The following is a 57,671-nucleotide window of genomic DNA, read 5'->3' as shown; positions in this document are numbered from 1 at the left end:
CTGCACCGATCTTCACATGGATGAAAACGGCCGGCTGGTACAAACCCGCCCCGCCTTCAGCGAGAATATTCTGGCCAACATCATGACCGACACCCTGCCTCAAATGGCCACTGTCCGTTACCAGGAATTTCCCCAGGCGATGCCGAACCCGGAACATCAGGGAGAAGTGGTGCGCCTGCCGCTCCCCCTTCCTGTACCCGATACAGGAGTCGTTATTGAAAAACTCCGACAGCTGGAAGTGGACATCACCAAAGCTTCTGTGGTGGTCTCCGGCGGCCGCGGCCTGAAACAGCAGGATGATTTTGCCATGCTCCGGGAACTGGCCCGAACTCTGGGAGGTGAAGTGGGTGCCAGCCGCACGGTGGTGGAAGACGGCTTCATTTCCAAAGATCATCAGGTGGGCTATTCCGGCCACCGGGTGAAACCTCAGGTATACATTGCCTGCGGTATTTCAGGTTCTCCACAGCATCTGGCCGGTATGAAAGAAGCCGATGTCATCGTGGCCATCAACACCGACCCCTCCGCCCCCATTTTTCAGGTGGCTGATGTGGGGATTGTGGGAGACCTTTATGAGGTGGTGCCCCAGATGATTCGCCGTTATGGCGGCACCTGGCCGGTTCTTTAGCCGGGGCAAGCCATAACAGGTGCCCACACATGATCGGATCACCTTCTCTGCCTTCGGCAGGGAGTTTTATCCAGTGGTCAGGCTCACCGCCTGATCCGGAAATAAAAAAAGCGAGGTGTCATGAATGAATCAACAGGCAGCAAAGTCCGGCGTATTAACCCTGGTGTTCGTCTGGTTTACCACCCATTTTGGCGGCGGATTTGCCTCCGGCCGTCAGATTATCTCCTTCTTTGTGGAGTATGGCTGGTATGCAGCACTCATGCCTGTCGTTGCCATTGGGCTGCAGGCGGTGGTCTTTTACTTTGCCTGGCGGTATGCAGTGGAGCACCGGCTCTATGACTACCGCAGCTGGGCACTCTCATTCTACCGTCCGATGGAAGGGCTGTTTTCCAGTCTCTTTGAAGTGATGTACCTGCTGGTGCTGCTTACTGCCACTGCCGTGGCCTTTGCCACTGGGGGGGCCACCATCACCACGGTCACCGGAAGCCCCTACCTGCTGAACACCTTCGTCATTGCTGCAGCCCTGCTTCTCCTCACCATATTTGGAGCCGGGGTGGTGCGCAAAGCTGCCAAGTACATTGCCTATTTGATTATTGCCGGCCTTCTGGTGATCTATATTCCCAACGTGATCGTTTCCTGGTCTCAAATCTGGGAAAATATCGGAGCGCTGCAAAGTGGTGCCCTTGATAATCCCGGCACCTTTGGCGGTGCGCTATGGAGTGCCATTCTCTATGCCGCCTTCCAAACCTGCGCTCTGGGCGCTTACCTGGCCCACTCCGACGCCATCAAGGACGCTGCTGAAGCCAAAAAAGCCGCCATTGGCGGGTTCATTCTCAACTATGGCCTGTTGGCCCTGGCCACCTTTGGTATTTTGATCTACTACCATGAAGGGATCGCCGCTGAAGCTGTACCGGCACTTTACATTGTTCAAAACGGAATTGGTGCCGCCTGGATGGTGCCACTGATTTCAGTGCTGATTGTATTGGGTGCCGTTTCCACCGGTGTCAACTTTATTTATGGCATGACCAACCGGATTGTCACCTGGCTGGGAAGTCGTGATGCCACCCCCGCTTCCCCCGCCCTGCTTCGCAAAAGAAGCATCGCCAGTTCTTCTGTCTATGTGCTGCTTACCTGGTCCATTGCACAGTTCGGCCTGATTCCCCTGGTGGCCCGTGGTTACGGGTTCTTGGGCTATGTGGGGATTGTGGTCATCATCATTCCCGTACTGCTGAAAGGGTTCCTGCCCGGACTGTTTAAGTCTGTCCCCGTTCCGGCTCCCCGCATCGATGCCTGATACCGGTATCTCCCGCCATGCAGCATCACATTGTCGTCACATCCATTGCTACACATCAAAAAACATATAGCCGAAAAATATTAAGGAGAAGGTGCCATGAAAAATCGTGAAGCTGTCATCGAAAAAATGAAATCAATCACCGGTCCCGACTGGGTACTCACCGAACTGGAACAAACCCTGGGCTACCTGTATGACGAAACCGAGCCATTGTTGCGCCCTAAGGCCGATGAAACCTGCCTGGTGGTAAAACCGGGATCACCGGAAGAAATCGCCGCCATCATGACCTATGCCACCGAAAGCAGTGTACCCGTATTTCCCCGAGGCGGCGGCACAGGCCTATGCGGCGCAGCCATTCCCACACTGCCGGGGATTGTCTTAAGCCTGGAGCGGCTGAATAAAATTGTGGAACTGGACGAAGACAATCTGATGATCACCGTGGAAGCCGGTGTTACCCTGGAACAACTGAATGCCTTTCTTTCCAAAGAAAACGACCTATTCTTCCCGGTTCACCCCGGTGATGAAGGCGCCCAGGTGGGCGGCATGGCTGTGGAAAACGCCGGCGGCGTGGGTGCTGTGAAACACGGCATCATGCGCAACCACATCAAGGGAATGGAAGTGGTGCTGCCCACCGGCGAGGTGGTGATGATGGGAGGCAAGCTGCTGAAAAACAACATGGGGTATGACCTGCTTCATCTGATGATTGGCAGCGAAGGCACCCTGGGCGTTGTCACCAAAGTGATTCTGCGCCTCTACCCCCGTCTGGCTTACAAGGGTACTCTGCTGATTTCCTTCGAAACCCGGCAAGCTGCCGCCAAATCGGTATCCCAGATTTTAAAGCAGGGAATGGTCCCTTTGGCCATGGAGTACATTGACCGGTCAGCTTCCCAGGAGGCGGCAGATCATCTGGGCCTCACCTGGCCGGCAGAAAAAGGATCGGTGGATCTGATGCTGATTCTGGAAGAATCCACTGAGGACGACCTTTTCGACAACACGGAAAAAATAGTGGATATCTGCGATGCCAATGGTGCCGTGGACAGCCTCATTGCCGAAACAGGCAAGGAGCAGAAGGTGATCCTGGATATCCGCAGTAATGTCTACACTTCCTTTAAGGAAAAAGCAGCCGATGCCATCGATATGGCCGTTCCCCCGGCTCACTTCCCGGCTTTTCTTGACGAACTGATGCAGGTGGTTGACCAGTACGGCACCCAGTCACCCACCGTGGGGCATATTGGAGACGGTAATATTCATAACATCATCCTCATGGTGGATGGCAAGCTCCCGGACTACTTTGAGGAAATGCGCCAGGCCATGTATGAGGTGGCCATCCGATTCGGCGGCACCGTAAGCGCCGAACACGGCACCGGCCGAACCCGAAAAGCTTTCATGCCATTACAGTTCAGCCACCGGGAAATTCAGATCATGCAGCTGGTGAAGCGGGCCTTTGATCCGGCGATGATCTTGAATCCCGGCGTCTTCTTCGACGAACCCAACGGCACCGAAAGCGGACTTACCGGCATTCATTAACTCCTTGATTGAGATAAGCAGATTCATACAGAAAGACGGGCAGGGGTCCATTCATTGATCCCCGCCCGTCTTTTTCTGTTTTTTGACTCTGGCATATCACCCTTTTGCCTGGCTGCTCAACTGGTCATGCAGTCCCTTCACGGCATGGTAACTATTTTTGTAAACTTGATAAAGACGATTGTATTTTTCAACAATTTCCTGATCAGGCTTCACGACTTCCTTAACAGTGACAATGGCCTGACAAGCCTCTTCCACATTTTCATAAAGTCCGTCTCCCACTGCCGCCAGTATGGCAGAACCCAGAGCAGGGCCTTCCTCATTGTCCAGTATTCCGACTTCTATGCCCAGAATATTGGCAACCATTTGCTGCCATAGTTTGCTTTTGGCTCCGCCACCGCAGAATGTGGCAAACGTCACCACCACCCCCGCTTCCCTAATAACCTCAAGGGAATCCCGGAGACCAAAGGCGACACCCTCAAGCACTGCCTGGGTCATCTGCTGTCTTGTGGTTCCCATGGAAAGACCCAGAAAAGCCCCCCGTGCATTGGGATCATTATGAGGTGACCGTTCGCCCATGAGATACGGCAGATAAATCAGGTGATTATGCCCCAAGTCTTCAATGGCATTCTGTTCCATTGAATAGTCATTGGTTCCCAGAATTTTCTCCATCCACCAATCGTTGCAGGATGCTGCACTGAGCATGCAGCCAAGAAAATGATAAGTGCCGTCAGCATGGGCAAAATGGTGGACCGCATGATTCTTTCCTTCCTTAAAGTCCTTGCTTGCCACAAATACAGTTCCGCTGGTTCCGATGGAAATATTGCACCTTCCGTCACCCACGGTTCCAGCTCCGATTGCCGCCGCTGCATTGTCTCCCGCACCTGCAACTACCTTCACATGATTTCCGAGACCCAGTTTCTCCGCCATGTCGCTTTTAAGGGTTCCCACCACTTGATAGCTTTCATATAGCTTTGGTAAATTTGCTTCAGTAATGTGGCAAATTGCCATCATTTCCTGTGACCACTGCTTCTTCTCCACATCCAAAAGCAACATACCAGAGGCATCGGAGTAATCTGATGAGAGGATTCCTGTCAACATGTAGTTCAGGTAGTCTTTCGGAAGCATGACATGCTTCATTTTTTCAAAGTTCTCAGGTTCATTTTTTCTTACCCACATGATTTTAGGAGCTGTAAACCCTGCGAAAGCGATGTTCCCTGTGAGCTCCGAAAGCTTGCTTTTTCCGATTTCATCGTTTAGATAGGTTACTTCTTCTGTGGTTCTGGTATCATTCCATAGAATGGCCGGCCTGATCACCTGATCCTGTGAATCAAGCATCACAAGGCCGTGCATCTGGCCATCAATGCCAATGGCTTTAACCGCTTCAGGAGCGATTCCTTTTGTCAGCTTCCGAATGCCCTTAACAAGCGCATTGAACCAATCTGTGGGTTCCTGCTCCGCCCAGTTTTGAAAAGGATAGGCAATGGGGTATTTTTCTGTTTGCGAAGCGGTGATTCTGCCTGTTTCATCCATCAAGATCATTTTAAGCCCTGTGGTTCCCAAGTCAGCTCCAATATAGTACATGTCTTATTCCCTTCCTATTCTCACAACGGCTTTGACGACTTCGTCTTTCTTGTTGATGGCGTCTGAAAGCGCCGTTTTGATATCTTCAAAATCATAGGTATGTGTTACGATGTCTTTGACATTGATATCTCCTGATGAAACGGCATTAATCGCTGTGGGATAGCTGTTTCTGTAGCGGAATACTGTTTTGAAAGTCAGTTCTTTGTCGAGGGCCATTCCGATGGGAAGGGTTTCTTCACCCGTTGGACTGTAACCCACCAAAACAAGGTTTGCGCCTTTTTTAGCACTTTCGATGAGCTGCCGGGTGGTGATTTCCGAACCTGCTGTCTCGATACCGATATCAAATCCCTTTCCTGCTGTTATTTCAAGTATTCTTTTGACGGTATCCTCATTTCTTCCGTTGATGGTGTAGTCTGCCCCCAGTTCCTTTGCTTTTTCAAGCCGCTGGTCCACCAAATCCACAACAATGACGGTTGAAACCCCCATGGCCTTAAGGGCCAGCATTGAAGTGAGGCCGATGCAACCGGTGCCAGTCACCACAGCCGTCTGGCCGATGGTTGCTTCTCCCTGAAGAACCGCGTGCAACCCCACAGACAGGGGTTCCATCAGCGCCCCTTCCATGGTGCTCACATTTTCGGGGAGCTTAAAGCACAGGGTGCCCTTGTGGGCCACATATTCCTGAAAAACACCGTCAACGGGAGGAGTGGCAAAAAAGACCACATCACTGCACAGATTGTACTTCCCACTTTTACAAAACGCGCATTCACCGCAGGTGATCTGTGGCTCAAGGGCTACTCTGTCATTCACCTGCAGGTGTTTTACTTTTTCACCCAAAGCAACCACGGTGCCTCCCACTTCATGTCCCAATACAAATGGGTATTCCACGATGAAGTTTCCGATTTTTCCATGCTCCAGATAGTGAAGGTCTGAACCGCAAATTCCCACATAATCCACTCTGACAAGCACTTCATCTGCTTGCGGTATCGGTATATCTCTTTCCTGCATTTCCAGTTCATTTAGGGCTGTCATCACAGCGACTTTCATTTTCTCGCTCATTGCATCTCCTCCTGAAAGAGTGGGGATGGCACGTGCTGATGCCATCCCTGTGATCTTCACCATGATTAGTTAATCAAACCTCTTTCTGTGTACATATCAACGTATGCCTGTGCATTTTCGCCGGTAATGAGGATGGCATCAATGTCCATGTGAATTTCATCTGCTTCCCCGGTCAACAGTTTGTGTACGGTGTTGATGTTGGCTTCAGCCAGGTCGATGGCTGATTGTAAGCATGTGGATGTCATCGTTCCTTCGTTGATCAGCAGGGTTGCCTCCGGGGTTCCATCCACACCGTATGACAGTATTTCGCTGAATGCAGGATTGTTTTTCACCACTTCCAGTGCACCTGCCGCCATGTTGTCATTCATGGAAATGATGGCATGAATTTCACTGTTAGCTGTTACCCAGTCTTCCATATACCGAACGGCTTCATCCTTGTTCCAGCCTGCAATCTGTTCTCCAACAATTTGAACATCAGGGCGTTTTTCAAAGAACTCCACTTCCCACGCCCGACGCCGTTCGTCTGCATGGAAGTTGCCCGACGGCCCGTTCAATACAACGACTTTTGCATTCTGAGGAATTTGATCAATGGCGATATCCGCATTCACCTTTGCCTGTACATATGGATCTGCATCCACCGAGGAGGCTCCGTCGATTCCTTCAATCCTGGCATTGGTGGTGATTGCGATGATGCCTGCTTCTACAATGCTCTCAACATAGGGTCTTTGAGCTTCTCCGTTATTGGGTTGCACGATGATGGCATCGTATCCGTTTGTAATGGCGTTTTCAATTGCAGCGTTCACCTTTTCATCGTCTGCCTGTCCGTCGAATACATCAAGTGTCAAGTCTGGGTATTGCTCTGCAGCTGACTTCATTTCATTGACAAGCCAAGCTGCAAATGAGTCTGCCTGCGTTCGCGCAACAAATGCCACTCTGTATGTGCCCTCATCCGAACTGTCTGATGATGCTCCTCCTCCGCTATTGCATCCTGCAAGGCTTACCAAAACCATTGTCACCATCATGAAGATCGCGATCATTTTTTTCATGCTCATCCTAATTTCCCCTTTTCTCTTGTTTTGTGGATGATTAATGATTCAACTCCAGACTAGCCTTTGACCTCGCTATCCGTACTTTTTTCGCCCCTTATTTTTCTGGTTGTCTTTCTACCTCCCCTCTTTGATTTTATATCCCATACAACAGCCACTGCGATGATGGTTCCCTTAACAATCTGCTGTATATACGTATTGACACTTGTCAGGTTCATGATGTTGTTCAAAACACCGATGATCAATGCCCCTATCAATGTGCCAAAGGTTGAACCTGCTCCGCCTGAAAAACTGGTGCCGCCGACGATGGTTGCTGTAAGCCCTTCCATTTCATAACCAATGGCTCCATTTGAAAGACCCGCATTGACGCGGGACATGAAGAGAATTCCCGCTGCTCCGACAAGGAGTCCGTTGATCATATACGTTAGATACTTGTTCTTTTTAACGTGAATACCAGAAGCAATGGCCGCCTCCTCGTTTCCTCCAATGGCATACATGGATCTACCCAGCTTGGTATGCTTCATGATGTAGTAAATGATTCCGGTGACCACCGCCATGATGATGACCGATATGGGTATGGGGCCGATATGTCCCTGACCAAACACCGTGTAACTGCCAATTTGAAGAATGTTTTGTCCACCAGTATAGTGAAGGGCCGCTCCTCTGGCTACCATCTGCATGGCCAGTGTCGCAATAAAAGCCGGCACTTTGAATTCAACGACCATGAGAGCGTTGATGAGGTTTGCAAACACACCCACTGCCAGACCCACAACCACAGCCACTGTCAGTGATCCGGTGACTTTGTACGAACTGACTGACAGCACTCCTGCCAGGGCCAGAACAGACCCTGCCGAAAGATCTATCATGCCGCTGATGACCAGCATCATGGCTCCAAAGGACAGCAATACAGGGACTGCCAGTTGCCTTAAGATGTTAATGATGTTTCCGCTGGATAGAAAGTTCGGGTTCAGAAAACTGGAAACAATGATGAAAAATACCAGTATCAGAAATATGGAAAATTTACTGACATCGACACTGCTTTTCTTGATTGAGAACATTTTCCTCCTCCTTAAACTACATTGTTGCATATTTCATGATGACTTCCTGGTTGAACGCTTCTCTTTTCAGCTCTCCCGTAATGGTTCCCTGGTTCATGACGTAGATTCTGTCACACATGCCCAGGAGTTCAGGAAGCTCTGATGAGACAATGATGATGGCTTTTCCTTCCCTTGCGATATCCTGCATCAGCTGGTAGATGGCGAACTTGTTGCCCACATCGATTCCCCTTGTGGGCTCATCCATAATCAACAGATCGGGTTCCCGCATCATCCATTTTGCAAGGATCACTTTCTGTTGATTACCCCCGCTGAGGGTCTGTATCAGTGTTTCAAGAGAGGGTGCTTTGACATCCATTTTTTCAAAGTACTGTCTGTTGGTTTCTTCTTCTTTTTTCCATCGCAGTCTGCCTCCGAAGAAAAATTTTTCAAGGCTTGCCAGTGAACCGTTTTCCTTGATGCTCCTGACAGGCACAATCCCAGAGCGCTTTCTGTCTTCAGTTACCATTCCAATTCCTGCTGCAATGGCATCCCGTGGGTGGTTGATTTTTATCTCCTGCTCATTCAGGTAAATTGATCCTGACGTGTGTTTATCAAGGCCGAACAACGCCCTCATAACCTCCGTTCTCCCTGACCCTACAAGACCTGCAAAACCTACAATTTCACCTCTTTTGACGCTGAAGTTAATCCCTTTAAACTCCCCTTCGCTCGAAAAGTCTTTCACTTCGAATATGGTCTTTCCCACTGGAAATATTTCCTTTGGATAGACGTTGTCCAGTTTTCTCCCCACCATCAGACGTATGATATTTTCCTCATCCAATTCTTCAATGGGGTAGCTGCCGACAACAGTTCCGTCTCTGAGAATGGTTACCTCATCGGCAATTCTAAAAATCTCATCCAGTTTGTGAGAAATATAGACGACTGATCTTCCCTGATTTCTCAGCTGCTCAATTTTTTGAAAAAGCATTTCCACTTCTTTATTGGATATCGAGGATGTCGGCTCGTCCATGATGATGATCTGGGCGTCAATGGACAGGGCTTTTAATATTTCAAGTTGCTGTATTTCCGAAATAGACAACGTTTTCATCAGTTGCGTTGGCTTGAAGGGGAGGTTCTCTCTTTCCAGCAGTTCGATGGTGCTTTTTCTCACTTTCTTCCAGTCAACCCGTGCAGAACCTCCAGGAAGTCTTCCAAGAAACAGGTTTTCTTCAACGGTCAGTTCCGGTACAAAGTTGAGCTCCTGGGCGATCATGGCGATTCCCAGCTGTTGTGCATGCTGAGGATTGTTGATCGCAACTTGTTCCCCGTCTATGTGAATTTCACCTGCATCCTGATTGTGAATTCCGTTGATGATTTTCATCAGGGTGGATTTGCCGGCTCCGTTTTCGCCGCAAAGCGCATGAACCGTTCCTTCCTGTACTTCAAAATGAACACTGTCAAGAGCTTTTACTCCCGGGAATGATTTCTCAATTCCCGAAACCTTTAACTTCACTTTCCCCCTCATGGTGCACCTCCCATTGGTTTTCCATGGAATGGATTACGCCTTACAACAGGCTGCTTTGATTTTTCAAGGCACTTTCTGTCATTTTATTGCTTGGAATCACCCATGGGTTGATCCTGTTGTATCCCGCTTGATCAATTTCACCGGTATGATTCTATTCGCAGTGGAACGGCAGGTTCCATCCATCAGGTCTTTCAGGCAATGATAACTTACCTGGGCGATTTCCTGTGGTGACTGCTCAATGGTGGTCAGTCTGGGCAAGTTCATTTCTGACAGGTAAGAGTTATCGAATCCTATGACCTGAAGATCTCCAGGGATGGAAAGTCCTTGTCTCCTTAAATAACTAATCACGTGAATACAGTTGATATCATTGAATACAAACAGGCCGTCATACATTCTGAAATCCACTTGATTCAGCGCTTTATCCAGGTCTTCTTCCAGAAGATAGTCGGTGCTCAGTTCCAGCACTTCAACCGCGACGTCTTTATCTGCCGATGCATCGAGAAAGCCTTTGCACCTTTCCTCAGGTGCAATAAACCCTTTGGGCCCCTTGATGTGGATCATCTTTCTGCTGCCTTCTTCATACAAATGTTCAAAGGCCATTCGGCCCCCCTGGTAGTTGTCTGCGCTGACTGTGATAATCTCATCTGCAATAATGGACTCAAAAGAAATCACCGGAATGGAAAGTTTCTGGATTTTATCCACAGACCTTCCCCTTGCAACGATGATGCCATCGACCCGGTATCCTTTCAGGAGATCCAGCGCATCCTCCTCTTTCTCGGGAATATCTTCGGTAAAGCACAGAACGCAGCCATAACCATCATCCTGAATTTTGTTGCCGATAATGGTTGCCATTTCCGAAAAAAAAGGGTTTACCAGACTTGGAATCACCAGGCCGATGCTGCCAGACTTCTTGTTGAAAATCGCCTGAGCATTTCTGTTGGGAACATAATCCATTTCATCAATGACTTTCTGGATCAGCTCAGCGGAGTCTTTGCTCACATAGCCTGATGAGTTGATGTATCTGGATATGGTTGAGATGCTGAGACCTGTTGATTTTGCAATATCTCTGATAGATGCCACTTTTTCACCCCTCTGTGGAACATGTTCCATATCGAATGAAACATGTTCCATATTTTGCATGTTATTATCATATACCGATTATCACTATTTGTCAAACAATTTTGACTTAAAATTCTGCTGCGATCCATCTCAAAAGGCAGAGAAGCATCATTGGCTGATTCTTCTCTGCCCGGAATGTCGACAGCACATGCTAAAACCGACACCTTTAGCAGGTGCCGGTTAGGTTGAAGACAAAGGGCTTTGGCCCGGTCAGCTGATTCCAATCTTGTGTGTTTTTAGTCGAAAGTCTCGAAAACAGCGCCTGAACTCACTGCGCTCAAACAGCAGGCGCTGGCGGTTTTCTCCCCTTTTCGAAAAAACACTGACAAGATTTCCAAGGCTGTCCTTTACCAAATCCCTTGTCTTCATCTTTTTTTGTCTACAGTCTGACCGACACCTTTAGCAGGTGCCGGTTATTTATACTTGAGCGAATCAGGGTTTCATGGTGCCTGTCTCTTCAAAACGCTGGTGCCAGCTGAGGGCTTCGTGCATGAGCTGGGCCGTATGCCCGGGTTCTTTCATGCCGGCTGCCAGGTAATCCCGCAGGGCGGGACGGTAATCAGGATGGGCGCAGTTTTCGATGACACTTTCTGCCCGTTCCCAGGGGCTGAGGCCCCGGAGATCTGCCAACCCCTGTTCAGTGACAATCACCTTCACGTCATGCTCTGTGTGGTCCACATGGGATACCATGGGAACAATGGCGGAGATGGCACCGCCTTTGGCCATGGAAGGCGTGGCAAAAATGCTCAGATAACCAGCCCGGGCAAAATCGCCGGACCCGCCGATGCCGTTCATCATGCGGCGGCCCATGATATGGGTGGAGTTCACATTGCCAAAAATATCGGCCTCAATGGCAGTATTCATGGCGATGGAACCAATACGGCGGATGATTTCCGGATTATTGCTGATTTCCATGGGACGGAGCATAATCTGATTCCGGTATTGTGCCATGTTGGCGTATAAACGATCGAACCCTTCCGGCGAGAGGGTAAAGGAGGTGCCGGAGGCAAACCTGAAGGTGCCGTTGTCCAGCAGGTCCAGCACATTATCCTGGATGACTTCTGAATAAAACACCAGGTTTTTAAAAGGACTGTCTGACATCCCTTTCAGCACCGCATTGGCCACACTGCCCACACCAGACTGAAGGGGCAGCAGCTGTTCCGGCAGACGACCCGCCATGACTTCCTGCTGAAAAAAGCTGATGAGGTGGCGGGCAATTTGCTGACTGTCTTCATCTGCAGCGGTAAAACTGATGGGATCATCCTCCAGATCAGTAAACACAATGGCTTTGATTTTGGTGGGGTCGCAGGGAATGGCAGTGGTGCCGATGCGGTCTTCCGGATTCACCAGCGGGATGGGCTGCCGATGGGGCGGATCCTGGGGCTGGTAGATGTCATGCATCCCTTTCAGCGACAGGGGTTTGCGGGTATTGATTTCCACAATCACCGTCTCTGCCTGGCTGATAAACACTGGGCTGGCTCCCACAGAGGTGGTGGGCACAATATGTCCCTCTTCCGTTATTTCCAGGGCTTCCACCAGGGCCACGTCAACTTTTCCATAGAATCCATAGCGGATTTCCTGGGCAAAGTGACTGAGATGGATGTCGCTGTAGCGGATGTCACGCTGGTTTAATTTTTTGCGGACCGTTGTGTTGGTTTGATAGGGCATGCGCCGGTTAATGGCACCGGCTTCCGCCAGGGCGCCGTCCAGCCCTTTGCCCACCGAGGCACCGGTGTAAAGGTTGATACAGCAGCCTTTTTCCTTTTGAAATCTGGCTGCCAAGGCTGCCGGTACAGCCTTGGGATAACCTGTGGGCGTAAACCCGCTGGTTCCCAGGGTCATTCCGGAACGAATCAGGGTGGCAGCGGCTTCCGCTGTGGTGATGCGGTCTTTCAGTGCTTCGCATTTCATGCGTTCAGAGTGATTCATGTGAACTCCTCCATTTGCTGATTCTTTCACGGCGTCGTATCATGGTCATTGCTTCCGACAAAGAAATGCCTCTAAAGAGCTACTTCCATTCTAACAGAAATCACACTTGATTTGTTCCAGTTCCGACAGATAAAAAACCGGGCCGTCTTTGCAAATGTAATGCTCATCCAGGTTGCATCGTCCGCATTTACCCACACCGCATTTCATCTTGTATTCCAGGGTGGTGACAATTTGATTCGGTTTAAAGCCAAGCTTTTCAAGGGTTTGCAGCACATATTTGATCATAATGGGAGGGCCGCAGGTGATGCCGATGGTGTTTTCCGAACTGGGGGCCAGGGCTTCCAGATAGGCGGGAACAAAACCCACATGACCATCCCATTCGGGACTTGCCACATCAACGGTCAGATCCACTTTGAAATCGGGAGCTTCCGGCCACTGGTCCAGGATATCACGGCGAAAAAGAAGATCATCGGCAGACCGGGATCCATACACCAGTTGAAAGGCATCTGGGTAATCCTCGCGCCGATCAAGGGTATACTGCACCAACGACCGAAGGGGTGCCAAGCCAATGCCGCCGCCAATGAACAGCAGCCGTTTTCCCTTTAAGTCTTCCACGGGAAAATGATTACCGTAGGGCCCCCGAATGCCAATTTGATGCCCCACTTCCATCTGATGCAGCGCCTCTGTCAGTTTTCCCACCCGCTTAATGCTGAATTCCAGGTAATCTCTGCCGGGGGGAGACGTGATGGAAAACAGCGCTTCGCCCACTCCCAGCAGAGAGAGCATGGCGCATTGTCCCGGCATGTGTGCCATGGGAACTTCAGGACGCACCTGAAAGGTTTTGACATCGTGACTTTCTGTGAGAATGGTGATCACTTCCCCATTAATGGGTACCAGGGGATTATGCGTCATGGCGGTCGCCTCCTATCCGATTCAGCACCGTGTCCATGGAAATACCCACAGGACAGGCATCACCACAGCGTCCGCAGCCCACACAGGCAAGGGGACCCTGTTTTTTGACAAAATAGTTAAGTTTATGGAAGAAACGGTTTTGAATCCTGTCTTTTCGGTGCGGCCGCGGGTTGTGGCCACCGGCCATATTGGTGAAACTGGTGAACATGCAGGAATCCCAGGTGCGGTATCGTTCACCGGCTTCCTGTCTGCTGAAGTCGCGGATATCATAGCAATGACAGGTGGGGCAGTAATAGGTACAGGTGGCACAACCCAGGCAGCGCATGGCCAGTTCTTCCCAGAGAGGATGTTCAAAAAGAGTGTCCACCTGATCTTTTACTTCCTGAGGAGAAAGGGGCTTCTCTTGAAGCGGCACCGCCTGCCAGGGAATCTCTGTCACCGCCACTGATTCCGCTTCGATACAGGCGCCGGTACAGCCCTTCATCAAATCTTCAAGAAAGGTTTCCCCAGCCGGCGTCAGGGCTTTAAGATACAGGGGTTCAGCGGCACCTGCTGTTTCCTGGTACATGGTCACATCTGCCGCCGGATTGATGCGGTCAACACCAAAGGCCTCACATCGGCAATAAGTTCCCTGCTGACGGCAGGGAGCCGCCAAAATTAAGGTTTTGGCTCTTTTTTCTGCGTAGAGAGTATCCACCGGGTCTGCCAGAAACACCCGGTCGATGAGATTCAGACTTTCCAGGTCGCAGGCTTTTGCCCCCACCAAGACTTGAGGCATCATGTCCCCCGGTGTTTCCATCACCATGCGGCCTTCTTCTTTTCGGTAGGTGAGATAGGTTTCGGTATCTGGAAAAAACAAAGATTTGATGCTGTTTCTCAGGGGCTTTTCCTGGAATGTGAGGGCCGTCATTTGAGCCAGATCCACTGTATTCAGGGAACCCAGCGGCATATGACCTTCTTTTCCCTCTGCTGAAGCAGGAACAAATACCTGCTTTTCCCCCAGCCCTTGTTGCAGGTAATGGATCAAGGTTTCATACCCGGGCAATTTCACCATCATCATTTCTTTGCCTCCTTTCCGAAGGGATCGGCTTCATGGGCACCGGCACAGGACAGGGGATTGGGCACTTCATCAACGCCTGGTGTAAAGGCACCATAGTGCTGCGTCAGATCCTGAATCAACTTTTGATTCAGCAGGTGAAGCGGTATTCCTTCGGGACACACTCTGGCACATTCGCCGCAACCTACACAGCGGTCTGCCACGTGAAAAGCCCGAATAACATGATAGAACTGATGTTGTGCCGGCTGATTCTTGGCAGCATCCAGATAATCCGGATTTTCCCTGTCGAAAATGCAGCTGCGGCAGGTGCATACAGGGCAGGCATTTCGGCAGCTGAAGCATCGAATGCACCGGTTCAGCTGTTGCATCCAAAATGCATGACGTTCTTCTGCCCCCATTCTTTCAATGGTTTCGATATCACTGAACGCTTCTTTTGGCAGGATGTTTTTTCCCTTAACCAGGGCTTTTTCACCGCTTCCGGCGATGATCTGATCCACTTCTGTCACCGCCGGAGTGGCATGTTGGCAGGTCAGGCAGAAGGGGGAAAGAACCGTTTCATAGGAAAGGGTTTGGGTCCCTTTTCTGCCCGTCATCACCACGCCTTCTGACTGCCAGGTGAGTGTCAGCTGATGGAGAGGCTCCTCTGCCGCTGCTTCCAGCTTTTCCCGGGGAATCATCCCCTGACACTGAACCCCCAGCACCACCAGTTGTTCCCGATCCACACGGCTTTCGTTGATCATCAGGCGCAGCGCTCTTGCGTCGCAGCCTTTCATCACCACGGCCACCCGCTTATTCTGATAGCTTTCTTCCATCAGGTATGGTGCCAGCGCTTTTTCACAGAAAGGATCCCAGTGAAGCTGGGCTGCTGCCGCTGGTGTGGCGGCCACAAAAGGCACCGACTGATGCGGCCGTTCTCCCCTGGTGTATCCCAGCACCAAATCCACTTCTCCTGCAGCCAGTAAAGCTGCAGCTGTTTGCTGAATTGACTGGGTGATCGATTCCATTATCGACTGCATCTGAGATCCCTCACTTTGTCTGAAGCTCCCATGGCCCTCAACTCTTGGGTAAAGGCTGTCACAGTTGCCTGAAATTTATCGGCTTCATTGCCCGAAATCCATCGAAGCCAGAGACGTTCCGGTGACAGTCCCATGAAGTCCATAAGGCTGGTTAGCAAGTGTATGCGTTTGCGGGTATGGTAGTTACCTGTATCGTAGTGACAGTCTCCCGGATGGCAGCCGGCAATGAGCACCCCGTCGGCACCATTCTGGAAGGCCCGGAGAATCATGGCCACCTCCACCCGGCTGGAACAGGGTACCCGGATAATGCGAATGTTTTCCGGGTATTTCAGGCGGCCTGTGCCCGCCAGGTCTGCCCCTGCATAACTGCACCAGTTACAGCAGAAAGCCACTATTTTAGGTTCATAGATTTCGTTCATCATAAGCTGTCCACCTCCGCCATTAATTGTCGGCTGGTGAAGCCGCCCAGATCCATAGCTCCACTGCGGCATAACCCGGCACAGGCACCACATCCCTGGCAAAGTGCCCGGTTCACCGTTGCAACAGGGCGTTGTCGTTCTTTTCCGTGAACCCGTTCCACCACCATTTCCTGACTGATGGCTTCGTAGGGGCACACCGGCTGACACTGCATGCATCCGCTGCACCGGTCTTTTTCCACCATGGCCGTGGTGGGCACACTTTTCACCTGCCCTTTGTTGAAGAGAATGATGGCTTTAACTGCCGCGCCGCTGGCCTGAGAAACTGCTTCTGGAATATCTTTAGGGCCATGACAAACACCTGCCAGGTACACTCCCTGAGCCTGGGTTTCCACAGGACGCAATTTGGCATGGGCTTCGGTGTAGAAGCCGTTCAGGTCGGTGGATATGCCCAGCATGCCTCCCAGGGTTTTGGCATTGGGTTGAGCTTCCATGCTGGTGGCCAGCACCACCAAATCAGCGGCTATCTCCACCTGTCGTTGCAGGGAACCGTCAAAACCTCTCACCAGCACCCGATTATCTTCATCGCCCAGGGGTTCCACCTTTGAAACCTGCCCCCTGAGGTACATGGCCCCTTGCTGCCGCGCCCGCTCATAAAACTCTTCGTAGTTCTTGCCGGCGGTGCGCACGTCCATGTAAAAGACATAGCTTTCTGTTCCCGGAAATTTTTCATTCAACAGCAGGGTATGCTTGGCGGTGTAAAGGCAGCATACCTTTGAGCAGTACGGGTTGCCGTCATGCCTGTCACGGGATCCCACGCACTGGATAAAAACAATGCGCCGGGGCATTTTCCCATTGGAGGGACGTATCACTTTGCCACTGGTGGGACCAGAGGCATTCAGCATTCGTTCCAGTTCAAGGCTGGTGATCACATCGGGATGCTGCCCATAGGCATACTCTCCCAGGTGGTCAGGTACTTTCAGTTCATAACCGGTGGCCACCACAATGGCACCGTACTGGTTTTCAATCATTTCGTCCTGCTGTTGGTACTCAATGGCACCTGTTTGGCATACTTTAGCACAAAGACCACATTTCCCCGTGGCAAAATAAATACAGTTGTCCCTGTCGATCACCGGCTTATTGGGTACCGCCTGGGGAAACAGGGTATACACAGCCTTCCTCTTGCTGCTGCCACAGTCAAATTCATTGGGTACTTTTTTGGGGCACTTGGTGACACAATCACCGCAGCCATTGCATTTTTCGGGGTTCACACTGGTGGCTTTCTGTTTAATGGTGACATTGAAGTTGCCCACATAACCGGAAACAGCCGCCACTTCTGCATAGGTGTACAACCGAATGTTTTCATGGGTGGCGGCTTCCACCATTTTAGGTGTGAGAATACAGGCGGAACAATCCAGTGTGGGAAAGGTTTTGTCAAATTGAGCCATCTTTCCTCCAATGGAAGATTCTTTTTCCACCAGGTCCACCGGATAGCCTGCATCTGCAATATCCAGAGCCGCCTGAATACCCGCGATGCCCCCGCCAATGACCAGTGCCCTTTTTGTAACAGGAAGCTGGTCTGATGTGAGGGGAATGGCAAAGGCTGTTTTGGCCACCGCTTTTTTCACCAGGTCAATGGCCTTCACGGTGGCTTTTTCTTTATCAGTATGCACCCAGGAGCAATGCTCCCGAATGTTGGCTATTTCCACATAATAGGGATTGAGGCCCTTGGAGGCCATCAATCGTTGAAAAGTGGTTTCATGCATACGCGGTGAACAGGCCGCCACCACTACTCTGTCGAGCCGGTGGGTGTCAATGGCCTGGCCGATTTCCGACTGTCCCACTTCTGAACACAGATACTGGACATCCTGGGCATAGACGACCTGTGGCATGGTTTTCGCCCGGGCTGTTACCGCATCCACATCCACTGTATTTTTAATGTTACTGCCACACCAGCATACAAATACTCCGATTCTCATGGTTTCCCTCCCCGCCAGTTGTTGGCAATTATCGGCGATGCTTTCTCATGGATGCAATCATGGCCTGCCGGGGAACGGTCAGATCACCGTCGCAGGTTTCTTCACGATTGGGTGTTTCTCTTAACAAGGTGACCCGAAAGCTCTCCATGACACTGGCCGGTTCCAAATCCCGGGGACATCGGCTGGAACAGGCCATGCAGGAAGCGCATATCCACAGACTTTTGCTGGCATATATCTCTTCCAGCAGTCCCAACTTGGCCAATTGCATCATTTCATGGGGCAACCGGTCCATGTGGGCTGCCATGGGGCATCCGGCACTGCATTTCATGCACTGGTAGCAATCTTTCACTTCTTTGCCAGTCATGTGCTTCACATCTTCACGCTGGGAACTACTGGCTGTTTTCTCCGGAAAACGCATGGGACGGATCTCCTTTCTCACCATTCAGGAAGGCCATTTTCTCCAGATGCTGCAAGCCTCCCAGCGCTTCTGCCAGGGGGGCTGTCATATAGGCCACTGGCAGCTGATCTCTTTGGGGCAGTGAAGCCTGGCAGGCTTCCAGGTTATGCTTGCACAAGGGGCAGGCTGTGATAATTTGAGTGGCACCCGCTTCCCGGGCTGCTGTGACCACCTTCAGGCTGGCAGCGGCTGCCAGGGGAGCTTCCCGATAAACATGATAGGCGCCACAGCAGTCTGTCTGATAAGGAAATCGAACCGTTGTTGCTCCAAGTGCTTCCATGAGCGCTTCCATGAGCCGGGGATTTTCACTGTCAACCAGTCCCAGTTCTTCTTTGGGACGAAGCAGCATACACCCGTAGTAACAGGCCATTTTTTCTCCTTTTAATGGAGTCACCACCGCCTCCTGAATGCGCGGATAACCCACCAGATCGCGAAGTACTTCCAACAGATGAAACACTTTCGTTTCACCCTGGTACATGTTTCCCAGATAGCCACCCACCCGTTGCTGCGCCTCTTCATCTCGTTTCATTCTGTGGTTGACCCTTCTCATCACATGAAAGCAGGCACTGCAAAGTGTCAACATCCCCTGGGAACCTGCGTCCCCAGTGCGTTGCAGGGCTCTCACCGAAGACAGCAGTCCCACATATTCATCCCGGGCTTCAGGGTAAACCGCACCGCAGCATTCCCACTCTTCCAGCTCCTGCGTCTGAATGTCCAGGCTGGCCAAAAGGGCAAGTGCTTCCCTTTCGAATCCGTCATCTTGTTGAGCCCGAACGGTACATCCGGGATAATAGCTTAACATGACATCAGCTCCTGTCTTTGTTCTGTGGCAGTTTAGTCCTGAAACCGTGGATTTAAATGTTTCTTCAGCGGAATGAGTATGGGCGATGTAAAGTTCCCACTAAGCTCTTGTTCATTCAGTTCTTGAACATACGTTGTCACGTGGGAAAGTGTGAGATCCACTGACCGGCGGCTGGTTTGAAGTGCCCGGGCCGCTGCGTTGCGACCTGCCCGGCGGCCAAAAACCAGAATGTCCAGCAGGGAATTGCCCATGAGTCGATTGCGACCGTGAACTCCGCCGGATACTTCACCTGCAACAAAGAGGTTTTCCACTGTGCTTTCTGCCTGGTCATTGATGAGAACGCCGCCATTCTGATAATGGAGGGTGGGGTAGACTAAAATGGGATCTTTGCGGATGTCCACGCCAAATCTGATGAACTGGCGCAGCATGGCCGGCAGTTCCTTTTCGATGGTACCTTCTCCATGAATTGTTTCAATGATGGGGGAATCAAGCCAGACACCCTGCATGCCTGAGGGCGCTGTGATTCCCTTGCCCCGGGCACATTCCCTGATGATGGCAGAAGCTTCCACATCCCGTGTTTCCAGATGATACACAAACTGTTCACCTGCGATGTTCAGAGGTGTGGCTCCCAGCCCTCTCACTTTTTCTGTGATGAGAAATCCTTCCACCTGCTCTGGATAAGAGGCTCCTGTAGGATGGTACTGGACCGTATCCATAAAAGCCAGCTTTGCTCCTGCCCGGTAGGCCATCACCAGGCCGTCCGCAGTGGCTCCGTAGTGGTTGGAGGTGGGGAATCCCTGGGTATGCAACCGTCCCAGGCCGCCTGTGGCCAATACCACTGTTTTTGCCCGTACCATTTGATATTCCTGGGTCTCCATATTGTAAAGAATCGCTCCTGCTGCCCGACCCTGTTCATCCAGCAATAGTTCCACTGCAGGACTGAATTCCACCACTGGAATATTGCGGCAAAGCACTTCATCACGCAACACCCGCATGATTTCTGCGCCGGTGTAGTCCCGGGCAGAATGCATCCGTTTGCGGGAGGTGCCGCCACCGTGATTGGTGTGCATGCTCCCGTCGGCGTCTTTATCAAACATGGTTCCCAAAGACTCCAGCCAGTCAATGACACTGGGCGCATCACTCACCAGCGCTTTTACCAGTTCTGGAATATTGGTATAATGCCCGCCTCCCATCACGTCGATGTAGTGGGTTGGCGGCGAGTCCTGGGGTTTGTCGGCTGCCTGAATGCCTCCCTGAGCCATCACCGTATTGGCATCGCCAAAGCGCAGCTTCGTTGCCAGAAGCACATTGGCACCCGCCTCATGGGCCAGCAGAGCGGCTGAAGCACCGGCACCGCCACCGCCGATAATCAACACATCCACCTCCTGGTCATTCACTGTGGGCGGGATGGCCAGGGGGCTGATGCGGGGATGGGCTTCCAACACATCACACAGTTCGTGGGGAAAGCGATCACCTTCATTTACCCCCACCTTCACCTGACGAAACTGGCTTTCAATATAATCAGGATGGTAGCTGCGCAGCACTTCCTGCTTTTCTTCCGGTGTCATGCGGGGAAAATAGTACCCCAATCGCTGATGACGGGTTTCTTCAACACGCTTGATTAGTTCTCTCATGGCCTGTGTGTAGCTCATGGCATTGCCTCCTCTTATTCGATATCCCGATTGTCGTAGCGTTCTGCCAGACTTTGGCGATCTGCTTCCATTAATTGCTGCAGGTCTGCTTCATATTGTTGGGCTTGAATTTCGGCCACCCGGTCTTTCACATGGCTGTTTTGGGGAGACAGGTGCTTGCCATGTAACCGCCGACAGAGAAGGGCCACTTTATACTGAACAATATTGGCAGGACATCGGGAAGCACACAGCCCACACATGAGGCAGTCAAAGGATTCATCGGCCGCCTTGCTGATTTCTCCCCGAATGGCGTGGGAGACATATTTCATCACCTTCAGATCCTGAGGGCATACATTGGAACAGGAGTTGCAGCCCAGGCATTTGGTAATTTCAGGGTAAATGGCAACCACCTGATTGCCGCTGGGTTGCAGCTCCTGCAGATTATACGTCACTTGATGAGCTGGAAAAAATGGAATCTGGGTCAGGTACATGGCTTCTTCCACCTTGGTCTGACAAGCCAATCCCACTTTCAGTTCATGCCGGCTTCCAATGCGGTAAACGGTGGAACAGGCACCGCAAAAGCCTGCCCGGCACCCACAACCACGTATCAGCGTGTATCCAGCATACTCAAAAGCTTTCATAATGGTGAGGGATGCAGGCACTTCATAGTGCTTGCCCATAATGAAAATATTCACAGATTCCTTTTCAACGGCACTTGGGGGAGCTGCTTCAGATGTGGTGCGAATTTCTTCCATAACAGTGGCCTCCTTATCACAAAGGTAGGCCCGCCTCATGTGACGGCGGGCATCATCCCGTTCTTATTCTTTTAATGATCCATGCGACCACCGGCAATGCCTGGTTCAGTCATTTCCCGGGGCTGAAGAATACGATCCAGCTGTGCTTCGGTCAAAATACCTTTTTCCAGCACCACATCCCGAACACTGCGTTTGTTGGCAAGGGCTTCTTTGGCAATTTCAGCACTTTTTTCATAACCAATGTGTGGATTCAGTGCGGTTACCAGTCCCACACTTCGGTTCACCTGCTGGGTGCAGCGGGCTTCATTGGCCTGGAGGTCTCGGATGCATTTCTCCACCAATGCATCCACCCCATTGGTGATTAATTCCATGGATTCAAAAAGGTTCTTGAAGAGCACCGGCCCCATGACATTAAGTTCAAACTGACCGGCTTCTGACGCCATGGCAATGGCATGGTCATTTCCCTGTACCTGGAAACAGATCTGGTTCATCATTTCCGGCATCACAGGGTTCACCTTGCCTGGCATGATGGAAGACCCGGGCTGCATGGCAGGCAGGTGAATATCCATAAGACCACAGATGGGACCGGAGGCCATGAGGCGTAAGTCATTACACATTTTTGACAGATTGAGTGCACAGGTGCGCAGCGCTCCAGAAACATGCACATAGGCATCGGTGTTCTGGGTGCCGTCCACCAGGTCTTCTGCCAGCCGAATATCAAATCCGGTAATTAAAGCCAGTTCTTCGATGGCTTTTTCAATGTATGCCATATCGGCATTGAGGCCCGTCCCCACGGCGGTGGCACCCAGGTTAACCGTCTTCAGGTTTTCCATGGACTCTTTGATACGTTCGATATCCCGCTTGACAAATTTGGCATAGGCACCGAAACGCTGGCCCAGGCGAATAGGGATGGCATCCTGCAGATGCGTGCGTCCAATGGTGACGATTTCATCAAACTCCATTTGTTTTCGCTGCAGGGTTTCCAGTAGTTTAATCAGACTTGAAATCAAGGCTTCATGCATCATGAGCACCGCCACTTTGAAAGCAGTGGGCACCACATCATTGGTGGACTGGGCCATGTTCACATGGGTGTTGGGAGAAACCACGCCATAGTCGCCTTTCTTGCCTCCCAGTATTTCAATCGCCCGGTTTGCCAAAATTTCGTTGACATTCATATTGATGGAGGTACCGGCACCTCCCTGAATGGCTTCCACAATCATGTCCTGCTGGTACTGCCCGGCAATGAACTCAATACAGGCTTGCTTGATGGCCTCTGCAATGCGGGGCTCCAGGCTGTCGGTTGCCTGATTGGCTTCAGTACAGGCCAGTTTCACCATTCCCATGGCTCTGATCAGCTGAGGGTGTACCCGGCTGCCTGTGAGGGGGAAATTTTCCTGGGCGCGGATGGACTGCACGCCATAATAAGCCGCTGCCGGCACTTCCTTGGCACCCAGGGAATCCATTTCAATGCGGGTATCTGTGCAATCGTTTTCTTTTCCTCTTAACCATTGCTGCTGTGTATCGACGGAACCAATCTGCGAAACCAATGCCTGTTGATGTTTTGTCTGATCCATTCTGACCGCCCTCCAGTTCTGTTAGTTGATTCATTCACTTTGTGTCCATGCGACAATCTGAAAATTGTTGGTTATTTTCTTCAAAAACTAAGTTATTTTTTTAACTATATTTCCCTGTGTCTATTTCTATTTTTTGATTGATACGCTTCTTGATCTGACATTCTGACACCATCTACCGCCGCATCACTCTCCAGATTTCCTTTATTTCTTGCATGTACTTTTCTTGATGGGTCTGATTCATTACCTCGCATGTATTTTTATAAATTTATCGAAAACTCATTTCGTTAATATTTTAACATTATTGTATGAAAAAGCAACCCTTTCTCGAATAAAAGTTATAGTCTCTATTCTCTCTATCATTTCTATTTTGTGATTTTTCTGTTATTGGCGCAGCATCACTTCTTCATTCCCTGGTAAAGCGCTGCTGGCGGCTGATGTCGCTCTTCTGCCACCCTTTCATTCAGGCTGCAGAGCAATTCAATTAAGCCTGTATTTGCAACAACTTCAGCCTTGAAATAGTCACCACCACTCCCCCCAAACGCACAACAAAGCCCGCGAATCCGGGTGTTCCCCTGATCACGGGCCTTGTCATGATAAGCATTTCGCATGTGAAGCATACCTGCTTTGAACTCACTTTACAGAGTGACCACCGAACGATTGCAGGTGCACTGCTGCTGATCCAGTGGCTGATCAAACACCCGGAGAAAAGCCCGGGTCAGTTTTTCTTTGTTGTTTCCCAGCGCCGTTTCAATATCATGCAGGGCAATCTGATCTTGCTGCATGCCGGTGCACCAGTTGCTGATCATCCCCACTGTGGCGTAACACATCCCCAGCTCCTTGGCAAAAATGGCTTCGGGTATATTGGTCATTCCCACCACATCGCCTCCCAGCATCCGAAACATGCGGATTTCCTGATGGGATTCAAACCGGGGCCCTTCAGTACACACATAGACTCCTTCACCTTTAACGGTGATGTTCTCCACCCTTGCGGCCGCCATGAAACGATCCCGGAGCATGGGACAATAAGGGGTGGTCATATCCACATGCCCCACAGGTTCACCCCCGCCTTCAAAAAAAGTGACTGGCCGGTTTTTGGTGAAATCCAGGAAATCATTGATCACCACCAGGTCTCCCGGCGCAAAATCTTCATTGCAGGAACCCACTGCCGCTGTGGCATAAATCCATTTCACTCCCAGCTTCTCCAGTGCCTTCATGTTGGCCCGGTAGTTGATGAGATGAGGCGGCAGCGAGTGCTTTTTACCGTGGCGGGCCAGAAAAACAACCTCTTCATTCCCCAGGGTCACCAGGTCAACTTCCACCGGACCGTAGGGGGTTGTTACTGTCTCAATACGGGTTTCTCCCCCCATGCCGTAAACGCCGGTACCGCCGATAATGGCTTTTTTCATGACTGCACCTCCTTATTTCAGCTTTGGAATCTGCTCGTTGAAAGGCGCTCTGACAATGCCTTTTTCAGTGATGATTCCGGTAATATTCTCGTGGGGGGTGACATCAAAGGCCGGGTTATACACCCCGATGCCTTCAGGGGCCGTGCGATGACCGTCAATATGGGTCACCTCTTCACTGCTGCGTTCTTCAATGACAATCTCATTGCCGCCTACCATGTCAAAGTCAATGGTGGTGGTGGGGGCAACCACATAGAAGGGTACGTTGTAGGTTTTTGCCAGCACCGAAAGCATAAAGGTGCCGATTTTATTGGCGGTGTCGCCATTGGTGGCAATGCGGTCAGCACCCACCAGAATCACATCGATTTTACCATCCCGAATCAGTGTGGCGGCCACACTGTCAGCAATAAGGTTTGCGGGAATCCCCTCCTGCACCAGCTCCCAGGCTGTGAGGCGTCCTCCCTGCAGCCGGGGCCGGGTTTCATCTGCGTAGACAAAAATATCTTTACCGCTGCGAAAAGCCTGACGCACCACTCCCAAAGCGGTTCCAATTCCCACCGTTGCCAGGGCACCGGTGTTGCAGTGGGTGAGAATGGTGGCTTTCTCAGGAATAACGGTGTTGCCATAGTTACCCATGGCAATGTTGATGGCCTGATCTGCGGCCACCACGGCATGGGCTTCCGCTTCAATGCGTTCCACCAACTGTTCAACGTTTTCCTGTTGATGCCTGTCCAACAGGTTGCGCATGCGTTTGACTGCCCACATTAAATTCACTGCTGTGGGGCGGGATTCGTTGAGGGCCGCCAGGCTCTCTTCCATTTTCGACAGAAAGACCGCTTTTGGTTCCTGTTCATATTCTCTGGCTGCCAGGGCAGCGCCATAGGCTGCCGCCGCTCCAATGGCCGGTGCTCCCCGCACCACCATGTCCTGAATGGCAAAATCCACCTCTTTCCAGGTTTTGCAGATAAACATCTCAAAAACCTGGGGCAGCTTACGCTGATCGATCATGTGCAACTCACCCTGCTTATATTCCAACGCAATGATTTCTTTCATTCTATTTCCTCCTGTTATCTGATTTCCCCTGTCTGCCTGAGCTGCTTGAGCCGTTATTTCATACGATTCACCCGAAATTTAAACAGTTCTGGATTGAAATAATCCATGGAATAGATCAACGGCTCACGCTGGCGGTCATAGTGAATCTGGTGCAATAGCAGCAGCAGCTGGTTTTTCTGCATGCCGGCTTCCAGCATCATCCGCTGATCTGTCAACGTGGGAACTATTTCTGCAACCGCATACGCCGGATAGAGCTGGCAGTGTTCCTCCAGGTACTCAAACATGGATTCTTCTGTGACTTCCAGGGGTACCGAGCCGCTGATCGCCGACCGGCGTACCGAATCGACACAATAGGCAGCCACTCGGCCGCTGGCTGTGCGCAGGCGGGTGAAGGTGACCACGGTTTCTGCAGGCTTTAACGCCAGCTTTTCCACCATATCCTGGGTAGGATTCACCTCTGCAATGCTGAGCCACCTTGTTCCCGGTTCATAACCGGCATTTTCAATCATGCGGGTGATGCTCTCCAACTTTTCCAGGCCGCCTTCAATAGGTACCGGTGGAATGCTGACAAAGGTGCCTTTTCCCTGTATTTTATAAATAATGCGTTCCTGTTCCAGTAAAGCCAATGCTTCCCGAACAGTGTGGCGACTGACGCCCATGCTCTCCATGAGAAGGGCCTCCGGTGGCAGCTGGTCATCACCTTTCAGTTCTTTTTCCTGAATGTATTCCAGAATTTTCTTTTTTGCCTGTGTGCTCAATGAGACGGTTTTTTCCTTGATTTTCATGGTTCACGACTCCCCCCGCGGCCAGCCTTCTGTATGATACTGCCTGTCTCCTGCTGTCGTTTTTGTTATCTTTGCTTTATGGGCTTCATTATATTTCTATCAGTGATCCCTAATGCTTCCACCTGTGGCCCTTCAGTTTATATCCTTTATCTTTTCCCTTTGTCATATATTTCTCCCAAAGACCGGGGAACACGGTTGGTTTTTGAGAAAAAGATGAGCAATATCAATGTCAGCACATAGGGCAGGGTCATGGTGATGTCGTTGAAGGTACTGCTCATCTCCAGCGCCCGGGCCAGCTCATATCCTCCGGACCGGGCAAAGCCAAACAGGAGTGCCGCTCCCAGTGTGGTGGTCATTCCCCAGTTGCCAAAAATGAGGGCGGCAATGGCCAAATAGCCATAGCCCATGTAGATCATGGGTGAGAAGTTGGCTGAAATGGAATAGGCAAAGCTGATGCCTCCCAAGCCTGCCAGTGCTCCCGAAATCACCACCGCCGAAAAACGAATGCGTTCCACATCCACTCCTGCTGCTGCTACCGCATGGGGATTGTCGCCACAGGCCCGCAACCGCATGCCGTAGCGACTCTTTTCGAAGAGGACGTAGGCCGCCACCGCCACCAACACAATGACAATCTGAAAAGGGTACAGGTTTCTGAATATCGCTCCCAGCACCGGTATTTCAGAAAGACCGGGGATGGTGATCCGACTGGCCACGCCCAGCTGAAACCGGTCGGAAGGTGCTTTGAAAATAAGGCTGTTCAACTGCCGGGTGAGGAAGGCCGTGAGGGAGACGCTGAGAATATTGATGACCACGCCCGAGATCACCTGATTGGCCTTGAAGTAGATACACAGGGCAGCGTGAATGGTGGCAAACAAGGCCCCTCCCACCATGGCAAAAATCATGGCAATATAAATTCCCTGGGGCTGAAGCCCAGGAAAAGAACGAAGCACCAGGACCACTGCCAGGGCGCCCGAAAAGGCACCAAAGCCCATAAGTCCCTCCAGCGCCAGGTTGATGATGCCGCTGCGCTCACTATAGATGCCTCCCACAGCAATGATGAACAGGGGGAGTGCAAACGCCAGTCCGTCAATGATCATCCGATCCATCATGCTTCATCTCCCCCTTCTTTCAGGCTGGCCTCCCGGCTTTTTTCCTCATTGTCCGCCGATACTTCCCCCGGTGCAGGGGAAATCGGCTGTTCTTTTTGTTCCAGCCGCTGGCGGTTTACCCGGTAGCGAATATAGGTACCGGTGGCACTGAAGAGAAGGATCAGGCTGGTGATCACGCCGGAGATTTCCCGCACCACGCCCACCTTTGAACTCATATAGGTGGCCCCTTTATCCAGCGTCGTGATGAGCACCGATGCCAGCAGTACTCCCAGGGGATGATTGTTCCCCAACAGAGAGGTGGCAATGGCGTCATAGCCAAGGCCCGCCAGCACTCCCGGCTGCATGGACGCATAATGGCCCAGATAGAAGGTGGCCCCTGCCAAACCTGCCAGGCCGCCACTGATCATCATAGCCGTCACCATGGTTTTTCCGATGTGAATGCCCGCGTATTCCGCCGCCTGCTTGTTGGCTCCCACTGCCTTGATTTCAAACCCCAGGCGGGTTTTATAAAGTAAATAGTACACCAGCAGGGCAGCTGCCACTGCCAGCACAATGCCAATGGACACATCGATGCGAACGCCCCCCACACGAAGATTCTTAAGGGTGAGAGAAGCCGCCGGCTGAATATATTCCGACTGACGGGACACCGGGTTCACAAAATAGCTTTTGATATAATAGCTGGTGACATAGGCGATAATGTAATTCATCATAATGGTGGAGACAACTTCACTGATGTTGAAGCGATGCTTCAGGTAGCCCACCAAACCTGCTGCCAGTGCACCTGCTGTCACGGCGATGATGAGCACCAGCGGCTTTGCCAGGTACCAGGGCAGCTCACTGTAACCCACCAGCAATGTGGCAAAAAAACCGGCCAGCAGCATTTGTCCGGCGATACCGATGTTGAAAAGGCCAGCCCGAAAGCCTACTGTCACCGCCAGTGCGGCGAAAATCATGGGTGCCAGGGCATCAAGAAAGCTGGTGAAATCGGTGAGCATGCCAGTACCGCCCGCATAGTTGGGCTTGGGTACCAGGCCCGCTCCCTGAAGAATGCCCACATAAGCCGCCAGGGGATTTTTTCCCATAAGAAGCATCACCACACTGCCGGCCACTATGGAAAGCACCACGGCAAAAACGGGGATGGAAAGCCACTGCCATTTTTCGTTTCCCAGGAAGGCGATCAGTGGATTTTTTTTATTCATGCTCTTTCACCCCCATCATATAGGCACCGATCTCAATGGCCGTCAGGGCAGACGCCGGCTGAATTTCCAGCATTTCACCATTGTAGATGACGCCAATGGTATCTGCCAGGGCCATGATTTCGTCCAGCTCCAGGGAAATCAGCAGAATGGCCTTTCCCTTCTCCCGTTCCCTTAGAATTTGCTGCCAGGTGTTTTCGATGGCACCCACATCAAGCCCTCGGGTGGGTTGCACAAAAATGATGAGGGGGGTATCCTGTTCGATTTCCCGGGCAATGATCATCTTTTGCTGATTGCCGCCGCTGAGGCTGCGGGTGATGCTGGCCTCCCCCCGGTTACTGCGAATGTCGTAGGTGTCGATGAGGCGTCGCGCGTAACTGACGAAGGCTTCTGGTCTTAACTTTCCGCCTGGTGTTGAAAATGGCTCCTGAAAATACTGCTTCAGTGCCAAGTTATCGCTGATGGGATCTTCCAAAATCAGTCCGTAGGCCTGGCGGTCCTCCGGAATATAGGCGATGCCTTCCAGGTTGCGCTGACGCACCGGGTAATGAGTGATCGCCACCTGATTCAACCGGATGGTTCCGTCAGTGGCAGGTTTGAGACCAGTGATGGCTTCGGCAATTTCTGCCTGTCCGTTTCCGGAGACACCGGCAATGGCAAAAATTTCTCCGGCCCGAATCTGGAAAGAGACCCCTTTCACCACCTCCACCTGATCTTGGCTTTTCACCCGGAGGTTTTCCACTTCCAGCACCACATCCCCAAACACAGGCGCCGGCTTATTGACTTCCAGCATCACTTCCCGGCCCACCATGAGATTGGCCATTTCACGGGTTGATGTGGTGGCCACGTCTCTGATATCCACCAGGCATCCCCGGTTTAAAATCGCACAGCGGTCGGCCACTTCCTTGATTTCTTCCAGTTTGTGACTGACCAGAATGATGGTTTTACCGTTTTCACGAAGTTCGCGGATGATTTCCAGCAGGTACTCGATTTCCTGAGGGGTCAAAATGGCTGTGGGTTCGTCGAAAATCAGAATGTCCGCTTCCCGGTAAAGCATTTTAAGAATCTCCACCTTTTGACGGGTGGCCACATTCACCTGCTCAATCCGGGCCCGGGGATTCACATCCAGCTTATACCGGTGTGACAGAGCCTCAATTTCCTTTTCACTCTCTGTCAGGTTCACGAGAGGCAGAAATCCCAGCGTTTTCTTCACCGGCTCCATGCCCAGCACAATGTTTTGCGCAATGGTGTAGTTTTCCACCAGTTTGAAATGTTGGTGCACCATGCCTACTCCCATGCGGGCTGCCTGACGGGGAGAGTAATCTGTCACCCGCTGGCCTTTAATCCATATGTCACCCTCGTCGGGCTCATAGAGCCCAAAAATCATGCTCATCAATACGGATTTTCCGGCACCATTCTCACCCAGCAGGGCAAAAATTTCCCCTTTTCTGATTTCCAGTGAAATGTTGTCGTTGGCCACAATGCCGGGAAACCGCTTGGTCACGTTTCTGATGCTGATCATTGCATCTTTCATGGGACAGCTCCTTTGCCAAAGGTACAGCATACCTGAGATGAACAGAAAGCAGGAGAAAAACGGTTGTCATTTTTCTCCTGCCGGTGATGCGATGAATTGTCTGAGTGATTAGAGACCGGGGAAATTATCAGGGCTGTGGCCGTTGAAGTTGGCTGAAGGCACAATGGTACCGGCCTGTACCAGCTCATAAACCTCTTCCAGTTTCTCCATGGTTTCTGCTGACAGCTGATGCCGGTCGTCACCCCATACAAATCCGGTGGAATCGGTGTTGGCCCGCAGTAATTCATTGGATCCCTGGAAAGATCCTTCCACAATGGCATTCAGCTGACGTTCCACGTTGATGGACATATTTTTAAGCACCGAGGTGAGAATCACATTGCCGCCGCTGTAAACGCCGTCGTCAAACTGATCCACATCACAACCAATCACATAGATGCCTTCTGCTTCCATGGCGGCGGTGAACACGCCCATACCGGAACCGCCGGCAGCCACAAAGAGAATGTCAACCCCTTCACTGATGAGGGCATTGCCCACCACCTTGCCGGTGGCCGGATCAGCAAAGTTACCCACATAGTTGCCACCCACATTGGTGTTGGTCACGTCTGTGCCGGCATAGGAGGGCAGCTCTACCACCTGGGCACTGGTACCGAAATGCTTGTTGGCATACATAACGCCCGATTCAAATCCCCACTGATAATTCACATTGGAAGGAAAGGCAATACCGTTGACCACGGCCACTTTGCCGGTCTTGGTTTCAAGGGCTGCTGCCACACCTGCAAAGAAACCACTTTCTTCTTCTGCAAAGGTCATGGCGTAGACATTGTCAAAAAGCTCCTGCCCATCCTGAGGTGTCGGGTTGGCATCCACCAGAATGAATTTCTTTTCTGGATTGTCTTTGGCAATACTGGAAATGTCGGCAAACTGGAAGCCGGGTGTGACGATGACATCATAATCTGCCACCACATCAGCCACTGCCTGTACAGCCGCCGCCACATCACCGGTGGTTTCCTGAACCGCATTCACCGTGGCATTGCCGTGATTTTCCACAAAAGCCAGAATTCCGTTGTAATTGTCTTGATTGAAGCTGCCGTCATCAACACCGGAAGGGCTGGTGACAATGGCAATGCGCAGTGCCTCTCCATCTGCCTCTGCCTGGCCTCCATTGCCTGCAGCCGGTTCTGAACCGCCGCCACAGGCTGTGACCAGCATGGCCGCCAACAACAGTACTGTAACTAACATCCACTTGCTTCGTTTTGCTTTCATGAATAAACCCCCTTAATGATTTTTCTTTTTTGATTGTCTGTTGTCAGACAAGTGACAACCTGATATCATCATACCATGAAAGATGTTTTTTTTCATCCATCCTATGCAGGTTTTTCTGAATTATTTCGCCTCAACTGATAAAATAAAACATAAGAACCACTCTGATCAAATATGAGAAAGTAGGTGTGCGCCTTGAAAGCAGCTATTTTAGGCACCGGAACCATCGCCCATACCCACGCGGCCGCTCTCCGGTCCAGCGGCATTGACATTCAGGCGGTGGTCAACCGTCATCTGAGTAAAGCCCAGGCTTTTGGCGAAACCTGGCAGGTGCCTGTGATCACTCAGGACCCCAGCGTACTATTGGCCGATGACATTGACTGTGTTCACATTTGCACACCGCCAACCCTTCACGCTCCCATGATTCGGATGCTGCTGGAAAAGGGAAAGGCTCTTATTTGCGAAAAACCCCTGACCCTGACAACAGAAGAAGCAAGGGATCTGGTGGCACTGACGGAAAACAGGGACAGTATCTGTGCCGTCAATTTCAATGTGAGGTACCATGATGCCTGTCAAAAAGCCCGGAAAATTGTTCAGACCCCTGATTTTGGAAACGTGTTGCTGATTCACGGCACCTATCTCCAGGAGTTTCACGCACTGCCGGCTCCCCCTGACTGGCGTTACCAGCCAGAGCTGGCCGGCAGCATGCGGGCAGTGACAGAAATTGGATCTCATTGGCTGGACCTGGCCCAACACCTCAGCGGACAGCGAATTCAGGCCGTTGCTGCTGTTTTTGGCTGTTTTCACCCAGCGCGCCAGCTCAAAGAAGGCTTGATGACATCGCTTTCAAACACTTCTCCCTCTAAGCAAGCGCCCGAGGATTTATCTCTCACTGGTGAAGAAACCCCGCTGCCTTTGCCCCTTGCTTCCAAACCAGCTCCCCAGGTAATTCGGATTGATTCTGAGGACGCCGCCTGTGTTCACCTGCGTTTCGAGAACGGGGCCATTGGCTCCATGGTGCTTTCTGAGGTTTCCCAGGGGCGTATGAATCACCTGACCATGGAAATAACCGGTACACACCGGAATCTCTGGTGGAATTCAGAAGAGCCGGGAAAGCTTCACCAGGCGGAAAAAGGCAGCGGCATTCAAACAGAGGTGATGGCCTTTGGAGGCGGTTTCACCGACAGCTTCACCCGTCTTTTTCAGGAAGTATATACCGACATTCGTACCGGAAAGAAACCCGATGCTTCCGGGAACGCCAGCTATCCCACCTTTCGGGAGGCTGCGAGAATTGTTGCCCTGTCCAATGCCATTGAAGCCAGTGCCAATGAAGCAGGAAAGTGGGTGACTGTCCATGAACCCTTCTGATGAAATCAGTACCACCCCGCAGCACCGTCTTGTTTCCACCCCTGCGTTCACTGCCGAAGATCTCATTCATCTGCTGAACCTGGAGCCGCTGGAAGGCGAGGGTGGCATGTACCGAAATAACTACACTTCGACAGAAACCCTGCCCCTCCACTGTCTCCCTCTCCGGTTTCGCTCAAAACCGTCTCAGGTCGAAGGCGGGTCAGGCGAGTCGTCAAAAAGCAGCGTTTCAGAAAATACGCCGGCAGCAGAGCGCCCCTTTGGCACCGCCATTTATTACCTCCTCACCGCCGACAGCTTTTCCCATTTCCACCAGCTGAAAGCTGATGAGGTCTACCATTTTTATCTGGGTGACCCCGTGGAACTGTGCCAGCTTCACGAAGACGGTTCAAGTTCTGTGACCCTTCTGGGAAATCAGCTTTTTGAAGGGATGGCCTTACAGCAGGTGGTCCCCGCCGGCATCTGGCAGGGGCTTCGCCTGAAGCCCGGCGGCTCCTGGGCCCTGCTGGGCACCACCATGGCACCGGGGTATCATCCCGCTGATTACACCATCGGCAGCCGTGAGGCACTGATCCAGAGATGGCCGGATCATGCCGAAATAATCCGGGCCCTGACGGGAGAACTTGTCTACAGGTAAAGATGTATTCTTAAAGAAGTATTAAAAAACAGCCAGTCGGCTTGCTCCTTTTGAGCAGACAACTGGCTGTTTCTTGATGTTAGATGTTATAAAATACGGGCCGCTCCATACTGCCGGGGGCCCCAGTAAGAGGGGTCGTCCACCTGGTCGAAAGAAACCGTTCTTCCTGAAGAAGGCGCGTGAATGAATTCATTGTTGCCTACGTAAATTCCCACATGGGAGGGTCCTGACTGATATCCCTGAAAAAAGACCAGGTCTCCCGGTTCCAGTTCATCCATGGAAATCTTCTCCGTCGCCCGATACATAGCCGCACTGCTGCGGGGCAGTGAAATGCCGTGCTGTCCCAGTACGTAAGTGACAAAGCCAGAACAGTCGAAACCTGCAGGTGTGCTGCCGCCCCTCCGGTAAGGAATTCCCTGCAGCTCCAGCGCTGTTTCCAGAATGCTTTCCCGGAGTTTTTCCGCTTCTGCCTCTTGGGTTTCCATGTAACGTGCCGCCGCTGCTTTCATTTCTTCCACCCGGCTCATGGCCCCATCTCCCAGTGATTTGGTCAGCATCACCGATGCCTCCGCCCGGGTGACTTCATTGGCCGGTCTGAACTCACCACTAGGGTAACCGGAAAGCCACCCCTTGGCAACTGCCTGATGCACGTAAGGCTGGTTCGTTTCTTTCACAGCTTCCATATCCGAAAAAACGGTCAAAGGATCCGCCGGCTGTTCCAGCCCCTCTTCTCCTGCAGTTCTCACCAAAATTCGGGCAGCTTCTTCTCTGGTAATGGAAGCATTCATCTCCATCACCGCGGCTTCTCCTGAAGCAATGGCTCCCAACGCTTCTGCTTTGCGCATGTAATTCATTGCCCAGTGTTCCCCCGATGCCGGCATAATGTCATCATGGCGCGCCTTAACGGCCAGCACAATGAACTCAGCCTTGCTGATGGTCTCGTTGGGCTTAAAGGTGCTGTCACTGTATCCCCTGACCACATCCAGACTGGATAGAGTCATCACATAACCGGCATGCCAGTCAGTCGGCCTGATATCTGAAAATGTCATCTCCGGCATTGCCCACGCCTGCAGGCCTCCACTTGTCAAGACACTCAGTGTCACTCCCAAAATAACTCCCGCCACTTTCCTCCGCACATTTCCACTCCCGTTTCCTCATTGATTTCCAATCCGCCAACAACCGAATAGCTGCAAAAAAACAAAAAAACATTCATCGGTAACTGGCTGCCTTGAATAGGCCCTGTAGCTTTGCGTCCTGCAGTTTCCTGCAGTTTGCCTTTTCCTGAATATTTTAAGGTCGTCTCTTTATAGTAGGTGGCTAAATTCACATTCAATCCTCTTGCAGTATATCACAGGGCCTTTGTTATGTAAACCGACGTTTGTCTTTCTTTTTTTGCCCAATAGTCCTACAAAACAGCTGTCTCCAGGTCATTTGTCCCTTTTTCAAGGGGTTTTATGGTGGTTATTTAGTGGTTTTTTTGTAGCAAACCCTTCGTTATCCTGTCTGTTTTGACATTTTTTATTTGAGAATCATTCTCCTGGGTATAAATACAATGTATTATGTATCCTGAAAGAAACCGCCTGCGGCGGTCTTTCAGTTGACTTGCATTAACCAACCCCGAATCGTCATTACAGGCTTTGAAAGCCCCTAATGGCTTTACCCAGATTTGATGGAGGTGATCACTTTGTATGTATTTCATTCCCGCCGTTTATCCCTTTTAGGTGTGCTTTTGTTGATGACCTTACTGTTCTGGCGCTTTCAGCGTCAACAAGACCCTGCCGCAGAAATAGCAGGGGTTGCGAGTGTCGTTGTACCGCCACCACCTGTCGTTTATTTCAGCACCGATCAGTGGCAAGGATTTGAAAAGCCCTCAGATGACCAGCTGAAAGCATCGCTGACTCCTCTGCAATATGAAGTAACTCAGCATAAAGGAACTGAACGGCCTTTTCAAAATGAATTCTGGAACCATAAGGAAGCAGGTATCTATGTGGATGTGGTTTCCGGCGAGCCGCTTTTCAGCTCACTTGATAAATATGACTCAGGATCAGGGTGGCCCAGCTTTACCCGTCCTTTAGTGCCTGAATTGATTGTGGAGGAACATGACAGCAGCTTTGGCATGAAGCGCATCGAAATTCGGAGCCTGCACGGCGAATCCCATTTGGGTCATGTTTTTCCCGACGGACCTCCACCCACCGGGCTTCGTTATTGTACCAACTCTGCTGCCTTTCGGTTTATACCAGTAGATGAGCTTGAAAACGAAGGTTACGGCGAATTTCTTGCCACCTTCTCCTCAAAAGAATGAGTAAAAGCAGCCGGTCTTTAGTTAACCGGCTGCTTTTACTTTGGACAAGGGAAATCATCCCTTGTCCTTCACTATTCTATCCGTTTTACAGCTTGAACTGAAGAATTGCCTGATTCATTTCATCTGCCAGCTCTGACAGGGCATGACTCGCCTGGGCAATTTCATCCATGGCTGCCGTCTGCTCTTCCACCGAAGCCGAAGCTTCTTCTGTACCCGCTGCATTTTCTTGAGAAATTGCTGACAGGTTTTCCACCACTGCAATGATTTCCTGCTTTTTTCTTTCCATTTCCCTGCCTGACACATCCAACTCCTCAATCACCTTTTGCACCTTCAAAACTGATTGATTGATCTTGTCAAATTTTTCCTGCGTTTCATGAATCCCCTTTGATTGCTCTTCATTGATGACAGCCACTTGCTCCATGTTTTTGACAGCTGTGTTTGTCTTATCGTTCAATGTCAAAATGATCGCTTCGATTTCATTCGTGAACAAGCTGGACTGCTCTGCCAACTTTCGTATTTCTTCTGCCACCACCGCAAATCCTCTTCCTGCTTCTCCTGCCCTTGCAGATTCAATGGCAGCATTGAGTGCCAGTAAGTTTGTTTGTTCGGCGATGCTCTTGATCATTCCACTGGCTTTTTTAATGTCCGCCGAACTGTTGTTGGTTTCCACAATGACCTGAGCTATTTCCTCGGCAGCTTCTGAGCTTTCCTGATATTTCTCAATGGTATATTGCAGCGCAGCCATGCCCTCGCTTTTGGCACTGTCCATATTCACGGCAGCCTGAATCAACTCCTGAAGACATTGCTGGTCATGATCAATCAAAAAACCTAACTCATTGATGCGTGAAGCACCTGTTTCTGTCTCTTTTGCCTGGTCTGTGGCTCCTCGGGCTATTTCTTCAATGGTTTTCGCCACTTCATTGGCTGCTGCGGCCGACTGCTGGCTTGTGGCTTTTAGATCTTCTCCAGAAACCGACACATTTTTAGAAGAAGAAAGCACTTTCTGAAGCAGACCAGCCATGTTTTCCCGCATCCGCAGACTTGATCGAATCATATCTCCGATTTCATCTTTTCGGTCTTTGTAAATGGTGATGGTATCATCCGGATTTTCCGTCAAATCATAGCTTGCCATTTTCTCTAATTTTTCAGCAACCGCTTTGACCGGTTTGACAGTGTTACTGCTAATCCAAACTCCTGCAATAACACTTAACAGGACTGCCACCAGTAAAATAAACAATGCCGCCGTCCTGAAAAATGCCAGTTCCGAAAGCAACTCTGCCGCATTCACTTCCACCATTAAGTTCCAACCCTGGGTTCCTTTAATCTGGGAGTTAAGGAGAATCGCATCCTGCCCGCCGACAGCAATTCTTCGATATCCAGAGGCTTGTCCTGCCACTTCCGACATATTCAGCAGGCGATAGGCTTCAACTTCATTGATATTCATGCCCACATTCGTTTCGTCGGGGTGCGCCAGAATCATGCCGCTGTCTGAAAGAATCCAGCCAAATCCCGCATCACTGATACTGATTTCCTCCACCATTTCAGTTATATCAGATAAGTACATTGACCCCGAAACTGCTCCCACCCGTCTTCCCTGGTGATCATTGATACCGTGGGCAATGACCATCAGCATTTGTCCGTCAATGGAACTGGGAAAAGGATTAGTAATAAAAGAATCTACTCCCTGGTTGAAAATCGGCTCCATGTATGCACTTCGGCTAAAATCGAATACCTGTAGGTCGCTGTTGTAGGCAGTGCCATCTGGAAAAACCAGCGAAAGTGTTCCGAAATCGGATTTTTCAAGAACTGTTATCAGGAAAGGCTGTGCTTTTTCTGGGTTCATCTCTTTAACAGCCTCATTTTCTGAGACAAGCATTGTTTCTGCCACTTTTCGCTCCAATAGCAGCTCAATATTTTGTGAAAAACTACCAATCATTTCTTCTTTAAGCTCTTCTGCCACATCGATCACCATATTCGAAGCCATGGTGTACATCACAATCCCCGCTCCCAATAGCAGCAAGATACTTGTCACCAGAAAAGAAACCGTCATTTTCAGCTTTAAGCTTTTCATAGAATTCCCTCCCCCTTCTCATTTAGAATGAATGCTCCTGCCCAAATAAGGCTGTCTGAAAGCAAGTGCCCACTGCATCAGCCTCTTTTGTTGCAAGTGTTGCTGATGCCGTCATAAATTGATATATTGTCATTTCTGTCGGAAGAAGTCTATCATGGTGCTCCAACCATGTCAATTGTAAAACATTTACGCATTGATCATCGGCCTTTCATATATTGCCACCACCTATTCGCCTGTAACAATATGTCACTTCGCCGCCATGCCTCTTATTGACATCGAACTCATGTTCCGTGTATGATGAAGGTGGAGGCGAAACTAATGTTCTATGTCTTTCATGTGGATGTGAACAGTGCTTATTTGTCCTGGGAGGCGGTTTACCGCCTGCAACAGGGAGATTCTCTTGATCTGCGCACCATTCCCGCAGTGGTGGGGGGCAGCGAAGCTGACCGCCATGGGATTGTGCTGGCCAAATCTATTCCCGCCAAGAAATATGGGATTCATACGGGAGAAACACTCTATGGTGCCCGACAAAAGTGTCCGGGCCTGGTGGTGGTGCCTCCCCGTTATGAATTATACATAAAGTGCAGTGAGGCCATGGTGGCCATCATGAACCAGTATGTGCCCCTGATTCAACGGTATTCCATTGACGAGGCCTTTCTGCATTACCAGCTTCCTCCGGATATGATGCCGGGACAAGGAGCAGAAGCCGCCGCTGTGGCGGCCGCCAGGCGCCTGAAGACCCAAATTCGACAGGAACTGGGCTTTACGGTGAATGTAGGCATCGGCCCCAATAAGCTGTTGGCGAAAATGGCTTCGGAGTTCCAGAAACCAGACCAGGTGCATACTCTTTTTCGTCATGAAGTGCCTGAAAAAATGTGGCCCCTCCCGGTACAGGAATTGTTTTTTGTGGGCCGTGCCACCGCCCGAAAGCTGCGGGGGTACAATATTTTTTCCATTGGCCAGCTGGCGGCGACTGATCCCAAATTGATTCACTGCTGGCTGAAAAAGCCAGGACTGCTCATCTGGCAGTATGCCAATGGGCTGGATGATTCTCGGGTGACGGATGAACCCATGCCCGTCAAGAGTATTGGCAACTCCAACACCCTGTCTTTTGATGTGACCGACCGGGCCACGGCCCATCAGATTCTGCTGGCCCTCTGTGAGACTACAGCCATGCGCCTTCGAAAAATCCGACGCTGTGCCCAAGTGATATCTGTGACCCTTCGGTCCAGCGAACTCATCACTTATCGTCACCAGTGTCGTCTGACGTCCCCCACTGATGTCACTTCCCTCCTCTGGCAAGAAAGCTGCCGTCTTTTTGATAATTTTTGGAGGAAAGAACCTCTGCGGCACATGGGAGTACATCTTTCTGATCTTTGCAGTAATGAATATTACCAGTTGTCTCTCTTTCATCAACACCTGGAAAAGCACCACCAACTGGACCGGACCATTGATGCCCTCCGATTACGATTTGGCACCCGGGCGGTTTTTCGGGGCTGTTTCTCCCACTCTCCCATTCAGCCCCTCATGGGTGGAGTACTGCAGGACCAGGAGGCGGAGTATCCCATGATGGTCAGTTATCTGTAATGGCCGGTTGGCTCCGGTGACGAGTTGCTGCTGCAACTACTGTTATGATACATTTTCCAATGGAACGTTTTGTATGGCAACAGGGGGAACTGACTGGCTTTTTCCTGAGATTTCTCATTTTCTCGCTGGGAGGCGAATGTTGATGAAGGTATGGATGCATCCCATTGAAGTCATTGCTTTTTTTGATTCTCAGGGCCTTCCCCGGCCGCTGCGGTACCGCTGGCAGGGAAACGATCAGCCCCATCAGGAGCCTGTGGTGATTAAAGTGGATCGGATTCTTCAGCACCACGAAGAAAAACTGGCAGGGAATCGGATGCTGGTTTACCGCTGCCAGAGTGTGATTCAGGACCTGGAGAAGGTGTATGAACTGAAATATGAGCTGAGTACCTGTAAGTGGTTTTTGTATAAAATGTAACTGTCTCTTTGTTGGTCCCGAGCTCTTTTTAGCCGATCACTTGTGAAATAGCTATGCCACATCTGTCCCTTAACGTATTGGGGATAATGTAGTATAATGAATAGTGTTTATTGAAACTGTTCCCACGATGCCGAAGGATGTGTTGCTTATGCTGGATAAGAATAACATTAAAACTCCCCGTCAAATCAGATCAGAGCAAACCAAGAATCGGATATTTGAAGCTGCACAAGAACTCATCAAGAAGTATGGATTCGAGTACTTAACCGTGAAAAATATTTGCGAGGTGGCCAATGTTTCCAATGGTACCTTCTATCATAATTTCGGCTCTAAAGATGAATTGATGTCCCATTATCTCGTCAATGGATATCAGCAATATCTGGAGCAAATCAATGACCGGGAATCGGAGCCGGATTTTATCAAAAGAATCCTCAATATTTATACTTTTTATGGAAGATACTGTGAAAAAACAGGCGTTGATTTTATAGCAAAATATTATTCAACGCAAAACAAGGCACTCTGCCGCCGTGATTTAGCATATCATGACGCGAAGGATTCAGAGTATAATTCCATCATTGTACAAACAGTTCATGACTTAAGGCGTGCGAAGCAGGATGCTCAACTGAAAAATGAAGTTGATCCCGCTTCCAGTGCTGCTGATCTATGCACCATGGTAAAAGGCATTATTTTTGAGTGGGCTTTAAATGAAGGTAATCTGCCTTTGGAAAGAACGATGAAAAGTATTCTGGGTACTTATTTAATCGGATTATCCAGCAACATGTACCGGCAGAAGTTTTTGAAGAATGATGAGTAGCCCCTTGCCAAAGAGCATTCATGCTTTCATCAGCCTTCCCAAAAGCCAACCGATTCTGTTGAGTCCCCAAAAACAGCGTTTCATTCCTTGAAAAAAACTGACCTTTTTGCTGCAAGGTCAGTTTTTTTATGGCCATCTTCTTTTCTTATGAACGATATTCACCTTGCACCCATGCAGCAGTTTCTTGCATCATAATGTCCTTTTAAAAACGCGATAGATTTCATTTTAAAAAAGAGAATGCATTAATGTAAAAACTGCCAGAAATGTTCCGGCAGTTTTTACCATATTCTATAAAAAGATTACAAAGAGAGGAGCTTGTTCATCGAGTACTTTGAGGGGATTTACTTCAAACTTTGAACCGCTTCCTGACCGGCAATGGTTCCTGTATAAACAGAGACTCCCATGCCTGTGCCAGATGCAGCATACCATTTGCTGAAGGTGTTTCCGAAGACCAACTCTCCCACCGCATAAAGATTTGGAATTACTTCACCAGAAGCATTCAACACTTCCGTATTCTCAGTAATCTTCAAACCAGGAATTGATCCAATGAAAAGCGGTCTGATATTAATGGAGTAAAATGGTGCAGTTGTTAACCCATTAATTTCAGCTGTTTCAATCATTTTTGCCTCATCCACATCCAGTTGTTCTGCCAACGCTTCCAGTGTATCTGCCTTTTTCACCACGCCTGCTTCGACGCCTGCCTCCAATCCCTGAATATTGGAATGTGTGGCATCTGAAATTCCATAAACAACCTTGCCTGTCTGTTGGTTATAGGCAATCAGCTGTTCTGAATAATAGAGACCTTCCACACCAAACTGTTCACCTTCTTGGTTGACAACCATTTGAGGTGTTCTTGTCAGGCTTCCGTATGGACCAAAATAACCGTAATTGTCATTATAACCGCTTAGTCCCATCATCCCTTCACCTACAATAACGGTGTCCAGTTCCCGGGTCATTAAGATGCCATCACCATGACTGCCGGCACCTGTATAGGGAATGGATCCAAGATATTCCGGCGCAAGCTCTTCCACCAATTGATTGTTTCGTGTGAAACCTCCGGTGGCTAAAATGACTTTCTTAGCTTCAATGCGATACCGGCTATCAGGACCTTCCACTTCCACACCGGTGATTTTATCGTTTTCTTCCGTTAGTGACACCACTTTTGAGTTCACTCTCAGTTCTGCTCCATTTTCCAGGGCACTGCCGATGATGGTGTCCATCAGCTGTTTGCCGCCAAAACCAGTGTTATACGGGTAATCTGCATTGATTTTTGCCCAGGCCATGGGCAGCTTTGCATCCGGATGGGCCAGACTGAGGGTTTCTGTGTTAATCTGCAGCCCCTGATCCATCAGATAATCAAAGGTTTCTCCAGAAACTGCATGAATTCTTCTCATCAGTTCTCGATTGAGGGTTGTTCCTGATCTCTCTTCCATAAAAGCAATGTATTCATCAGCAGTGGCATCCATACCCACCATATCGTTGAATGCTGACCCCATTGCCCAGATGCCGCCGCCGTTCACAACAGATGATCCGCCAGGGTAAGCCAGCTTTTCAAGAATGATTACACTGAGGTCACTGTTTCGCCCAATTTCGATGGCTGCTGCCATTCCTGCTGCTCCCGAGCCTACAATGACAACATCTGCCGTTTCTGTTGCTCCTTCACTCAGTGGTGGTCGCTCTTTTTTCACTTTCAGCGCCGCAATATCTGCCCCGGCTTCTGTCAACGCTCGCTCAGTTGCTCCCAAGATTGCATAAGAAGTAATGGTGGCTCCTGTGACCACATCAATTCCAAGTGACTGCTCTTCCACCACTTCTTTAGTAATGGTTTCAATTGCCAGTTCAGCTATTCCCGGGGTGTCTTCATGTTCGATGACTGAAACATCCAGAATGCTGGTTTCATCCACAGTCACTTCCACTGTAACATCTCCACGCATACCCATCATCGTTGCACGGTAACTGCCCGCTGAATAACCTGTCGCAGCTGCGTCACTTTCCTGCATACCCTGTTCCTGTTCGGGTGCTTCCACTGTTGCCGGTGATGCTGCACCCGGACTACATCCTGTTGTGGTAATCAGTAAAGCCACTAGCAGTAAAATACTCATCCATTTCTTCATCTAAACCACTCCTTTAGCATTATGCGCTAGTTTTGTTCTAGTATCTATACTAGAATGCATTCTAATTATATCTGTATGATAAATCCCTGTCAAGCGCTTTCCTTGATCCTTCCAGAAACATCATCATTTAACCTCGAAAGATTCTCGCGTCAAAAATACCCGGATCCCTTGGTGCAGAGAAGTATCTCCTCATGCACCAAAGCCCCAGGCTGCTCTCGCTATTTAATCATAAAGTAATCCCTGCGCAAATTTGATTGCGTCGACACGTGAAATACCATGCTTATAAATGTGATAACTATAACAATTCAGTGGCAACACAATGATCTTTGGTGCTTGCCCTCTGTTGAATCAAACAATATTCCAGAAAATGAACAGCCAGGACAAAGCCCCCGATGCCAGGGCAAAAATTGTGAAGTGGATTCTTCCTGCAGTTTGCCAATAGCCTTTTTTCCATGAAATCACCGCCTGGCAGAGAACCACTGCTGCCAGTGCCACAATAGCATAAGGGATAGTGGCATCCATCATCACACTCAGCTGAGATGGCGGCGTGTAGGCTTCTTGTGGCAACTGATAGACCGGATCAATGTCGCCGGCTGCCATAACGCCCAGTAAAAAGATGAATACCAACAATCCCAGTGCCACTGCTGCTCTTTTAGCCCACCGCGAACCTGATGCTGCCACCGGTTTCAGCCCTTTACTCCTTCGAAATTTTCCTGTCAGTGACTGAACTCCCCAGAATGCCAGGCTGCCTATGATTACCAAGAGGGAACCCATAAGTATTGCCAGGGTGGGGCCGATGCTCTCATACCAGGCGGCCCGGGAATAACTCATGGGCCCACTTGTGATGAGCATGCTTTTTCCCAGGGAATCGGTACTAAAAACAATGGTACGGAAATCACCGCCATGTTTCTGGGCTTGACGTTCCTGAAGGTTTCGGTAAATGCCCGGTTCCATCTCAACAAACCTGTGGGTTTCCCCCATGTTCGTTACCAGCAGATGTCCCGTTTCGTCTGTCATTACCTGAATTCGGCCAAAAATAAGGCTTAAGGCCGCATCTGTATTGGTGAAAGAACGCCTGTTTTGATAATATTCGCCTCCATAAGCTGCTGAACGATCGGCCATCCCCTCCGGTATTTTTAAATCATTCTGTGCCTCCCATGGAAAGTAGTGGTCCATCAATTGGAGAAAGATCCTGTTATTGACCAGCGCGCTCCCCCCACTGTGAGAAATGAAAAATCCGATATTCTCTTCCGGAATCAGGTACAAGCCTGTATCATAAAGCATGGTGCCGCCTGGATGATGGAAAACCTCTCTCCCGTTAAAGGTGGCTTTAATGAAACCGTGAGCCATGCCGTCAAGCTGTGGGTGAGGGGTGGTCGTTTCTCCGAAGATCTGGTCAATTGTCTCTTCCTGAAGAATTTGACCTTCCACTCCCTGCCCACCCTGAAGATAGGCCAACATAAAACGGGCCATATCGTCGGCGGAACTGCTCATGCCCCCCGCCGGCCCCGACACGAACTCAAAGTCGGCTTCCATATATTCTCCATTCACATACCGGTAAGGCTTGGCCGTCTGTTGGGTCATTGCCTCCGGCACAGGTTGCCGGAAAGTGCTGTTGCCCATCCCCAGTGGTTTAAAGATGTGTTTTTCCACATACTCTTCAAATCGCATGCCTGACACCATCTGGACAACGTAGCCCGCCAGGGAAACGCCATAATTGGAGTAAGCAGTGACTTCGCCAGGCAGAAACACCCGGGCCGGACGATTCTCCCGAACCTGTTGGGAAAGAGGTTTCAGGCTGTCTTCTGATATGGAAAAAACAGCAGTCATATAGTCTTCAAAACCTGGGGTATGCGCCATGAGATGGCGCAGGGTAATCGGACCCGCTTTTTCTTGACGCCACCGTCTTTCCAACCGGTTGGGAATTTCAAAATCAAGGTACTCATTTATATCGGTGTCAAGATTCAGCTTTCCCTGTTCAACCAGCTGCATCACCGCCGTCCAGGCAAACAATTTGGACGTGGAGCCAATGCGAAAAAGACTCTTGTCAGGATCAACGGCAGCATTCGTTGCCAAATCCGCAAATCCATATCCTTTGACAGTCAATATGCTGCCGTTATGCACCACGGCCACCGAAAGATTGGGTATGTGATGAGCTTCCATTTCCCTCTGAATCACATCATCCAAAAAGGCTGTGAGCTCTTCTGTTTCCAGGATGGTTGGTGAAGCACTGACAGTCATCGGATTCCCCAAAAGTGTCAGCATCATGCCTATGGCGAAGAATCCTCTCACTTTGTTTTTCAATCGACTCATAATGGCACTCCTTTTTTCATTTCTTATTCAATAAGCAATCACTTTCCTGTTTTTCTGTCATACTGCCTATTTCCTCAGCCCTTTTGCCAGTTTTCCACCACTCCATTTCATGGTTCATTCTGCGCTTTCATTAGTTCTTCTCCCACTTCCATGAGAAGTTCTTCCAGTTCTCCTTCAGCCACCCATGAGGGAACATGGCCGCTGACCACCATGGTGGTCAGCCCCATCTGAAAGACGCGCATTTTCAGCAACAGTCGCTTGCGTTCTTCCAAAGACCATTCTTTCAGGTGCTCATCTTCCCCCATAGCTTCAATCATCGCCTGCTCCACTGTATCGTAAGAAGCCATGTAGGGGTTGGGCTCAATGGTCATCTCTCTATAAAGTGCCGGGTACATTCGGGCGAATGCCAGACTGGCTCTCCCGATGTTTTCGAAGATGTTGCTTCCCTGCTGTTCTTTCAGCAACTCATCCGTCATGGCAAAGACTCGGTGAACCACTGTTTCCACCAGCTCCTCAATGGTCGAAAAATTGACGTAAATGGGAGCCACTGAAGCTTTCAGCTTTGTTGCCACACTTCGGGCAGTGATTCCAGAGAGTCCCTTTTCTTTCGCAATCTCCAGTGCTGCCTCTATCACAGTTTCTTTATCAAATTTGGTTTTGGGGGGCATTCTTATCCGCCTTTCTTTGATGCATGATGTTCAACAAACGACTTTTTCATCCACGATTGAATGCATTGGTTGCCATGTTTTTGGATGGTTAATGTTGCATAAGAAATATATTACTTATGTTACATTACTTTAGTTATATATTAACCAAAAAAGAAAACCCTGTCAACGGATCTTTCACATCCATTTTGATAAGGATTTGCTTCTTTATATACAGCCTTTATATACGGCCTGTTCGGTCTTCTATTCATGACGTCGTTTCAACACCAGGGTGGTGCACACGGCATGATGTGCATTCACATCACCTTCAGTTTCCTGTTGTTTGATATAATCCAGAAACAACGCCTGCTTTTCCGGGTGCTGTGCTGCCAATTCAAGACATCGTTTTTTCAGCGGCTCAAAAAGAGGAACTTCAGATTCTGCCACCTCTTCTTCTGTCAAAGAAAGATTTTCAACAATCTTGAACCCAGCGTTTTCAATCTGTCGTTTCATTTCCAGGTAAGGAAGTATCAATGGGTGGCGAAACTCGCTGTCTTCAGCAATGTAGGCATCGTCGATGATGATCAGACCGTTCTCTTTCAAATGAAGCTGCAAAAGGTTCAATGTGCTTTCATAATTACCCAGCACCGGCCCGATGGCTCCCAGCAAAACAACATCAGCAGCCGGCATTTCATTGACCGCTTTTCTGATATCACCCACCTCAAAGCGGCACAGCTTTTCCACCCCAAACTCAACTGCTTTCTTCTCAGCGTACTGAATAAAAGCGGGCATCGCATCAATACCATGACAGCAGGAACCGTTACGATGGGCCACTTTCACAGAAACAGCTCATTTGCCACATCCCAAATCCAGCATGGTGACCTGTTCCGGCGATTGGAAATGCCTGCCAATGATCGAAATCACTGTTTCGGGATCTGTTCCAATCTCCCATAGATCCTGAAGAATATAGGGTAAATAGGGAAATATTTCCAGGTTCGCACCCCCATCCAATGCCGTCACAACGCTTTCTTCCACCGTTTTCATTTGCATCACCGTCCTCTTCTGGTCTTCTTTCTGGGTTTTGTTGACTCTTGCCACGCAAAGCACATCGTTCTCTTCCTGCTTCACAGCATGATGTGCATCTGCCTGTCAAATTGGTTCTGACTAATGCCGCAATCTATGGAAACGATCTATTTCACAACATCATAGGGCCAATCAAGGATTCCTCCCAGATCGTAAATCTGGGTATATCCCATTTCCAGCATCATTTTTGCTGCTTCAAGACTTCGGCGGCCACTCCTGCAATAGATAAAAATGGTCGCATCTTTGTCTGATAGCTGCAGAGGAGCTTCTTCCGCCAAAACTTGTAACGGGATTAACATACTGCCTGGAATGTGTCCCTCTTCAAACTCTGCTTCAGTCCGTACATCCAGCAGAATAATCTGCTCTTCATTTTCCAGCCGCTGAAATGCTTCTTCCGGAGATATACTTTGATAGACGGCTGATTCCGGAACTTCTGCGGTGCTGCCACAACCAGTCAGAATAATGATCAGACTAATCATCGTCATCCATAACATCGTCGTTGCCTTCATATCATCACCTTCTCTCTTAACAATTTCTTATAAATGCTTTTACCCAGATTGCTGCGTTGAACTCACTTGATACTATTTTCAATGGGTGTTACTTTCTTCAAAAACGGAAAAAACCGACCCCCTGCAACTGTTTGCAAAAAGCCGATTCTTTGGTGCCCAGAGCCGGAATCGAACCAGCGACACGAGGATTTTCAGTAATAGATTTCATTGTTTTTGCGAACTTTATCAACTCTTCCTTGGTGTTATTAAGTGCTTAAAAGTCCTATGCTGCAATAGTACAGTAACTTTGTTCTCCCATCAAGTGTTGTTAAGTGTTAGGTCATCCTATATAGTTTGAGACAAAAATAAGACTTTTTGTTGCTAACTTGAACGTTTTATATTAATTTTTTTAGCAACAAAAATGTAGTACACGTCCATTATTTCATGCAACAGTCCTCGACAAAACACTACATTGTCCACTTCATAATATACTCCTGGTCTCCAAATCACATCCTTTTCTCCGAAGACACATCATTACCATTTTCAAAAAACGACTTCAAAACAAACATCCTCCATATAACCAGTCTATTTAGCCCCATAATGGATTTGGAAAAATTGCTTGAGTCATGATACCCTATGATTAAAGGAGTTGATCTCATGAGACAAACCCGCCAATATTCAGATGAATTCAAAGAACAAATCATCAGAGAATGCCAGGAAGTCGGAAACGTCAGCGTTGTTTCCCGCCGCCATGACATCTCCGCCAACACCATTCACACCTGGATTAAGAAGTACCGGGAATGTGGTACCGTGAAAGCCATGAACGAAAGTTCAGCAAGCGTCGAGCAACAAGCTCTGAAACAACTTCAAAAAGTGAGCACCGAAAACGATCGACTGAAACGACTGGTGGCTGAAAAAGAGCTGGAACTGGCTATTTTGAGAGATTTGCGTGATCGGGTAAACCCCAAATAGCCGACAGAGTTGTCATCGCAGAAAAGTGGACTGTCCTCACGGCAGTGCCTGGTGTTCCAATTCCAACTATGGATATACACTGAAGGTGGATGTGAAGGAAAATCCTCGTCTATACCCAGGGTTGCCCCGCGATTCCAAACGATTCAAAGAGCTGTATAACTTAAGAAGCAGTGTGGAACGGTGCAATCATCGGTTAAAGAACCATGTGATGCTTGAAAGCCTGCGTTCCTCTGGTCGAAAGTCGGCTGGTGTTCACTTCAGGTTGTGCGCTGTTGTGCTGCTGGCTGGCACCATTGCTGTGAATCAGATCTCTGTTGTCAACAAAGCGGCTTAGAACGATTGATGTATCCTTCTCATAATACTATTGATAAGGGGTTGATTTAGTAATTCTAATGCATTTGATGATAACTGTTATTTGAAAGTACCGTCTAATGACGGGTTTGGTTAGTGTTCGCTTTTTTATTCCGTCAAAAAGGCGAAATATGAAATTTACTCACATGTCAAAAAGCGGTTAATTATAGAAAAATCTATTCCTTATTGATATGGTTCGATTCCTTGAGTACCACATTAGACATTGATTTGCCTTGCTCTTTCGTGGGTTTTAATCGTCCGCAGCATTCCGAAGTTGTTGAGGCAAAAAGAAACGCTTTTTGCCGAAGTGTGGCAAAAAGCGTTTCAATGTTAATGATTACCTTCTGCCACATACCCTTACTACGAAAATGTGTCATTTTGGCCATGAAAAGCAGTAACACAGGCTCAAAAGAACCGGCTTTAGTTTTAGCGTTGGTCTCAGACGAGACTTTGGCTCTCCGTAAACAGAAAGTAATGAGTTGGTGCTCCTGCAATTACTGCTGCCAAGTGCTGAAAGAACGGTTTTTTTCCAAAAGGTTAACTCTGTTTATTTTTGTGGTATAGGGGCTCATGTCAATTTGCGGTGATCGCAGGGTTTCGTTCATTCAGTTTGGATAATTGTCCCATAGGTGGGTTCACCAACATTTTGCACCTGTGCGAGCCTGAAGGGGCAAGATACCAATAACAGGCTCCCCCCACTCCCAAACAGTCCCAGGGTTTCCTGAAACCACAAAACCTTCGTCATTAGATTCAAAGTCATCCTCGACCTACGGAATCTTCACCCAAACACCTGTCTGTTCACCGATGTAGGTGCCTGCACCGCCTGCTGTATAAGCATCCCTGAATAGGTTATTGTGGACAGGATGAGCGGCCTCCAGCAGATGGTCTCCTAACGTGACACCTGAGCCAATGGTAATGGTGGTCAGCTTGTTTTTTTCAAATGCTCTATTTCCAATAGTGACACTGTCAGGTATGGTCAGAGTGGTCAACTCGTTGTTATAAAATGCATATTGACCAATAGTGGTGATACTGGTAGGTATGGTCAGAGTGGTCAATTCGTTTGCAGCGAATGCATATTGCTCAATAGTGGTGATACTGGTAGGTATTGTCAGAGTGGTCAATTTGTTTAGAGCGAATGCGAACTCGCCGATGTCCTCGACACTGTCAGGGATGGTGACACTGGTTAGACCTTTGCTGCGGAATGCCTCTGCCTGTATATGCTTCACGGGTAACCCGTTAATAGTGGATGGAATGATCACGTCTAATCCGCCGGCGGTATTATAGCCAGTAATAGTTATGAAGTTCCCATGAATCGATGCAGTTTCTTCATGAGAAAAATATACAACATTTATCCAGCTACCTGTCTGTGTACCGGTGTAGGTGCCTGCACCGCCTGCTATATAGGCATCTCTGAATCGGTTATTGGGAGGATCAGAGCCCTCCAGCAGATGGTCTCCTAATGTGACACCTGCGCCAATGGTAATGCTGGTCAACTCGTTTCTAGAAAATGCCCCCTGACTGATACTGGTGATACTGGTAGGGATGGTCAGAGTGGTCAGTTTGTTATTTTCGAATGCATTTCTTCCAATGGTGCTGACATTGGCTGGTATGATCACGCTGGTCAACTCGTTGTTAGAAAATGCCCCCTGACTGATACTGGTGATACTGGTAGGGATGGTTAGAGTGGTCAGATTATTAAATGCGAATGCAGAAATGCCGAGGCTGGTGACACTGTTGGGGATGGTCAGAGTGGTCAGATTGTTATATCCGAATGCACCTTCTCCTATGTGAGTTACACTGTTGGGGATGGTCAGAGTGGTCAGATTGTTATTTACGAATGCATATCTTCCAATGGTGCTGACATTGGCTGGAATGTTTACGCTGGTCAATTCGTTGTAAGCAAATGCCGACTCACTGATACTGGTGACACTTGTAGGGATGGTCAGAGTGGTCAGCTTGTTTTGTGCGAATGCCAATGAGCCGAGACTGGTGACACTGTTGGGGATGGTCACACTGGTTAGCAATTTGTTTCGGAATGCATTTTCACCTATATTCTCCACAGGTATGCCATCTATTGCAGAGGGGATAATCACGTCCAACCCACCTGCACTGTCGTAGCCGGTGATTGTTTTTGTTTCCGGATCAAAAGTAAAGTAATTTACCGGTATTGAGGTGGGCGAGAAGTTGGCTGTTGCATGAACTGCCGCTGCCGGCATGGTAAACCCATAGACACTGCCTGTGACTGTTTCAGCCCCTATGTTCCAGTCGATGAATTCAAAACCTGTGTTTGGAACGGCTGTTAGGGTTACGTTGGCGCCTTCATAATAGTTGCCCGTGCCTGTGACCTCACCACCGCCTGAAGGGTTAATGGTTGCAGTGACAGGAAAAGTACCCGGAGGAGGAGTGGTCACGGTTACTGTGAAGGTTCTGGTGCCGTTGGTATAGCCAGCACGCGTCCCTGTTACGGTGACTGTTGCAGTTCCTTCACTGACTCCGGTGATGGTAATGATTTTACCACTGACTGCTACAGTGGCCACGCCAGCATTGCTGGAAACGGCTGTGATGGTGGCATCTGTTGGGGTTGTGACCACTGTTCTAGTGGCTGTTGCTCCTTCATTGATGGTAACGTTATTGATGGCTCCCACTGTCACAGCAGGTGTGGAGGGAGCACTGCTGTCTCTGTCTCTGTCCCGGGAGGGTGTTGGAGCAGGGGTTGGCTGAGGTCTTTGGATAACGCTGTCTGGGTCATCCACATCCTGATTGCCGCTCTTGGAACCGGAAGCGCTTTTAATCGCTCCTGTGGCTCCTTCCCACTGACTGTTTTCACCATCGATCCTGGCGTTGTTGATGGTGGTTCCTTCAGAAATAGTGCCAGTGGCATTGGCGGCTTTTTCTGTTATCTCCAAACGATTGATATTGGTGTCTCCTTTGGTCTCAAACACCACATCCTTGGCATCAATGGTCACTTGCTGAAAGGTGCCTTCCAGGATGATTTTCTGGCCGGTTGCATCTTCGGCAATGACAACCTCAATACCGTCTGCGTCAACAGCCACTATCCGTACGGCCCCTGTCTCTGTTGTCTGGACATACACTTTGCCATACTGCCCGCCATTGATATGGATGCTGTTGATACCGCCGCCCTGGATAAAGGTGTCGCCTGCCACGGTGATGTTGTTCAGGGTGACGTCGCCATCGCCCACGGTTTCGGTGATGGTCAGGTTGCCGGTGATGGTCAGGTTCTGCAGTATGACGCCGGCGGCGGTGACGCGTACGTTGCCGTCGATGGTTTCTGTGCCTTCTTCGGGCCCGTAGGTGCCGGGGGCATCGAAGATGGTGTCGGATGTGTCGTCTTCAGTGGTTCTGGTGACTTCTCCTGTTCCGGGCATGAAGTAGGCAATCCGGTTCACTGGATCCCAGTCAAAGGGAACTCCCAGGGCTTCTGCCAGTCGGGAAACGGGGATCATGGTGCGGCCCGGGTCTACGATGACTGCCACGGTGTCCATTTCCATGAAGAGCTGGCCGTTTTTGGTGAGATTTCGGCTGCCGATTTCAATGGTGATGACATCACTGTCCTTTGTCACAGTGACAGTTTTTGTTTCACCATTCCAATCCACAGTCGCGCCTAATGCTTCAGCTGCAAAGCGTACAGGCACCATGGTACGGTTGTCCTGCATGTAAGGGGCTGCATCAGAAGACTGCCACTGGCCGTCGATGGTGTAGCCTGGCTGGTCAATTGCAAAGGCCACCGTGCCTGAGGGCAGGGTTTCATTGGTTGTGTCGGCCATTACCGATACAGGCATCACCAGAGATGCCATCATAATGAGTGCCAACAGCAGGGCAATGTTTTTTTGACTTCGGATCATTTGTATGTGCATTCATCTCAACTCCTTCGATTGGGTGTGTTTCTGTGGTGCATCAAGTTAACGCTTACTCTTGAATCTGACTGTTTTTTCATGGATATGTAACTTGCCTGCGTAATCAAAGCTGTGGAGATCAGGGTTTCATTGGCATTCTCCTTGTCAAGTGTAATGTGAAGCAGTTGTTCTTATAGGCTGTTTTATCATTCTTCCTAATGTGTTTTACAATTTATCAATCAAACAAAAAAACCGGCCAACAAAATGTGGCCGGTTACGCTACTCACTCCCCCATGGCTATAAGCGTCCATTTAAACCATGGGCTCTTCGTGTCCTTTACTATCCTATTGTCTTGTTGCGGGGACAGCCATGATTAATGAAAAGAGTGCTTTGCTTCTTCTGTTTTTTTTAAGTATTATAACACAAACAATCTGATAAATCCTGTTTTTTTATATAAATTCGACATATTTTGTCATCTTTTTTAAGATCTATTTTGTCCTTCACTCAATCCCAACTTTTGGTGACGGCTTTAAGGGTTCATTTATACACTTTTTCTGTCTCTTCGCTGTCTGAATAAATAGACGTATTCCTATATATTTTTTACTATCCTGTCATACGTTAATTGATCCTCAATCAGATATTCGCCATAGGTGCCAGTACACTGTTTGGGGTCTCGCCAACATTTCCGACAAATCCCACGCTAAGGCAAAAAATGGGAAGAAACCCACGAAAGAAAGTGCCACCAAAGCTGAGGAAACCATCCTGAAAGCAGAACATATGAAAGAACTGTTTCAGTATGAAGTCTTAGAGCAGGAAGGAAGACCATACCTGAACTTCGCTTTCTCCGATGAAGCACTGGAACAATTAACACAGTAGCTGCTGGGAAAAACCGCACTCTTCACAGACTGGGATGATTTCTCCAACGAGGCAATCGTCAACGCCTATCGGAGTGCCTGGCATATTGAATCATCTTTTCTTCAAATAAAAGATACAGACCACCTGCCGGTAAAACCCATCTTCCACTGGACAGATGAAAAAATCAGGGATCACCTCTTAACCTGCATTCTTGCCATAAGACTCTGCGGCCTGCTGCAAAAAGAACTGGCCGGACAGGGTATTCATAGCAGCATCAATATATTGTGGGAGGATATGGGTGCTCTCAAAAAAGTCTTTACCTTTTTTCGAGAGATTGACAAGCCCGAAAAGTGCTTTCCTTTGCACAGGAAAACGAAGTTGCCCAAAGGATCCAGGTGTTGTACCGTTTGAAGGAAAAGTATGGTTAAGTATGCGCTTTTAAACTCCTGCAGTAATTGAAAATACTAATGTAGAACCAGCATGTCTGAAACAACTTGTACACTCACACTAGGTGAAAGCTGTAAAGGGTCCCAAAAATAAACTGCTTATCAGAGACAGGTCAAGATAATGAAAAGTATGCAGACAAAACTCACTGCCCCGTCCCGGTGTGCTTTCGGCAGTGATAAAACCGCGTAGCATGGCCGCCTCTTCTCGTGCCACTGCCAGGCCTAACCCAAGGCCACCGTAAGCCCGTGTGTGGGACTCGTCAACCTGACTGAACCGCTGGAAGATGTAGTCCAGTTTATCTTTGGGGATGCCGATGCCCGTGTCCCTTACCTGGAAACGGACTCGAAGGCGTTGTGGGGTGGAGAGCGTGGTGTCACAAAGAGCCCACAATTCTACGGTGCCGGTTTCCGTGAATTTGATGGCGTTCCCCACCAAAATGCCCAGGATCTGTTTCAGCTTGAACCGGTCCCCCACCAGTTTGTTGGCCAGACTTGCTTCCTGATACACCCTCAGAAATAGGGATTTCTGAACTGCTGCTGTCTGGTGCAGCTCTTTCACTTCCTGAAGCAGCTCATCCAGCTGGAAAGGCTCTTCTCTGACCTTTTGCGCCTTTCGTTTCAGGCTGGTGTAATGAAGGATATCTTCCACCACACGGGCCAGGGACTGGCCGGACTGAAGGACATAGCTCAGGTAGTCGGCCTGTTCTTCAGACAGGGCGGTGGTCTCCAGTAGCTGGGCCATGCCCATGAGGCCGTTTAAGGGAGTGCGCAGCTCATGGCTCATGTTGGCCAGGAACTGGGTTTTGGACCGGTTGGCTGCTTCGGCCTCCTCCAGTGCCGCGTCCAGCTTCTGCTGAGCTTCTTTCGCCTCCGTCTGGTCAAACATGTATCCCCGTATGGTGATCACCTGTCCACCATCGTCCCTTACTCGCTGGGTAAAGTCATAAAACCAGCGGTATGGGCCATGGTTGGTTTTCAGACGGTAGGATTGCTCGTACACATCGATATGCTGTGAACGGTAGTGGTCCACTTCCTCCACTAACCGCTGAAGGTCTTCGGGGTGAATCAGGGCCTCATAAAGAAAACCTGACGATGTCATTTCCTCTGGGGTGTACCCCAGTATTTCAGTGACATTTTGAGAGACATACCGTACGGGCCACCCTGGTGTCGGATCCCACTCGATGGTGAATACAGGGCCGTCGTTGAACAGGTCTCTTTCGTACCGCAGGGCTTTTTCCGCCTCGATTCCCTCTGTCACGTCCCGGCAGTTTAGCAAAAAACCTTCCATGCCTGTACCCGCCATGCGGTTATGACCCTTGCTTTCCAGCCAGACCCAGTGGCCTTCCTGATGAGCCATGGGAAAAACCGCCGATCCCGTCTGGCTTTTTCCATGGTTCAGCTGGCTCAAAAGCTTTTTTGTCAGGGAGCGATCCTCAGGATGCACCAGTGGTAACAGCTCTTTTCCTTTGAGCTGGCCTGACGGACTGCCCAGAATGATTGCCGCAGCATGGCTGCAGTACTGGACTACACCGTCCGGAGAGGGGGGCTTCGCTGTTTTCCAACAGCAGGTTTATGAAGGCTTCCACATAAAAGCTTTAGCCGGAGGGGGTAGCCATGTATCCCAGTACAATGAGGATGTCCCGGTCGGCGTAGTTTTCCAGGGCTTCAATCAATGCTTCCGGCTCCAGCTGGCTGTGGTAATGAATGGCAATGGGGTGATAGTAACCGGCCATTTCTTCCTGAAAGATCGCAAGGTTTCGCTGCTCTGTCAGGCTTGACCCGGCAATGACACCGATTTTTTCTGCTTTCGGCTGCAGCAGGAGGGCTGCTTCAACGGTGTTGAGGGCAGAGATTTGTTCGTTGACCCCCGTGGCGTGTTCCATGGGGTAATGCTGTGGTTCGTAGTTGTTGATACCGGAAAAGACAATCTTCCGGTTTTTTTCCCCGCCAGCAGGTGTACTTTCACCCGGATTCCCTCACCGAGAGCACCGGTGCCTTGACTTCAGGCCCTTAGCTGTCTGCCTGGCAGCTTCATCATCATCGGAACACATGTCACCTCAACGTGCCCATCACATGAATAGCCTGTGATGGTTCTGGCAAAGATGCCCCCTGTCTCCATTCGATCTACCTTTAGCTGATGTTTTTTAAGGGCGGTGATGGCGGCTTCTATGTTTTGTGCTGAGACGTTGTAGTGTTGACAGATGCCTGCTTCAGCACCGCCAAAAACAGACACCACCAATTCCTGTTTTTTAACTCCCAGACGGTTCTGAAACACATTAACAAGGGCATCAATGCCTGTGTCCACGTATTGGGCTGGTTTTACCAAAGCTTCTGCTTCATGGTTTCGTGAACTGGGCAGCAGCATATGGGCCATGGCCAGGGTCTGGATTTCGGGTGCGTACATGACCACTCCAAGGCAACTGGCCAAGGCAAAGGTTCTCATTCGGTCGTTGTTTGTCCGGCTCACAGCCATCTGTCCAATTCCCACGATGAACTCCATGTTGGTTCCTCCCGTCTTGATTTTTGAAACAAAAAAACCAGCCAAATAAAAAACATAGGCCGGTTACGCTACTCACTCCCCCGAGGTTAAAGCGTCCAAATAAAACCAAGGGCTCTTCGTGTCCTATCGCAGAATGTGTTTGCCACGATGTCAGGATGGGCTCTGTATTTACAGGGAATTGATTAACGGTTCGTTCTCCGTGTTATTTTCATTTAAGTATACCACAAAGGGTTACATGCGTCATGATTTTTTGCCTTGATTATGACGTGATTTGACGCAGTTGAAAATTCATTTGCTATAAACCCTTCATAAATAGTTCCCAAGCAAGAGACTAAGAGTCCTTAGCATCACAGAGATTCTTACTGGAGGATGAACAGTGGACCAGGTGTGGACTGATTTCCAGGAGCAGTTCTTTTACCTTTATGTGGAACCAAATCATTTAGCAATACTTTTTTAAGACTTTTTGTAACACTTCATGCAAAAACGGAAAAAACCGACCCCCTGCAACTGTTTGCAAAAAGCCGATTCTTTGGTGCCCAGAGCCGGAATCGAACCAGCGACACGAGGATTTTCAGTCCTCTGCTCTACCGACTGAGCTATCTGGGCATGCTATGTATGTTGGCTGTTACGGATGAGCCGAATATTTACTGGCGGAAAGGGTGGGATTTGAACCCACGGCTCCCGATAAGAGAGCGCTGGTTTTCGAGACCAGTTCCTTAAGCCGCTCGGACACCTTTCCAGATAAAAAGTGGTGCGGGTGAAGGGATTCGAACCCCCACGGTTTCCCGCTAGACCCTGAACCTAGTGCGTCTGCCAGTTCCGCCACACCCGCATTATTTATCTGATGGTGGAGGGAGGAGGATTCGAACCTCCGAAGTCGTTGACAACAGATTTACAGTCTGCCCCCTTTGGCCACTCGGGAATCCCTCCATGTTAGAATGAAACAATGGAGCTGGTGATGGGACTCGAACCCGCAACCTGCTGATTACAAATCAGCTGCTCTGCCAATTGAGCTACACCAGCATGAAATTGTGAAACAAATGATTCACACCAATATTAAAAAAATGGCGACCCGGAAGGGACTCGAACCCTCGACCTCCAGCGTGACAGGCTGGCATTCTAACCAACTGAACTACCGGGCCGGATATTGGTGGGAGCAACAGGGCTCGAACCTGTGACCCCCTGCTTGTA

The 57,671-nt window shown here is 49.7% G+C and carries 48 protein-coding genes, 6 tRNA genes, 2 pseudogenes and 1 riboswitch (1 of these 57 running past the window's edge); of the genes and pseudogenes, 11 read left to right on the top strand and 45 right to left on the bottom strand.

Annotation, left to right across the window (positions count from 1 at the left end):
* The 3 genes from AAIG11_RS05450 to AAIG11_RS05440 all read left to right on the top strand — a co-directional run.
* On the top strand, window positions 1–625 hold the 3' portion of the coding sequence (locus AAIG11_RS05450) for an electron transfer flavoprotein subunit alpha/FixB family protein (protein ID WP_343185226.1). It extends 365 nt beyond the left edge of the window; only the last 625 of its 990 coding nucleotides appear in the window; its start codon lies beyond the left edge, outside the window; it ends in the stop codon at window positions 623–625.
* 124 nt (window positions 626–749) lie between these two features.
* Window positions 750–1,919 carry a YkvI family membrane protein gene (locus AAIG11_RS05445; protein ID WP_343185225.1) on the top strand — a complete coding sequence of 390 codons (1,170 nt, stop codon included), beginning with the start codon at window positions 750–752 and terminating at the stop codon, window positions 1,917–1,919.
* 96 nt (window positions 1,920–2,015) lie between these two features.
* Window positions 2,016–3,443 (top strand): FAD-binding oxidoreductase, encoded by a 1,428-nt coding sequence (locus AAIG11_RS05440; RefSeq protein WP_343185224.1) that lies wholly within the window; start codon window positions 2,016–2,018, stop codon window positions 3,441–3,443.
* Between the two features lie 96 nt (window positions 3,444–3,539).
* Here AAIG11_RS05440 and xylB read toward each other — a convergent pair whose 3' ends face one another.
* The 25 genes from xylB to AAIG11_RS05315 form a co-directional block, all read right to left on the bottom strand.
* On the bottom strand, window positions 3,540–5,024 hold the full coding sequence (xylB, locus tag AAIG11_RS05435; protein ID WP_343185223.1) for a xylulokinase: 1,485 nt from the start codon (window positions 5,022–5,024) through the stop codon (window positions 3,540–3,542).
* A gap of 3 nt (window positions 5,025–5,027) precedes the next feature.
* The gene (locus AAIG11_RS05430) at window positions 5,028–6,080 is read right to left on the bottom strand and encodes an NAD(P)-dependent alcohol dehydrogenase (protein ID WP_343185222.1); all 1,053 of its coding nucleotides are present in this window, start codon (window positions 6,078–6,080) and stop codon (window positions 5,028–5,030) included.
* Window positions 6,081–6,145: 65 nt separating this feature from the next.
* Window positions 6,146–7,126 carry a sugar ABC transporter substrate-binding protein gene (locus AAIG11_RS05425; RefSeq protein WP_343185221.1) on the bottom strand — a complete coding sequence of 327 codons (981 nt, stop codon included), beginning with the start codon at window positions 7,124–7,126 and terminating at the stop codon, window positions 6,146–6,148.
* A gap of 59 nt (window positions 7,127–7,185) precedes the next feature.
* Window positions 7,186–8,184 carry an ABC transporter permease gene (locus AAIG11_RS05420; protein ID WP_343185220.1) on the bottom strand — a complete coding sequence of 333 codons (999 nt, stop codon included), beginning with the start codon at window positions 8,182–8,184 and terminating at the stop codon, window positions 7,186–7,188.
* Window positions 8,185–8,200: 16 nt separating this feature from the next.
* The gene (locus AAIG11_RS05415; RefSeq protein ID WP_343185219.1) at window positions 8,201–9,685 is read right to left on the bottom strand and encodes a sugar ABC transporter ATP-binding protein; all 1,485 of its coding nucleotides are present in this window, start codon (window positions 9,683–9,685) and stop codon (window positions 8,201–8,203) included.
* 96 nt (window positions 9,686–9,781) lie between these two features.
* Complete coding sequence (locus AAIG11_RS05410) at window positions 9,782–10,765, bottom strand: LacI family DNA-binding transcriptional regulator (RefSeq protein ID WP_343185218.1); 984 nt, start codon at window positions 10,763–10,765, stop codon at window positions 9,782–9,784.
* A 471-nt stretch (window positions 10,766–11,236) separates the two neighbouring features.
* Entirely contained in the window at window positions 11,237–12,733 is a 1,497-nt protein-coding gene (gene scpC / locus AAIG11_RS05405; RefSeq protein WP_343185217.1) for a succinyl-CoA:acetate CoA-transferase ScpC, read from the bottom strand.
* 90 nt (window positions 12,734–12,823) lie between these two features.
* On the bottom strand, window positions 12,824–13,645 hold the full coding sequence (locus AAIG11_RS05400) for an FAD/NAD(P)-binding protein (protein ID WP_343185216.1): 822 nt from the start codon (window positions 13,643–13,645) through the stop codon (window positions 12,824–12,826).
* On the bottom strand, window positions 13,635–14,705 hold the full coding sequence (locus AAIG11_RS05395; RefSeq protein WP_343185215.1) for a 4Fe-4S dicluster domain-containing protein: 1,071 nt from the start codon (window positions 14,703–14,705) through the stop codon (window positions 13,635–13,637). The genes AAIG11_RS05400 and AAIG11_RS05395 overlap by 11 nt, the downstream gene beginning before the upstream one ends.
* On the bottom strand, window positions 14,702–15,718 hold the full coding sequence (locus tag AAIG11_RS05390) for a 4Fe-4S dicluster domain-containing protein (protein ID WP_343185214.1): 1,017 nt from the start codon (window positions 15,716–15,718) through the stop codon (window positions 14,702–14,704). The genes AAIG11_RS05395 and AAIG11_RS05390 overlap by 4 nt, the downstream gene beginning before the upstream one ends.
* Complete coding sequence (locus AAIG11_RS05385; protein WP_484477160.1) at window positions 15,706–16,137, bottom strand: hydrogenase iron-sulfur subunit; 432 nt, start codon at window positions 16,135–16,137, stop codon at window positions 15,706–15,708. Before AAIG11_RS05385 ends, AAIG11_RS05390 begins: the two co-directional genes overlap by 13 nt.
* Complete coding sequence (locus AAIG11_RS05380; RefSeq protein ID WP_343185213.1) at window positions 16,137–18,113, bottom strand: 4Fe-4S binding protein; 1,977 nt, start codon at window positions 18,111–18,113, stop codon at window positions 16,137–16,139. Before AAIG11_RS05380 ends, AAIG11_RS05385 begins: the two co-directional genes overlap by 1 nt.
* A gap of 28 nt (window positions 18,114–18,141) precedes the next feature.
* Complete coding sequence (locus AAIG11_RS05375; protein ID WP_343185212.1) at window positions 18,142–18,531, bottom strand: 4Fe-4S dicluster domain-containing protein; 390 nt, start codon at window positions 18,529–18,531, stop codon at window positions 18,142–18,144.
* Window positions 18,503–19,372 (bottom strand): heterodisulfide reductase-related iron-sulfur binding cluster, encoded by an 870-nt coding sequence (locus AAIG11_RS05370; protein ID WP_343185211.1) that lies wholly within the window; start codon window positions 19,370–19,372, stop codon window positions 18,503–18,505. The genes AAIG11_RS05375 and AAIG11_RS05370 overlap by 29 nt, the downstream gene beginning before the upstream one ends.
* A 32-nt stretch (window positions 19,373–19,404) precedes the next feature.
* The gene (locus AAIG11_RS05365) at window positions 19,405–21,024 is read right to left on the bottom strand and encodes an FAD-dependent oxidoreductase (protein ID WP_343185210.1); all 1,620 of its coding nucleotides are present in this window, start codon (window positions 21,022–21,024) and stop codon (window positions 19,405–19,407) included.
* A 14-nt stretch (window positions 21,025–21,038) separates the two neighbouring features.
* Window positions 21,039–21,758 carry a 4Fe-4S dicluster domain-containing protein gene (locus AAIG11_RS05360; protein ID WP_343185209.1) on the bottom strand — a complete coding sequence of 240 codons (720 nt, stop codon included), beginning with the start codon at window positions 21,756–21,758 and terminating at the stop codon, window positions 21,039–21,041.
* A 71-nt stretch (window positions 21,759–21,829) separates the two neighbouring features.
* Window positions 21,830–23,332 (bottom strand): aspartate ammonia-lyase, encoded by a 1,503-nt coding sequence (locus AAIG11_RS05355; protein ID WP_343185208.1) that lies wholly within the window; start codon window positions 23,330–23,332, stop codon window positions 21,830–21,832.
* A gap of 395 nt (window positions 23,333–23,727) precedes the next feature.
* Entirely contained in the window at window positions 23,728–23,940 is a 213-nt protein-coding gene (locus AAIG11_RS05350) for a hypothetical protein (protein WP_343185207.1), read from the bottom strand.
* Window positions 23,941–23,967: 27 nt separating this feature from the next.
* Entirely contained in the window at window positions 23,968–24,738 is a 771-nt protein-coding gene (locus AAIG11_RS05345) for an S-methyl-5'-thioinosine phosphorylase (protein WP_343185206.1), read from the bottom strand.
* Window positions 24,739–24,750: 12 nt separating this feature from the next.
* Entirely contained in the window at window positions 24,751–25,788 is a 1,038-nt protein-coding gene (mtnA, locus tag AAIG11_RS05340) for an S-methyl-5-thioribose-1-phosphate isomerase (protein WP_484477159.1), read from the bottom strand.
* 53 nt (window positions 25,789–25,841) lie between these two features.
* Window positions 25,842–26,573, bottom strand: a complete 732-nt coding sequence (locus tag AAIG11_RS05335) for a GntR family transcriptional regulator (protein WP_343185205.1) — start codon at window positions 26,571–26,573, stop codon at window positions 25,842–25,844.
* A 146-nt stretch (window positions 26,574–26,719) separates the two neighbouring features.
* Window positions 26,720–27,682 carry an ABC transporter permease gene (locus AAIG11_RS05330; protein ID WP_343185204.1) on the bottom strand — a complete coding sequence of 321 codons (963 nt, stop codon included), beginning with the start codon at window positions 27,680–27,682 and terminating at the stop codon, window positions 26,720–26,722.
* Window positions 27,679–28,881 carry an ABC transporter permease gene (locus AAIG11_RS05325; RefSeq protein WP_343185203.1) on the bottom strand — a complete coding sequence of 401 codons (1,203 nt, stop codon included), beginning with the start codon at window positions 28,879–28,881 and terminating at the stop codon, window positions 27,679–27,681. The genes AAIG11_RS05330 and AAIG11_RS05325 overlap by 4 nt, the downstream gene beginning before the upstream one ends.
* The gene (locus AAIG11_RS05320) at window positions 28,874–30,412 is read right to left on the bottom strand and encodes an ABC transporter ATP-binding protein (RefSeq protein ID WP_343185202.1); all 1,539 of its coding nucleotides are present in this window, start codon (window positions 30,410–30,412) and stop codon (window positions 28,874–28,876) included. The genes AAIG11_RS05325 and AAIG11_RS05320 overlap by 8 nt, the downstream gene beginning before the upstream one ends.
* A 108-nt stretch (window positions 30,413–30,520) precedes the next feature.
* On the bottom strand, window positions 30,521–31,675 hold the full coding sequence (locus tag AAIG11_RS05315) for a BMP family lipoprotein (protein ID WP_343185201.1): 1,155 nt from the start codon (window positions 31,673–31,675) through the stop codon (window positions 30,521–30,523).
* A 192-nt stretch (window positions 31,676–31,867) separates the two neighbouring features.
* Here AAIG11_RS05315 and AAIG11_RS05310 point away from each other — a divergent pair, with 192 nt between their 5' ends.
* A complete protein-coding gene (locus tag AAIG11_RS05310; RefSeq protein WP_343185200.1) occupies window positions 31,868–33,040 on the top strand; it encodes a Gfo/Idh/MocA family protein in 1,173 nt (390 codons plus the stop codon).
* On the top strand, window positions 33,027–33,674 hold the full coding sequence (locus tag AAIG11_RS05305) for a cupin domain-containing protein (protein ID WP_343185199.1): 648 nt from the start codon (window positions 33,027–33,029) through the stop codon (window positions 33,672–33,674). The genes AAIG11_RS05310 and AAIG11_RS05305 overlap by 14 nt, the downstream gene beginning before the upstream one ends.
* Window positions 33,675–33,760: 86 nt before the next feature.
* Here AAIG11_RS05305 and AAIG11_RS05300 read toward each other — a convergent pair whose 3' ends face one another.
* Window positions 33,761–34,810, bottom strand: coding sequence for an NlpC/P60 family protein (locus tag AAIG11_RS05300; protein ID WP_343185198.1), 1,050 nt, complete (start codon window positions 34,808–34,810; stop codon window positions 33,761–33,763).
* A gap of 75 nt (window positions 34,811–34,885) precedes the next feature.
* Window positions 34,886–34,960, bottom strand: a riboswitch (cyclic di-GMP riboswitch).
* A 590-nt stretch (window positions 34,961–35,550) separates the two neighbouring features.
* On the opposite strand from AAIG11_RS05300, the pseudogene msrB reads away from it, so the two are divergent.
* Window positions 35,551–35,976: pseudogene (gene msrB, locus AAIG11_RS05295) on the top strand (peptide-methionine (R)-S-oxide reductase MsrB); the annotation flags it as partial.
* Between the two features lie 85 nt (window positions 35,977–36,061).
* Here msrB and AAIG11_RS05290 read toward each other — a convergent pair.
* A complete protein-coding gene (locus AAIG11_RS05290) occupies window positions 36,062–38,047 on the bottom strand; it encodes a methyl-accepting chemotaxis protein (RefSeq protein ID WP_343185197.1) in 1,986 nt (661 codons plus the stop codon).
* Between the two features lie 318 nt (window positions 38,048–38,365).
* Here AAIG11_RS05290 and AAIG11_RS05285 point away from each other — a divergent pair, with 318 nt between their 5' ends.
* The 3 genes from AAIG11_RS05285 (at window position 38,366) to AAIG11_RS05275 (ending at window position 40,860) form a co-directional block, all read left to right on the top strand.
* Window positions 38,366–39,634: a DNA polymerase Y family protein gene (locus AAIG11_RS05285; protein WP_343185196.1), complete on the top strand. Its 1,269-nt coding sequence runs from the start codon at window positions 38,366–38,368 to the stop codon at window positions 39,632–39,634.
* Between the two features lie 142 nt (window positions 39,635–39,776).
* Window positions 39,777–40,049, top strand: coding sequence for a hypothetical protein (locus tag AAIG11_RS05280; RefSeq protein ID WP_343185195.1), 273 nt, complete (start codon window positions 39,777–39,779; stop codon window positions 40,047–40,049).
* Between the two features lie 148 nt (window positions 40,050–40,197).
* The gene (locus AAIG11_RS05275) at window positions 40,198–40,860 is read left to right on the top strand and encodes a TetR/AcrR family transcriptional regulator (RefSeq protein WP_343185194.1); all 663 of its coding nucleotides are present in this window, start codon (window positions 40,198–40,200) and stop codon (window positions 40,858–40,860) included.
* A 341-nt stretch (window positions 40,861–41,201) separates the two neighbouring features.
* Here AAIG11_RS05275 and AAIG11_RS05270 read toward each other — a convergent pair whose 3' ends face one another.
* The 6 genes from AAIG11_RS05270 to AAIG11_RS05245 all read right to left on the bottom strand — a co-directional run bounded on the left by AAIG11_RS05270 (window position 41,202) and on the right by AAIG11_RS05245 (window position 47,499).
* On the bottom strand, window positions 41,202–42,974 hold the full coding sequence (locus AAIG11_RS05270; RefSeq protein ID WP_343185193.1) for an FAD-dependent oxidoreductase: 1,773 nt from the start codon (window positions 42,972–42,974) through the stop codon (window positions 41,202–41,204).
* Between the two features lie 348 nt (window positions 42,975–43,322).
* Window positions 43,323–45,287: a serine hydrolase domain-containing protein gene (locus AAIG11_RS05265; RefSeq protein WP_343185192.1), complete on the bottom strand. Its 1,965-nt coding sequence runs from the start codon at window positions 45,285–45,287 to the stop codon at window positions 43,323–43,325.
* Between the two features lie 107 nt (window positions 45,288–45,394).
* A complete protein-coding gene (locus tag AAIG11_RS05260; RefSeq protein WP_343185191.1) occupies window positions 45,395–45,955 on the bottom strand; it encodes a TetR/AcrR family transcriptional regulator in 561 nt (186 codons plus the stop codon).
* A 240-nt stretch (window positions 45,956–46,195) separates the two neighbouring features.
* Window positions 46,196–46,771: a methyltransferase domain-containing protein gene (locus AAIG11_RS05255; protein ID WP_343185190.1), complete on the bottom strand. Its 576-nt coding sequence runs from the start codon at window positions 46,769–46,771 to the stop codon at window positions 46,196–46,198.
* Window positions 46,772–46,780: 9 nt separating this feature from the next.
* On the bottom strand, window positions 46,781–47,059 hold the full coding sequence (locus AAIG11_RS05250; RefSeq protein WP_343185189.1) for a hypothetical protein: 279 nt from the start codon (window positions 47,057–47,059) through the stop codon (window positions 46,781–46,783).
* Window positions 47,060–47,121: 62 nt separating this feature from the next.
* Entirely contained in the window at window positions 47,122–47,499 is a 378-nt protein-coding gene (locus tag AAIG11_RS05245) for a rhodanese-like domain-containing protein (RefSeq protein ID WP_343185188.1), read from the bottom strand.
* A 660-nt stretch (window positions 47,500–48,159) separates the two neighbouring features.
* On the opposite strand from AAIG11_RS05245, the gene AAIG11_RS05240 reads away from it, so the two are divergent.
* Entirely contained in the window at window positions 48,160–48,474 is a 315-nt protein-coding gene (locus AAIG11_RS05240; RefSeq protein WP_343185187.1) for a transposase, read from the top strand.
* Between the two features lie 25 nt (window positions 48,475–48,499).
* Window positions 48,500–48,808 (top strand): transposase, encoded by a 309-nt coding sequence (locus tag AAIG11_RS05235; RefSeq protein WP_343185186.1) that lies wholly within the window; start codon window positions 48,500–48,502, stop codon window positions 48,806–48,808.
* 784 nt (window positions 48,809–49,592) lie between these two features.
* Here the strand turns inward: AAIG11_RS05235 and AAIG11_RS05230 are convergent.
* The 12 genes and pseudogenes from AAIG11_RS05230 to AAIG11_RS05175 form a co-directional block, all read right to left on the bottom strand.
* Entirely contained in the window at window positions 49,593–52,700 is a 3,108-nt protein-coding gene (locus tag AAIG11_RS05230; protein ID WP_343185185.1) for a leucine-rich repeat protein, read from the bottom strand.
* Between the two features lie 1,032 nt (window positions 52,701–53,732).
* On the bottom strand, window positions 53,733–53,900 hold the full coding sequence (locus tag AAIG11_RS05225) for a hypothetical protein (RefSeq protein WP_343185184.1): 168 nt from the start codon (window positions 53,898–53,900) through the stop codon (window positions 53,733–53,735).
* Window positions 53,901–54,041: 141 nt separating this feature from the next.
* Window positions 54,042–55,238 (bottom strand): PAS domain-containing sensor histidine kinase, encoded by a 1,197-nt coding sequence (locus tag AAIG11_RS05220; protein WP_343185370.1) that lies wholly within the window; start codon window positions 55,236–55,238, stop codon window positions 54,042–54,044.
* Window positions 55,218–55,502 (bottom strand): annotated as a pseudogene (locus AAIG11_RS05215) (PAS domain-containing protein); the annotation flags it as partial. The gene AAIG11_RS05220 and the pseudogene AAIG11_RS05215, both read right to left, overlap by 21 nt.
* Window positions 55,503–55,575: 73 nt before the next feature.
* Window positions 55,576–55,863, bottom strand: a complete 288-nt coding sequence (locus AAIG11_RS05210; RefSeq protein ID WP_343185183.1) for a hypothetical protein — start codon at window positions 55,861–55,863, stop codon at window positions 55,576–55,578.
* Between the two features lie 119 nt (window positions 55,864–55,982).
* Window positions 55,983–56,480: a chemotaxis protein CheD gene (locus tag AAIG11_RS05205; protein WP_343185182.1), complete on the bottom strand. Its 498-nt coding sequence runs from the start codon at window positions 56,478–56,480 to the stop codon at window positions 55,983–55,985.
* Between the two features lie 530 nt (window positions 56,481–57,010).
* A tRNA-Phe gene (locus AAIG11_RS05200) sits at window positions 57,011–57,086 on the bottom strand.
* A gap of 42 nt (window positions 57,087–57,128) precedes the next feature.
* Window positions 57,129–57,219 (bottom strand) — tRNA-Ser (locus AAIG11_RS05195).
* Window positions 57,220–57,229: 10 nt separating this feature from the next.
* A tRNA-Leu gene (locus tag AAIG11_RS05190) sits at window positions 57,230–57,312 on the bottom strand.
* Window positions 57,313–57,325: 13 nt separating this feature from the next.
* Window positions 57,326–57,410 (bottom strand) — tRNA-Tyr (locus AAIG11_RS05185).
* A 17-nt stretch (window positions 57,411–57,427) separates the two neighbouring features.
* Window positions 57,428–57,503: transfer RNA gene (locus AAIG11_RS05180), tRNA-Thr, on the bottom strand.
* Between the two features lie 42 nt (window positions 57,504–57,545).
* Window positions 57,546–57,622: transfer RNA gene (locus AAIG11_RS05175), tRNA-Asp, on the bottom strand.
* Window positions 57,623–57,671 lie beyond the last annotated feature (49 nt).

Origin of the sequence: Anoxynatronum sibiricum, assembly GCF_039414295.1 — a bacterium.
Lineage (GTDB): Bacteria > Bacillota > Clostridia > Peptostreptococcales > Tindalliaceae > Anoxynatronum > Anoxynatronum sibiricum.
This window is presented reverse-complemented; position numbering and strand designations above follow the sequence as displayed.

Excerpts from the sequence above, each read along its gene's own strand:
- AAIG11_RS05445 (WP_343185225.1), top strand. The coding sequence starts at position 750 with ATGAATCAACAGGCAGCAAAGTCCGGCGTATTAACCCTGGTGTTCGTC.
- AAIG11_RS05440 (WP_343185224.1), top strand. The coding sequence starts at position 2,016 with ATGAAAAATCGTGAAGCTGTCATCGAAAAAATGAAATCAATCACCGGT.
- xylB (WP_343185223.1), bottom strand. The coding sequence starts at position 5,024 with ATGTACTATATTGGAGCTGACTTGGGAACCACAGGGCTTAAAATGATC.
- AAIG11_RS05430 (WP_343185222.1), bottom strand. The coding sequence starts at position 6,080 with ATGAGCGAGAAAATGAAAGTCGCTGTGATGACAGCCCTAAATGAACTG.
- AAIG11_RS05425 (WP_343185221.1), bottom strand. The coding sequence starts at position 7,126 with ATGAAAAAAATGATCGCGATCTTCATGATGGTGACAATGGTTTTGGTA.
- AAIG11_RS05420 (WP_343185220.1), bottom strand. The coding sequence starts at position 8,184 with ATGTTCTCAATCAAGAAAAGCAGTGTCGATGTCAGTAAATTTTCCATA.
- AAIG11_RS05415 (WP_343185219.1), bottom strand. The coding sequence starts at position 9,685 with ATGAGGGGGAAAGTGAAGTTAAAGGTTTCGGGAATTGAGAAATCATTC.
- scpC (WP_343185217.1), bottom strand. The coding sequence starts at position 12,733 with ATGAATCACTCTGAACGCATGAAATGCGAAGCACTGAAAGACCGCATC.
- AAIG11_RS05400 (WP_343185216.1), bottom strand. The coding sequence starts at position 13,645 with ATGACGCATAATCCCCTGGTACCCATTAATGGGGAAGTGATCACCATT.
- AAIG11_RS05395 (WP_343185215.1), bottom strand. The coding sequence starts at position 14,705 with ATGATGATGGTGAAATTGCCCGGGTATGAAACCTTGATCCATTACCTG.
- AAIG11_RS05390 (WP_343185214.1), bottom strand. The coding sequence starts at position 15,718 with ATGCAGTCGATAATGGAATCGATCACCCAGTCAATTCAGCAAACAGCT.
- AAIG11_RS05385 (WP_484477160.1), bottom strand. The coding sequence starts at position 16,137 with ATGAACGAAATCTATGAACCTAAAATAGTGGCTTTCTGCTGTAACTGG.
- AAIG11_RS05380 (WP_343185213.1), bottom strand. The coding sequence starts at position 18,113 with ATGAGAATCGGAGTATTTGTATGCTGGTGTGGCAGTAACATTAAAAAT.
- AAIG11_RS05375 (WP_343185212.1), bottom strand. The coding sequence starts at position 18,531 with ATGCGTTTTCCGGAGAAAACAGCCAGTAGTTCCCAGCGTGAAGATGTG.
- AAIG11_RS05370 (WP_343185211.1), bottom strand. The coding sequence starts at position 19,372 with ATGTTAAGCTATTATCCCGGATGTACCGTTCGGGCTCAACAAGATGAC.
- AAIG11_RS05365 (WP_343185210.1), bottom strand. The coding sequence starts at position 21,024 with ATGAGCTACACACAGGCCATGAGAGAACTAATCAAGCGTGTTGAAGAA.
- AAIG11_RS05360 (WP_343185209.1), bottom strand. The coding sequence starts at position 21,758 with ATGGAAGAAATTCGCACCACATCTGAAGCAGCTCCCCCAAGTGCCGTT.
- AAIG11_RS05355 (WP_343185208.1), bottom strand. The coding sequence starts at position 23,332 with ATGGATCAGACAAAACATCAACAGGCATTGGTTTCGCAGATTGGTTCC.
- AAIG11_RS05350 (WP_343185207.1), bottom strand. The coding sequence starts at position 23,940 with ATGCGAAATGCTTATCATGACAAGGCCCGTGATCAGGGGAACACCCGG.
- AAIG11_RS05345 (WP_343185206.1), bottom strand. The coding sequence starts at position 24,738 with ATGAAAAAAGCCATTATCGGCGGTACCGGCGTTTACGGCATGGGGGGA.
- mtnA (WP_484477159.1), bottom strand. The coding sequence starts at position 25,788 with ATGAAAGAAATCATTGCGTTGGAATATAAGCAGGGTGAGTTGCACATG.
- AAIG11_RS05335 (WP_343185205.1), bottom strand. The coding sequence starts at position 26,573 with ATGAAAATCAAGGAAAAAACCGTCTCATTGAGCACACAGGCAAAAAAG.
- AAIG11_RS05330 (WP_343185204.1), bottom strand. The coding sequence starts at position 27,682 with ATGATGGATCGGATGATCATTGACGGACTGGCGTTTGCACTCCCCCTG.
- AAIG11_RS05325 (WP_343185203.1), bottom strand. The coding sequence starts at position 28,881 with ATGAATAAAAAAAATCCACTGATCGCCTTCCTGGGAAACGAAAAATGG.
- AAIG11_RS05320 (WP_343185202.1), bottom strand. The coding sequence starts at position 30,412 with ATGAAAGATGCAATGATCAGCATCAGAAACGTGACCAAGCGGTTTCCC.
- AAIG11_RS05315 (WP_343185201.1), bottom strand. The coding sequence starts at position 31,675 with ATGAAAGCAAAACGAAGCAAGTGGATGTTAGTTACAGTACTGTTGTTG.
- AAIG11_RS05305 (WP_343185199.1), top strand. The coding sequence starts at position 33,027 with ATGAACCCTTCTGATGAAATCAGTACCACCCCGCAGCACCGTCTTGTT.
- AAIG11_RS05290 (WP_343185197.1), bottom strand. The coding sequence starts at position 38,047 with ATGAAAAGCTTAAAGCTGAAAATGACGGTTTCTTTTCTGGTGACAAGT.
- AAIG11_RS05285 (WP_343185196.1), top strand. The coding sequence starts at position 38,366 with ATGTTCTATGTCTTTCATGTGGATGTGAACAGTGCTTATTTGTCCTGG.
- AAIG11_RS05280 (WP_343185195.1), top strand. The coding sequence starts at position 39,777 with ATGAAGGTATGGATGCATCCCATTGAAGTCATTGCTTTTTTTGATTCT.
- AAIG11_RS05275 (WP_343185194.1), top strand. The coding sequence starts at position 40,198 with ATGCTGGATAAGAATAACATTAAAACTCCCCGTCAAATCAGATCAGAG.
- AAIG11_RS05270 (WP_343185193.1), bottom strand. The coding sequence starts at position 42,974 with ATGAAGAAATGGATGAGTATTTTACTGCTAGTGGCTTTACTGATTACC.
- AAIG11_RS05265 (WP_343185192.1), bottom strand. The coding sequence starts at position 45,287 with ATGAGTCGATTGAAAAACAAAGTGAGAGGATTCTTCGCCATAGGCATG.
- AAIG11_RS05260 (WP_343185191.1), bottom strand. The coding sequence starts at position 45,955 with ATGCCCCCCAAAACCAAATTTGATAAAGAAACTGTGATAGAGGCAGCA.
- AAIG11_RS05245 (WP_343185188.1), bottom strand. The coding sequence starts at position 47,499 with ATGACGATGATTAGTCTGATCATTATTCTGACTGGTTGTGGCAGCACC.
- AAIG11_RS05240 (WP_343185187.1), top strand. The coding sequence starts at position 48,160 with ATGAGACAAACCCGCCAATATTCAGATGAATTCAAAGAACAAATCATC.
- AAIG11_RS05230 (WP_343185185.1), bottom strand. The coding sequence starts at position 52,700 with ATGCACATACAAATGATCCGAAGTCAAAAAAACATTGCCCTGCTGTTG.
- AAIG11_RS05210 (WP_343185183.1), bottom strand. The coding sequence starts at position 55,863 with ATGGAACACGCCACGGGGGTCAACGAACAAATCTCTGCCCTCAACACC.
- AAIG11_RS05205 (WP_343185182.1), bottom strand. The coding sequence starts at position 56,480 with ATGGAGTTCATCGTGGGAATTGGACAGATGGCTGTGAGCCGGACAAAC.